This is a genomic window from Lentzea sp. JNUCC 0626 (assembly GCF_043632865.1).
GTDB lineage: Bacteria > Actinomycetota > Actinomycetes > Mycobacteriales > Pseudonocardiaceae > Lentzea.
The window spans coordinates 7,821,164-7,875,633 of sequence record NZ_CP171635.1; the positions used below are offsets into that span (position 1 = coordinate 7,821,164).

General features: G+C 65.1%; 61 protein-coding genes and 1 tRNA gene (1 of these 62 cut by a window edge). 24 read left to right on the forward strand and 38 right to left on the reverse strand.

Features of this window, described 5'->3' with window-relative positions; translation table 11 throughout:
• A protein-coding gene (gene nuoN, locus JNUCC0626_RS36265; protein WP_394615226.1) for an NADH-quinone oxidoreductase subunit NuoN crosses the window boundary here: on the forward strand, positions 1-935 show its 3' portion. The gene continues 643 nt to the left of window position 1, outside the view; the window shows 935 of its 1,578 coding nt (coding positions 644-1,578); its start codon lies off the left edge, out of view; the stop codon is at positions 933-935.
• A gap of 55 nt (positions 936-990) precedes the next feature.
• Positions 991-1,956 (forward strand): polyprenyl synthetase family protein, encoded by a 966-nt coding sequence (locus JNUCC0626_RS36270; RefSeq protein WP_394622182.1) that lies wholly within the window; start codon positions 991-993, stop codon positions 1,954-1,956.
• Between the two features lie 3 nt (positions 1,957-1,959).
• On the opposite strand, the gene rarD is transcribed toward JNUCC0626_RS36270, so the two are convergent.
• The gene (gene rarD, locus JNUCC0626_RS36275; protein WP_394615227.1) at positions 1,960-2,883 is read right to left on the reverse strand and encodes an EamA family transporter RarD; all 924 of its coding nucleotides are present in this window, start codon (positions 2,881-2,883) and stop codon (positions 1,960-1,962) included.
• A 145-nt stretch (positions 2,884-3,028) separates the two neighbouring features.
• On the opposite strand from rarD, the gene JNUCC0626_RS36280 reads away from it, so the two are divergent.
• Together JNUCC0626_RS36280 and JNUCC0626_RS36285 are read left to right on the forward strand one after the other, a co-directional pair.
• Positions 3,029-5,092, forward strand: coding sequence for a hypothetical protein (locus tag JNUCC0626_RS36280; protein WP_394615228.1), 2,064 nt, complete (start codon positions 3,029-3,031; stop codon positions 5,090-5,092).
• A 63-nt stretch (positions 5,093-5,155) separates the two neighbouring features.
• Positions 5,156-6,079 carry a catalase family peroxidase gene (locus tag JNUCC0626_RS36285; protein ID WP_394615229.1) on the forward strand — a complete coding sequence of 308 codons (924 nt, stop codon included), beginning with the start codon at positions 5,156-5,158 and terminating at the stop codon, positions 6,077-6,079.
• 57 nt (positions 6,080-6,136) lie between these two features.
• On the opposite strand, the gene JNUCC0626_RS36290 is transcribed toward JNUCC0626_RS36285, so the two are convergent.
• From JNUCC0626_RS36290 to JNUCC0626_RS36305, 4 genes are all read right to left on the reverse strand, one after another.
• A complete protein-coding gene (locus JNUCC0626_RS36290) occupies positions 6,137-7,186 on the reverse strand; it encodes a 2-oxoacid:ferredoxin oxidoreductase subunit beta (protein WP_394615230.1) in 1,050 nt (349 codons plus the stop codon).
• Positions 7,183-9,021, reverse strand: coding sequence for a 2-oxoacid:acceptor oxidoreductase subunit alpha (locus tag JNUCC0626_RS36295; protein WP_394615231.1), 1,839 nt, complete (start codon positions 9,019-9,021; stop codon positions 7,183-7,185). Before JNUCC0626_RS36295 ends, JNUCC0626_RS36290 begins: the two co-directional genes overlap by 4 nt.
• 211 nt (positions 9,022-9,232) lie before the next feature.
• Positions 9,233-9,973: an enoyl-CoA hydratase gene (locus tag JNUCC0626_RS36300; RefSeq protein WP_394615232.1), complete on the reverse strand. Its 741-nt coding sequence runs from the start codon at positions 9,971-9,973 to the stop codon at positions 9,233-9,235.
• 10 nt (positions 9,974-9,983) lie between these two features.
• Positions 9,984-10,424, reverse strand: coding sequence for an Lrp/AsnC family transcriptional regulator (locus JNUCC0626_RS36305; RefSeq protein ID WP_394615233.1), 441 nt, complete (start codon positions 10,422-10,424; stop codon positions 9,984-9,986).
• Positions 10,425-10,571: 147 nt separating this feature from the next.
• On the opposite strand from JNUCC0626_RS36305, the gene ddaH reads away from it, so the two are divergent.
• The 3 genes from ddaH to JNUCC0626_RS36320 all read left to right on the forward strand — a co-directional run bounded on the left by ddaH (position 10,572) and on the right by JNUCC0626_RS36320 (position 14,161).
• Complete coding sequence (ddaH, locus tag JNUCC0626_RS36310) at positions 10,572-11,384, forward strand: dimethylargininase (protein ID WP_394622183.1); 813 nt, start codon at positions 10,572-10,574, stop codon at positions 11,382-11,384.
• A 306-nt stretch (positions 11,385-11,690) separates the two neighbouring features.
• Positions 11,691-12,818, forward strand: a complete 1,128-nt coding sequence (locus tag JNUCC0626_RS36315) for an IS30 family transposase (protein ID WP_394622069.1) — start codon at positions 11,691-11,693, stop codon at positions 12,816-12,818.
• A gap of 263 nt (positions 12,819-13,081) precedes the next feature.
• Positions 13,082-14,161, forward strand: coding sequence for a hypothetical protein (locus JNUCC0626_RS36320; protein ID WP_394615234.1), 1,080 nt, complete (start codon positions 13,082-13,084; stop codon positions 14,159-14,161).
• 504 nt (positions 14,162-14,665) lie between these two features.
• Here the strand turns inward: JNUCC0626_RS36320 and JNUCC0626_RS36325 are convergent.
• The 12 genes from JNUCC0626_RS36325 to JNUCC0626_RS36380 all read right to left on the reverse strand — a co-directional run bounded on the left by JNUCC0626_RS36325 (position 14,666) and on the right by JNUCC0626_RS36380 (position 22,184).
• Positions 14,666-16,057, reverse strand: coding sequence for a tyrosine-type recombinase/integrase (locus JNUCC0626_RS36325; RefSeq protein ID WP_394615235.1), 1,392 nt, complete (start codon positions 16,055-16,057; stop codon positions 14,666-14,668).
• Positions 16,054-16,257, reverse strand: a complete 204-nt coding sequence (locus JNUCC0626_RS36330) for a helix-turn-helix transcriptional regulator (protein WP_394615236.1) — start codon at positions 16,255-16,257, stop codon at positions 16,054-16,056. Before JNUCC0626_RS36330 ends, JNUCC0626_RS36325 begins: the two co-directional genes overlap by 4 nt.
• Complete coding sequence (locus JNUCC0626_RS36335) at positions 16,241-17,587, reverse strand: replication initiator (protein ID WP_394615237.1); 1,347 nt, start codon at positions 17,585-17,587, stop codon at positions 16,241-16,243. The genes JNUCC0626_RS36330 and JNUCC0626_RS36335 overlap by 17 nt, the downstream gene beginning before the upstream one ends.
• Positions 17,588-17,669: 82 nt before the next feature.
• Positions 17,670-18,461 carry a hypothetical protein gene (locus JNUCC0626_RS36340; protein WP_394615238.1) on the reverse strand — a complete coding sequence of 264 codons (792 nt, stop codon included), beginning with the start codon at positions 18,459-18,461 and terminating at the stop codon, positions 17,670-17,672.
• Between the two features lie 8 nt (positions 18,462-18,469).
• The gene (locus JNUCC0626_RS36345; RefSeq protein WP_394615239.1) at positions 18,470-18,655 is read right to left on the reverse strand and encodes a hypothetical protein; all 186 of its coding nucleotides are present in this window, start codon (positions 18,653-18,655) and stop codon (positions 18,470-18,472) included.
• The gene (locus JNUCC0626_RS36350) at positions 18,655-18,981 is read right to left on the reverse strand and encodes a WhiB family transcriptional regulator (RefSeq protein ID WP_394615240.1); all 327 of its coding nucleotides are present in this window, start codon (positions 18,979-18,981) and stop codon (positions 18,655-18,657) included. The genes JNUCC0626_RS36345 and JNUCC0626_RS36350 overlap by 1 nt, the downstream gene beginning before the upstream one ends.
• Positions 18,978-19,439, reverse strand: coding sequence for a hypothetical protein (locus JNUCC0626_RS36355; RefSeq protein ID WP_394615241.1), 462 nt, complete (start codon positions 19,437-19,439; stop codon positions 18,978-18,980). The genes JNUCC0626_RS36350 and JNUCC0626_RS36355 overlap by 4 nt, the downstream gene beginning before the upstream one ends.
• A gap of 47 nt (positions 19,440-19,486) precedes the next feature.
• On the reverse strand, positions 19,487-20,857 hold the full coding sequence (locus JNUCC0626_RS36360) for an FtsK/SpoIIIE domain-containing protein (protein ID WP_394615242.1): 1,371 nt from the start codon (positions 20,855-20,857) through the stop codon (positions 19,487-19,489).
• A 78-nt stretch (positions 20,858-20,935) separates the two neighbouring features.
• Complete coding sequence (locus JNUCC0626_RS36365) at positions 20,936-21,121, reverse strand: hypothetical protein (protein WP_253322590.1); 186 nt, start codon at positions 21,119-21,121, stop codon at positions 20,936-20,938.
• A gap of 3 nt (positions 21,122-21,124) precedes the next feature.
• Complete coding sequence (locus tag JNUCC0626_RS36370; protein ID WP_394615243.1) at positions 21,125-21,391, reverse strand: hypothetical protein; 267 nt, start codon at positions 21,389-21,391, stop codon at positions 21,125-21,127.
• Positions 21,388-21,600, reverse strand: coding sequence for a hypothetical protein (locus JNUCC0626_RS36375; protein WP_285645408.1), 213 nt, complete (start codon positions 21,598-21,600; stop codon positions 21,388-21,390). Before JNUCC0626_RS36375 ends, JNUCC0626_RS36370 begins: the two co-directional genes overlap by 4 nt.
• 194 nt (positions 21,601-21,794) lie before the next feature.
• Positions 21,795-22,184, reverse strand: a complete 390-nt coding sequence (locus JNUCC0626_RS36380; RefSeq protein ID WP_253322593.1) for a hypothetical protein — start codon at positions 22,182-22,184, stop codon at positions 21,795-21,797.
• 117 nt (positions 22,185-22,301) lie between these two features.
• On the opposite strand from JNUCC0626_RS36380, the gene JNUCC0626_RS36385 reads away from it, so the two are divergent.
• Both JNUCC0626_RS36385 and JNUCC0626_RS36390 read left to right on the forward strand, forming a co-directional pair.
• The gene (locus tag JNUCC0626_RS36385; protein ID WP_253322594.1) at positions 22,302-22,670 is read left to right on the forward strand and encodes a GntR family transcriptional regulator; all 369 of its coding nucleotides are present in this window, start codon (positions 22,302-22,304) and stop codon (positions 22,668-22,670) included.
• 225 nt (positions 22,671-22,895) lie between these two features.
• Positions 22,896-24,269 carry a hypothetical protein gene (locus JNUCC0626_RS36390; RefSeq protein WP_394615244.1) on the forward strand — a complete coding sequence of 458 codons (1,374 nt, stop codon included), beginning with the start codon at positions 22,896-22,898 and terminating at the stop codon, positions 24,267-24,269.
• On the opposite strand, the gene JNUCC0626_RS36395 is transcribed toward JNUCC0626_RS36390, so the two are convergent.
• From JNUCC0626_RS36395 to JNUCC0626_RS36415, 5 genes are all read right to left on the reverse strand, one after another.
• Complete coding sequence (locus JNUCC0626_RS36395) at positions 24,266-25,183, reverse strand: phosphotransferase family protein (RefSeq protein ID WP_394615245.1); 918 nt, start codon at positions 25,181-25,183, stop codon at positions 24,266-24,268. The genes JNUCC0626_RS36390 and JNUCC0626_RS36395 overlap by 4 nt on opposite strands.
• Before the next feature lie 64 nt (positions 25,184-25,247).
• A complete protein-coding gene (locus JNUCC0626_RS36400; protein ID WP_394615246.1) occupies positions 25,248-26,099 on the reverse strand; it encodes a Scr1 family TA system antitoxin-like transcriptional regulator in 852 nt (283 codons plus the stop codon).
• Between the two features lie 5 nt (positions 26,100-26,104).
• Entirely contained in the window at positions 26,105-27,025 is a 921-nt protein-coding gene (locus tag JNUCC0626_RS36405; RefSeq protein WP_394615247.1) for a Scr1 family TA system antitoxin-like transcriptional regulator, read from the reverse strand.
• On the reverse strand, positions 27,022-27,309 hold the full coding sequence (locus tag JNUCC0626_RS36410; protein ID WP_394615248.1) for a hypothetical protein: 288 nt from the start codon (positions 27,307-27,309) through the stop codon (positions 27,022-27,024). Before JNUCC0626_RS36410 ends, JNUCC0626_RS36405 begins: the two co-directional genes overlap by 4 nt.
• Positions 27,310-27,481: 172 nt before the next feature.
• On the reverse strand, positions 27,482-28,687 hold the full coding sequence (locus JNUCC0626_RS36415; RefSeq protein WP_394615249.1) for a helix-turn-helix domain-containing protein: 1,206 nt from the start codon (positions 28,685-28,687) through the stop codon (positions 27,482-27,484).
• A 78-nt stretch (positions 28,688-28,765) separates the two neighbouring features.
• On the opposite strand from JNUCC0626_RS36415, the gene JNUCC0626_RS36420 reads away from it, so the two are divergent.
• Positions 28,766-29,473 carry an HAD family hydrolase gene (locus JNUCC0626_RS36420; RefSeq protein WP_394615250.1) on the forward strand — a complete coding sequence of 236 codons (708 nt, stop codon included), beginning with the start codon at positions 28,766-28,768 and terminating at the stop codon, positions 29,471-29,473.
• Between the two features lie 70 nt (positions 29,474-29,543).
• Here the strand turns inward: JNUCC0626_RS36420 and JNUCC0626_RS36425 are convergent, their stop codons facing one another.
• The 4 genes from JNUCC0626_RS36425 to JNUCC0626_RS36440 form a co-directional block, all read right to left on the reverse strand.
• Positions 29,544-30,800, reverse strand: a complete 1,257-nt coding sequence (locus tag JNUCC0626_RS36425) for a hypothetical protein (protein WP_394615251.1) — start codon at positions 30,798-30,800, stop codon at positions 29,544-29,546.
• Positions 30,797-31,357, reverse strand: coding sequence for a DUF4365 domain-containing protein (locus JNUCC0626_RS36430; RefSeq protein ID WP_394615252.1), 561 nt, complete (start codon positions 31,355-31,357; stop codon positions 30,797-30,799). The genes JNUCC0626_RS36425 and JNUCC0626_RS36430 overlap by 4 nt, the downstream gene beginning before the upstream one ends.
• Before the next feature lie 413 nt (positions 31,358-31,770).
• Positions 31,771-32,259, reverse strand: a complete 489-nt coding sequence (locus tag JNUCC0626_RS36435; protein WP_394615253.1) for a hypothetical protein — start codon at positions 32,257-32,259, stop codon at positions 31,771-31,773.
• Positions 32,260-32,531: 272 nt separating this feature from the next.
• Entirely contained in the window at positions 32,532-33,716 is a 1,185-nt protein-coding gene (locus JNUCC0626_RS36440) for a Fic family protein (protein WP_394615254.1), read from the reverse strand.
• 614 nt (positions 33,717-34,330) lie between these two features.
• Between JNUCC0626_RS36440 and JNUCC0626_RS36445 the strand changes: the two genes are divergently transcribed.
• The 5 genes from JNUCC0626_RS36445 (at position 34,331) to JNUCC0626_RS36465 (ending at position 37,223) form a co-directional block, all read left to right on the forward strand.
• Positions 34,331-34,738 carry a hypothetical protein gene (locus tag JNUCC0626_RS36445; RefSeq protein WP_394615255.1) on the forward strand — a complete coding sequence of 136 codons (408 nt, stop codon included), beginning with the start codon at positions 34,331-34,333 and terminating at the stop codon, positions 34,736-34,738.
• An 819-nt stretch (positions 34,739-35,557) separates the two neighbouring features.
• A complete protein-coding gene (locus tag JNUCC0626_RS36450; protein ID WP_394615256.1) occupies positions 35,558-35,941 on the forward strand; it encodes a hypothetical protein in 384 nt (127 codons plus the stop codon).
• Positions 35,942-35,959: 18 nt separating this feature from the next.
• Positions 35,960-36,127: a hypothetical protein gene (locus tag JNUCC0626_RS36455; protein ID WP_394615257.1), complete on the forward strand. Its 168-nt coding sequence runs from the start codon at positions 35,960-35,962 to the stop codon at positions 36,125-36,127.
• A gap of 6 nt (positions 36,128-36,133) precedes the next feature.
• Entirely contained in the window at positions 36,134-36,529 is a 396-nt protein-coding gene (locus JNUCC0626_RS36460; RefSeq protein WP_394615258.1) for a DUF4279 domain-containing protein, read from the forward strand.
• A 271-nt stretch (positions 36,530-36,800) separates the two neighbouring features.
• Positions 36,801-37,223, forward strand: coding sequence for a hypothetical protein (locus JNUCC0626_RS36465; protein ID WP_394615259.1), 423 nt, complete (start codon positions 36,801-36,803; stop codon positions 37,221-37,223).
• On the opposite strand, the gene JNUCC0626_RS36470 is transcribed toward JNUCC0626_RS36465, so the two are convergent.
• On the reverse strand, positions 37,220-37,963 hold the full coding sequence (locus JNUCC0626_RS36470) for a GNAT family N-acetyltransferase (protein WP_394615260.1): 744 nt from the start codon (positions 37,961-37,963) through the stop codon (positions 37,220-37,222). The genes JNUCC0626_RS36465 and JNUCC0626_RS36470 overlap by 4 nt on opposite strands.
• Positions 37,964-38,257 carry a hypothetical protein gene (locus tag JNUCC0626_RS36475; RefSeq protein ID WP_394615261.1) on the reverse strand — a complete coding sequence of 98 codons (294 nt, stop codon included), beginning with the start codon at positions 38,255-38,257 and terminating at the stop codon, positions 37,964-37,966.
• A gap of 115 nt (positions 38,258-38,372) precedes the next feature.
• Between JNUCC0626_RS36475 and JNUCC0626_RS36480 the strand changes: the two genes are divergently transcribed.
• The 3 genes from JNUCC0626_RS36480 to JNUCC0626_RS36490 all read left to right on the forward strand — a co-directional run bounded on the left by JNUCC0626_RS36480 (position 38,373) and on the right by JNUCC0626_RS36490 (position 40,320).
• Complete coding sequence (locus JNUCC0626_RS36480; RefSeq protein ID WP_394615262.1) at positions 38,373-38,750, forward strand: hypothetical protein; 378 nt, start codon at positions 38,373-38,375, stop codon at positions 38,748-38,750.
• A 532-nt stretch (positions 38,751-39,282) separates the two neighbouring features.
• Complete coding sequence (locus tag JNUCC0626_RS36485; RefSeq protein ID WP_394615263.1) at positions 39,283-40,032, forward strand: transglycosylase SLT domain-containing protein; 750 nt, start codon at positions 39,283-39,285, stop codon at positions 40,030-40,032.
• Positions 40,033-40,170: 138 nt separating this feature from the next.
• Positions 40,171-40,320, forward strand: a complete 150-nt coding sequence (locus JNUCC0626_RS36490; RefSeq protein ID WP_394615264.1) for a hypothetical protein — start codon at positions 40,171-40,173, stop codon at positions 40,318-40,320.
• Positions 40,321-40,345: 25 nt separating this feature from the next.
• Here JNUCC0626_RS36490 and JNUCC0626_RS36495 read toward each other — a convergent pair whose 3' ends face one another.
• Complete coding sequence (locus JNUCC0626_RS36495; protein WP_430623485.1) at positions 40,346-41,290, reverse strand: LysR family transcriptional regulator; 945 nt, start codon at positions 41,288-41,290, stop codon at positions 40,346-40,348.
• Between the two features lie 312 nt (positions 41,291-41,602).
• Here JNUCC0626_RS36495 and JNUCC0626_RS36500 point away from each other — a divergent pair, with 312 nt between their 5' ends.
• Genes JNUCC0626_RS36500 through htpX form a run of 4 tightly spaced genes read left to right on the forward strand, consistent with a single transcriptional unit; the run spans position 41,603 to position 43,887 of the window.
• Positions 41,603-42,013, forward strand: a complete 411-nt coding sequence (locus tag JNUCC0626_RS36500) for an NADH-quinone oxidoreductase subunit B (protein ID WP_191298138.1) — start codon at positions 41,603-41,605, stop codon at positions 42,011-42,013.
• Positions 42,010-42,555 (forward strand): NADH-quinone oxidoreductase subunit C, encoded by a 546-nt coding sequence (locus JNUCC0626_RS36505; RefSeq protein WP_394615266.1) that lies wholly within the window; start codon positions 42,010-42,012, stop codon positions 42,553-42,555. The genes JNUCC0626_RS36500 and JNUCC0626_RS36505 overlap by 4 nt, the downstream gene beginning before the upstream one ends.
• Positions 42,552-43,004, forward strand: a complete 453-nt coding sequence (locus JNUCC0626_RS36510) for a 4Fe-4S binding protein (RefSeq protein ID WP_394615267.1) — start codon at positions 42,552-42,554, stop codon at positions 43,002-43,004. Before JNUCC0626_RS36505 ends, JNUCC0626_RS36510 begins: the two co-directional genes overlap by 4 nt.
• 19 nt (positions 43,005-43,023) lie before the next feature.
• Entirely contained in the window at positions 43,024-43,887 is an 864-nt protein-coding gene (gene htpX, locus JNUCC0626_RS36515) for a zinc metalloprotease HtpX (RefSeq protein WP_394615268.1), read from the forward strand.
• Here htpX and rfbA read toward each other — a convergent pair whose 3' ends face one another.
• Both rfbA and JNUCC0626_RS36525 read right to left on the reverse strand, forming a co-directional pair.
• Entirely contained in the window at positions 43,888-44,760 is an 873-nt protein-coding gene (rfbA, locus tag JNUCC0626_RS36520; protein ID WP_394615269.1) for a glucose-1-phosphate thymidylyltransferase RfbA, read from the reverse strand.
• On the reverse strand, positions 44,757-45,248 hold the full coding sequence (locus tag JNUCC0626_RS36525) for a YajQ family cyclic di-GMP-binding protein (RefSeq protein WP_394615270.1): 492 nt from the start codon (positions 45,246-45,248) through the stop codon (positions 44,757-44,759). The genes rfbA and JNUCC0626_RS36525 overlap by 4 nt, the downstream gene beginning before the upstream one ends.
• Before the next feature lie 119 nt (positions 45,249-45,367).
• On the opposite strand from JNUCC0626_RS36525, the gene JNUCC0626_RS36530 reads away from it, so the two are divergent.
• Positions 45,368-45,448 (forward strand) — tRNA-Tyr (locus JNUCC0626_RS36530).
• 244 nt (positions 45,449-45,692) lie between these two features.
• Positions 45,693-46,835: a pentapeptide repeat-containing protein gene (locus JNUCC0626_RS36535; protein ID WP_394615271.1), complete on the forward strand. Its 1,143-nt coding sequence runs from the start codon at positions 45,693-45,695 to the stop codon at positions 46,833-46,835.
• Positions 46,836-46,910: 75 nt separating this feature from the next.
• On the opposite strand, the gene JNUCC0626_RS36540 is transcribed toward JNUCC0626_RS36535, so the two are convergent.
• The 7 genes from JNUCC0626_RS36540 to JNUCC0626_RS36570 all read right to left on the reverse strand — a co-directional run bounded on the left by JNUCC0626_RS36540 (position 46,911) and on the right by JNUCC0626_RS36570 (position 54,345).
• A complete protein-coding gene (locus JNUCC0626_RS36540) occupies positions 46,911-48,341 on the reverse strand; it encodes an integrase (protein ID WP_394615272.1) in 1,431 nt (476 codons plus the stop codon).
• Positions 48,338-48,523, reverse strand: coding sequence for a helix-turn-helix transcriptional regulator (locus JNUCC0626_RS36545; RefSeq protein WP_394615273.1), 186 nt, complete (start codon positions 48,521-48,523; stop codon positions 48,338-48,340). Before JNUCC0626_RS36545 ends, JNUCC0626_RS36540 begins: the two co-directional genes overlap by 4 nt.
• Positions 48,524-48,807: 284 nt before the next feature.
• Entirely contained in the window at positions 48,808-50,238 is a 1,431-nt protein-coding gene (locus tag JNUCC0626_RS36550; RefSeq protein ID WP_394615274.1) for a DUF3631 domain-containing protein, read from the reverse strand.
• Positions 50,239-50,278: 40 nt separating this feature from the next.
• The gene (locus tag JNUCC0626_RS36555; protein WP_394615275.1) at positions 50,279-50,665 is read right to left on the reverse strand and encodes a DUF2742 domain-containing protein; all 387 of its coding nucleotides are present in this window, start codon (positions 50,663-50,665) and stop codon (positions 50,279-50,281) included.
• A gap of 394 nt (positions 50,666-51,059) precedes the next feature.
• Positions 51,060-53,261, reverse strand: coding sequence for a cell division protein FtsK (locus JNUCC0626_RS36560; protein WP_394615276.1), 2,202 nt, complete (start codon positions 53,259-53,261; stop codon positions 51,060-51,062).
• Complete coding sequence (locus tag JNUCC0626_RS36565) at positions 53,261-54,088, reverse strand: ABC transporter permease (RefSeq protein ID WP_394615277.1); 828 nt, start codon at positions 54,086-54,088, stop codon at positions 53,261-53,263. The genes JNUCC0626_RS36560 and JNUCC0626_RS36565 overlap by 1 nt, the downstream gene beginning before the upstream one ends.
• Positions 54,085-54,345: a hypothetical protein gene (locus JNUCC0626_RS36570; RefSeq protein WP_394615278.1), complete on the reverse strand. Its 261-nt coding sequence runs from the start codon at positions 54,343-54,345 to the stop codon at positions 54,085-54,087. The genes JNUCC0626_RS36565 and JNUCC0626_RS36570 overlap by 4 nt, the downstream gene beginning before the upstream one ends.
• Positions 54,346-54,470: the final 125 nt, after the last annotated feature.

Sequence of the window (54,470 nt, forward strand, 5' to 3'; positions counted from 1 at the left end):
GCGTGGCCCTGCTCTACGGCTACGCGGGTTCCGTGAAGCTCTCGGCGATCGCGACGGCCGCCGGCGGCACCGACCGTTCCGACACGCTGCTGTTCGCGGGCTTCGGCCTGCTGGTGGTGGGCCTGCTCTTCAAGGCCGCCGTCGGTCCGTTCCACGCCTGGACCCCGGACGTGTACCAGGGCGCGCCGACGCCGATCACGGCGTTCATGGCCGCCTGCACCAAGGTCGCCGCGTTCGGCGGCATCCTGCGCGTGCTCACGGTCGCGTTCGAGAACACGCAGTGGGAGTGGCGCGGCGTGCTCTACGCCGTCGCGGTCGTCTCGATGGTGATCGGCGCGATCCTCGGTCTGACCCAGACCGACGTGAAGCGCATGATCGCGTACTCCTCGGTGGCGCACGCGGGCTTCCTGCTGATCGGCTCGATCGCGCTGACGCCCGAGGGCGACGCCCCCGGTGTGAGCGCGACCATGTTCTACCTGCTGGCGTACGGCTTCACCACGATCGCCGCGTTCGGCATCGTGTCGCTGGTCCGCAACTCGGACGGCGAGGCGACGCACCTGTCGCAGTGGGCGGGTCTCGCGAAGCGGTCGCCGATCGTGGCGGCCACCTTCACGTTCCTGCTGCTGGCCCTGGCCGGTATCCCGCTGACGTCCGGCTTCATCGGCAAGTTCGTCGTGTTCAGCGCGGCGATCGAGGCCGGCCTGACGCCGCTCGTGGTGATCGCCCTGGTGGCCTCGGCCGTCGCGGCGTTCTTCTACCTGCGGGTGATCGTGCTGATGTACTTCAGCGACCCGGCTCCGGACGGCCCGACCGTCACCGTGCCCGGCGCGTTCACCACGATCGCGATCACGTTGGGTGCCGTCGTGACCTTGGTGCTGGGTTTGTGGCCCACGTTCGTGCTCGATTGGGCGGGTACCGGCACCTTCCTCAGCTAGGTGTACGTAGGCTGCTGGTGTGACCAGTAGCGAGCATGAGGGACCGGGGTTCGCGTTGGTGGACCCCGTGCTCACCGAGGTAGTCCAGGAAGGCCTGGCCGAGGTGGAGCGCATCCTGCACGACGTCGTGCAGAGCGAGTTCACCCCGGTCACGGAAACCTCGCTTCACCTTGTGGAGGCGGGCGGAAAGCGGATCCGCCCGCTCTTCACACTGCTCGCATCGCAGTTCGGCGCCGACTGGGACCGGGAAAAGGTCATCAAGGCGGCCGCTGTGGTGGAGCTCACCCACCTCGCGACGCTCTACCACGACGACGTCATGGACGAGGCGACCATGCGCCGCGGAGCTGTCTCCGCGAACGTCAAGTGGGACAACAGCATCGCGATCCTGACGGGCGACTTCCTGTTCGCCCACGCGTCCCGGCTGACAGCCGACCTGGGGACGGACGCGGCGCGGATCATCGCGGAGACCTTCTCGTTGCTGGTGACCGGCCAGATGCGCGAGACCGTGGGCCCGCAGTCCGGCGAGGACGCCATCTCCCACTACCTCAAGGTGATCGAGGAGAAGACCGGCTGCCTGATCGCCACGGCGGCACGGTTCGGCGGCATGTTCTCCGACGCCACCGAGGAGCAGACGGACGCGCTGCGCCGGTACGCCGAGGTGATCGGGGCGGCGTTCCAGATCTCCGACGACGTCATCGACATCGCGTCGCCGTCGGTCACGTCGGGCAAGACGCCCGGCACCGACCTGCGTGAGGGCGTGAAGACGCTGCCGATGCTCTACGCGCTGGCCGACCCGTCCGAGACGCGGCTCGCCGAGCTGCTGGCGGGGCCGATCTCCGACGACGCGCTGGTGGACGAGGCTCTGGACCTGCTGCGGAAGTCCGCGGGCATGGACCGCTCGCGCGAGGTTCTCGCCGACTACGTCGACAGGGCCCGGGTCGAGCTCGGCAAGCTGCCGGAGTGCCCGGCCCGGGACGCTCTCGAAGAGCTGGCCGTGTACGTGGTGGAGCGCTCTCGCTGATGTCTAGGTGACCGGCGCGAGCGCTTGCTTGCGCCGGTTCCGCACCGCGTCGACCGTGAAGAACGCCAGGGCGAGCCACACCAGCCCGAACCCGATCCACCGGCTGGCCGGCATCGGTTCGTGCACCACGAACACGCCCCACGCGAACTGCAGGATCGGCGCGATGTACTGGAGCATCCCCATGGTGCTCAACGGGATCAGCCGCGCCCCGGCCCCGAACAGCAGCAACGGCACCACCGTCACGATGCCGGTGCTGAGGAGCAGCAGCACGTGGCCGGTGCCGGCGGCGGCGAACGTGTTCGCGCTGCCGAGGGTGAACAGGTAGACCAGTGCGATCGGCGCGATCACGGCGTTCTCCGCGGTGAGGCTGGAGATCGCGTCCAGCGGCACCTTCTTCTTCAACAGCCCGTAGGTGCCGAAGGAACAGGCCAGGATCAGCGAGATCACCGGAAGCCTGCCGTAGTCGATGGTGAGCACGATCACAGCGATCACGGCCACACCGATCGCCGCGATCTGGATGATGCGCAATCGTTCCTTGAGGAAGATCATGCCCAGTGCCACGCTCACCAACGGGTTGATGAAGTAGCCGAGCGCGGCCTCGACGACATGATGGCTGTTGACGGCGTAGATGTAGACGCCCCAGTTCACCGTGATCAAGACGGCGGCTGAGGTAACGATGAGCCAGCCTCTTCCGGATAGTTCCAGGAGAGGACGCCAGCGTCGGAGCACGGCGACGACGAGGGCGAGGGTGACCAACGACCAGACGATCCGGTGCGCGAGCACCTCGACCGGCTGGGCGGGTACGAGCAGTGGCCAGTACGCCGGGAACAGGCCCCAAAGGACGTAGGCGAGTACGCCGTAGGTGACCCCTCGCCCCTGGGTGTGAACTTCTGGCGAACTGATGGCCGAGGTGGTCGGAGGGGACACAAAATCCCACTCTACGCTGGGCTTTCCACCCGTTATTTGCGCTGAACGGCGTAGTGACGGAGCATCATCAAAGGCACTGTAGTTTGGCCCTGCTCACCCTTCCGAGTGAGTGGGGTCGGAGTGTGGTCGTAGAAGGGGCATACCCGTGAACATCTTCGGGCAGGTCTGGCTGTGGAGCCTGCTGTCCTTCGTTGCGGGAGTGCTGCTCACCTGGTTGGTGATGGTGCGCCCCGCGCGGAAGCAGATCGCCGACCTGGATGATCAACTTCTCGACGCGCGCAGGTCGGCCAAGCCGGTCCCGGCCGCCGTCACCGTCGACGACTTCGTGGTCGACGAGTGGGAGGCCGCGCCGCCGCGATCGTTGAGCGACGAGGTGCTGACGCCGCCCGCGCCCGTTCCGGCGCTGCCGCCGGTGCCGGTGCCCGCGCCGTACGTCGAGCCGCCCGCGTACTTCGGTGAGCCGGTGCCGGCTCCCGCGCCCGTGCTGCCGCCGCCTCCGCCGCCACCCGTGGTGGAAGAGCCCGCGGCGTACGAGACGACGACGTTCGACGCCCAGCCTGAGCTGGACGAGGAGCCCGCCGCGCCGGTCCGCCAGTACCTGGAGCCGGAGGAGGCTCAGCGCCGCTTCGAGGAGCAGCTGGCGGAGCAGAAGGCCCTGGCCGACGCCGAGGACGACCGCCCGCGCTCGTTGTTCGAGCGGCTGGCGCCCGAGGTTCCCCCGGAGACCCCGGCGGAGCAGACGACCGTCCTGTCGCAGTCGGGCCTCGAGGCCGCGGACTTCGACGACGAGCCGGAGCTTCCCGCCGAGCAGACCTCGCACCTGCCGGCGATGCCGCCGGTCGCCGAGCCCGCCGCCCCCGCGGCGTCGCCGACGGCCGGACCCGAGGTCGAGCAGCCGGACGACTTCATCTACCAGCCGCGCGAGGTCTGGGGCCAGGAAGAGCAGGAGGTCTTCCAGGACGAGGCCGCCGAGCAGGAGGACGAGCCGGTCGGCACCCGCTCCGAGCAGACGACGTTCATCGCCGTCGAAGAGAGCAGCTGGCCCGGTAGCGACCTCACCGGCGAGTACCCGATCGTGCGCGACGAGATCTCCGGTCAGCTGGACGGGTTCACCGAGCCCGAGTTCGAGGTCGAGCCCGAGACCGCCGCCGAGCAGACCGGCCTGATCGAGCCGATCACGGACCTGGACGCGCCGCACGTGCGCAACGGCGTCTTCGAGACGACCTCCGCCGAGGAGCCCCTGTTCGCGGAGCCCGAAGTCGAGGCGGAGCCGGAACTCGAGCAGGAGCCGGAGTCCGAGTCCGCACACGCGTTGCGTGAGGAACCGGCCTACGAGGACCAGGCTCACGAGGAACCGGTCTACGAGGAGCGCGTCTACGAGGAGTTTGTCGCTCCCGAGTACACCGGCTCGTTCACCATGCCGTTCACGACGCCGGGTGCCCCGCCGCCCGCGCCGTTCTCGGCGTTCGAGCCGCGCGTCGAGGCCGACGAGGTGCCCGAACGCACCCCGCGTGCCGTCGGCGCCGCCTTCTCGCACGGGGTGGAGACCCCGGCGGCACCGGTGGCGGCTCCCGCCCCCGAGCGTTCGCGGTCGCTGTTCGAGCCGCTGCTCGACGCCGACGAGCCGTTGCCCGCGTTGGGGCAGACCCGCACGCTCCCGGACACGAGCAACGACCAGCCGTTCGTGCCGACGTTCGTGCCGAGCGACGAGCCGCTGCTGGCCGCCCCGCCGGAGCCGGACCCCGAGCCCGTCGACCTGCCGCAGCGCCACACCGAGGCGGGTCTGCCGATCCGCGAGGCACGCCGCAGCACCATGGCCCAGCAACGGCAGCAGAGCTTCCCGGCGTTCTCGGCCTTCGAGTCCGCGAAGCCGGAAGCCCCCGCGGCCCCGGCCCTCCCGGTTCGTCCGCGCCCGGTCGGCTTCTCGCCGTCGACCGGCGGCGCTCCGGCCGCCGCCCCCGCCGGTGGTGGTTCCCCGGCCCGTTTCCAGCAACCGGAGGGCTTCAACCCGCGCTCGCCGTTCGGTCCGGGCTCGGTCCTGCCGAAGTCGGACGGGCACGCCCCGGCCGCGGACTTCGCGGTGAAGGCGACGCTGACCGGCCGCCGCTACTACTCGCAGGGCTCGTCGAACTTCGGCGACACCCGTGCCGACGTGTGGTTCCGCACCGAGGCGGACGCGGAGAAGGCCGGTTTCCGTCCCGCTCCCTGATCGATTACCGCCAGATGGAACGCTGTTCTGGCAGGGGATGACATGCGCCGATAGCTTCGGCGCATGTCATCCGAGCTGGCGAAATCGCAGATCTCCTCGACGATCGTGGACTCGATCGAGGATCTGAAGGGCACCCACCACGGCTTCCGCCGCGCCCACGCCCGAGGCTTCGTCTACGAAGCCGTGTTCACCCCGTCCGGTGCCGCGGCGCCGTTCACCACCGCCTCGCACCTGCAGGGCCCGCCGGTGCGCGCGACCGTCCGCTTCTCGCACACCGACGCCAACCCGCACGCCTTCGACAGCGATCGCTCCGTGCGCGGGTTCGCGACGAAGTTCCACCTCGCCGACGGCACCAACACCGACCTGGTGATGGTGAACGTGGAGCGGTTCGTGGCGGCGACGCCCGAGGAGTTCGTGGACTTCATCAAGGCCGCCAAGGCCGACACCGATGCGCGCGATCCCTCCGTGCCGCACATCAAGTCGTTCGTGGGCGCGCATCCGACCGTTGGGCCCGCGTTGGTGGCGGCCAAGTCCGTGGGGATTCCCGAGAGCTACGGCACGTCCCAGTACTGGGCGATCCACGCGTTCCTGTGGCGTGACGCTTCAGGTGTCGTACGGCCCGTGCGCTATTCGTGGGTGCCCGAGGCTGGTGTCGTGGATGCCGAGGACTCTTCTTCGTGGACCCCGCACCACCTCACCGAGGAGCTGCGCGAGCGGCTGCCGATCTCGTTCGTGCTGCGCGTGACGTTCGGCGAGCCGGGCGATCCGACGCACGACTCGACGATCGCGTGGCCGGCTGACCGGCGGTCCGTCGACGTCGGCCGGATCGAGATCACCGCCGAGGCCGAGGACCAGGAGCACTGGCAGGCGCAGGTGTTCGACCCGACCTCGCTGGTGGACGGCATCGAGGTGTCGGACGACCCGGTGCTGGCCGCTCGCAGCACGATCTACGCCGTGTCCTACGACCGCCGCTCGCACCAGCGGTAGACACGAAGAAGGCCCCCAACCGAACGTTCGGTCAGGGGCCTTCTCGTAGTTCGCGTACTAGCCGACCACGGTCCAGGTGTCCTTGCCGTGCAACAGCTTGCTCAGATCTGCGGCCCTGGCGTTCTTGGCCTCGGCGACCTGCGCGCGCACTCCGTCGTCGTACGTCGCACGGTCCGCACGGCGGAACACGCCCGTGACGGTGTGCGTGAGGTCCTGCGTCGACAGCCGCGAGAGCGCGAACGACAGGTTCAGGTCCGACGCGTCGTGCACCACGATGTCGCTCGCGTCCACGTCCGCGGACTTCGCGACCGCGAGGCCGAAGCCCTCGCGCACCACGCAGTACTCGCCCTCACGGCCGAAGCGGATCGGCTCGCCGTCCACGACGTTGATGATCCGCCGCTGTGCCTCGTCCGCGTCCTTCAGCACGTCGAACGCGCCGTCGTTGAAGATCGGGCAGTTCTGGTAGATCTCGACGAGCGCCGAACCGCGGTGCTCGGCGGCCTGCCGCAGCACCGAGGTCAGCCCGGCCTTGTCCGAGTCGAGCGCCCGGCCCACGAAGGAGGCCTCCGCGCCCAGTGCCAGCGACACCGGGTTGAACGGGTGGTCGACCGAGCCGATCGGCGTCGACTTGGTGACCTTGCCCGGCTCCGAGGTCGGCGAGTACTGACCCTTGGTGAGGCCGTAGATCCGGTTGTTGAACAGCAGGATCTTGAGGTTCACGTTGCGCCGCAACGTGTGGATCAGGTGGTTGCCACCGATGGACAGCGCGTCGCCGTCACCCGTCACCACCCACACGCTGAGGTCCGGCCGCGCCACGGCGAGACCCGTCGCGATAGCCGGCGCACGGCCGTGGATGGAGTGCATGCCGTACGTGTTCATGTAGTACGGGAAGCGGGACGAACACCCGATGCCCGAGACGAACACGATGTTCTCGCGCTTGAGGCCGAGCGACGGCAGGAACGACTGCATGGTGTTGAGCACGATGTAGTCGCCACAACCCGGGCACCAGCGGACTTCCTGGTCCGACTTGTAGTCGCGGGCCGACTGCTTCTCGTCGGTGGTCGGAACTCCGGTCAGGCCGGGAAGACCGATGTCGATTGCGGTCACGCCGACACCCCCTTGATCACGTCAGCGAGCACGTCCTGCAGCTCTTCCGCCTTGAAGGGCAGACCCTGCACCTTGGTGTACGACTGCGCGTCCACGAGGTACTTCGCCCTCAACAGCAACGCCAGCTGGCCGAGGTTCATTTCCGGCACGATGACCTTTTCGTACGACTTCAGCACTTCGCCCAGGTTCTTGGGGAACGGGTTGAGGTGCCGCAGGTGCGCGTGCGCGACCGGAAGGCCGAGCTTGCGGACCCGGCGCGCGGCCGCACCGATCGGGCCGTAGGACGAACCCCAGCCCACGACGAGGACCTTCGCGTCGCCGTCCGGGTCGTCGACCACGACGTCCGGCACCTCGATGCCGTCGATCTTGGCCTGGCGCAGGCGAACCATCTTGTCGTGGTTCTCCGGGTCGTACGAGATGTTGCCGGTGATGTCCTGCTTCTCCAGGCCGCCGATGCGGTGCTGGAGACCAGGCGTACCGGGCACCGCCCACGGACGTGCCAGCGTCTCCGGGTCACGCGAGTACGGCTGGAAGCCCTCCGGGTCCGTCGCGAACTCGACCGTGAGGTCCGGCAGCGACTCGACGTCCGGGATCATCCACGGCTCGGAGCCGTTCGCGATCGCGCCGTCGGACAGGAACAGCACCGGGGTGCGGTACTTCAGCGCGATCCTGGTCGCGTCGACCACGGCGTCGAAGCAGTCCGAGGGGGACTGCGGCGCCACGATCGGCACGGGCGACTCGCCGTTGCGGCCGAACATCGCCTGCAGCAGGTCGGCCTGCTCGGTCTTCGTCGGCAGACCGGTGGACGGGCCACCGCGCTGGACGTCGATCACGAGCAGCGGCAGTTCGGTCATCACGCCGAGGCCGATGGTCTCGGACTTGAGCGCGATGCCGGGACCGGACGTCGACGTGACGCCGATCGCGCCGCCGTAGGACGCGCCGAGGGCGATGCCGATGCCCGCGATCTCGTCCTCGGCCTGCACCGTGGTGATGTCGAAGTTCTTGTGCTTGCTCAGTTCGTGCAGGATGTCCGACGCCGGCGTGATCGGGTACGTGCCGAGCACGACCGGCAGCTTGGACAGCTGCGCGGCCGCGACGATGCCGTACGCCGTCGCGGTGTTGCCGGTGATCTGGCGGTACGTGCCGACGTTCAGCTTCGCGGGTGCCACCTCGTAGGTGACCGCGAAGGCCTCGGTCGTCTCGCCGTAGTAGAAGCCCGCGCGGAACGCCAGGACGTTCGCCTCGGCGATGTCCGGCTTCTTCGCGAACTTCTCGCGCAGGAACCGTTCCGTGCCTTCGGTGGGCCGGTGGTACATCCACGACAGCAGGCCGAGCGCGAACATGTTCTTCGCGCGTTCGGCGTCCTTCTTGCCGAGACCGGTCTCCTCGAGCGCCCCGATGGTCAGCGTCGCCATGGCGACCTTGTGCACCTGGAACCTCTCGAGCGAGTCGTCTTCCAGCGGGTTCGAGTCGTACCCGACCTTCGTCAGGTTCCGCTTCGAGAACTCGTCGGTGTTGACGATGAGGATGCCGCCGTCCGGCAGGTCGACGACGTTCGCCTTGAGCGCTGCCGGGTTCATCGCGACGAGGACGTCGGGACGGTCGCCGGGCGTCAGGATGTCGTAGTCGGCGAAGTGCAGCTGGAACGACGACACACCGGGCAGCGTGCCCTGTGGTGCGCGGATCTCGGCGGGGAAGTTGGGCTGGGTGGCGAGGTCGTTGCCGAACGCCGCCGCTTCCGACGTGAACCGGTCTCCGGTGAGCTGCATGCCGTCACCGGAGTCTCCGGCGAAGCGGATCACGACGCGATCCAGCTTGCGAGTCTCAGTGCTCATTCCTACGCCGATACCTCTCTCCAAGGGTGGCCGTGCCCCACCACGAGGGTAGTCGCCAGGACCGCCTGCGAGACGGGCCGTGTACCACCAGGCGAGACGAACTGTCCCATCTGCCGCAACGGGTCCTTAACTCAACGGTAAGCACAGCACTACCAGCGGATACCCGAATGCGGCAGACGTCACCCTCGATACCTGTTACTCAAGGTAACACTTACCGCCCGCTGATCCGAGCCTTCATCGCGGCAAGCCTCGCAGCGAACTCTGGAGTGTCGATCGATTCGACCTGTGGTTCCAGTTCGGCCTCGACCGCATCAGCGTGGACCTGCATTGCATCGGTCTTTCGCATCGTTGCCTTGATGGTCCGCACGAGTGGCCCCGGCGCGTCGGCCGCCGCCTTGGCCAGCTCCTTCGCCACTGACAGTGGGTCCTCGGCCTTGGCGTAGGCAAGTCCGTGCGCGACGGCCTGGTCGGCGTCCAGGATCTGCCCGAAGAGCGTCATGGCAGTGGCTGTTTGCGGGTTCGTGAGGCGTTGCAACATCCACGTCATGCCGCCGCCGGGGTGGATGCCGAGCTGCAGGAACCGCGCGTCGAACCGCGCCCTGGGCCCCGCGACCCGCACGTCCGCCGCCAGCGCCAGGTTGAGCCCGGCCCCGACCGCGGCTCCGTTGACCGCCGCGATCGTGGGGATCACGGCGTTCTTGACGGCCAGGAACCCCTTGTAGATGTTCCGCAGCCCTTCGTCCTTGGAGTTCCCGAGCTGCGTCAGATCGGCCCCCGCGCAGAACGCCGGCGGCGCCCCGGTGACGATCAGCGCGTTGGCGTTCCGTTGCGCTTCCTCGACCTTGTCCGCGAGCGCCTGCGACAGGTCGATCGTGAGCGCGTTCCGCCGCTCCGGATCGTTGATCGTGATCACCGCGACGGCGTCTTCGAACTCCAGCAGAACCTCAGCCATGCCGCGGACTCTAGGGTGCGATCGGCCGGTCCAGCAGCCGGGACAGCACCACCGTCGACACCGTCCGATCGATGATCTCCACGGCCCGCAGGCGCTCCAACGCCGTCTCCAGGTGATGGATGTCCGCTGCCCGCAGGTGCACGATCGCGTCCGCCGCCCCGGACACCGTGTAGGCCGCGCTGACCTCGGCCATCGGCTCGAGCCGGTGCTGGATGTCGTGCGGAGCCACGTTCCCCTTGCAGTGCACCTCGACGAACGCCTCCGTCCCCCACCCGAGCGCCTCGGGGTCCACCACCGCCGTGAACCCCCGCAACACCCCGTTGTCCAGCAGTTTGTCCACCCGCCGCTTCACCGCGGGGGCGCTCAACCCCACCTCTTTCCCGATCTCCGCGTAGCTGGAACGGGCGTTGGCCATGAGGCACGAAATGATTCGCTGGTCGATGCTGTCCACACGCAACATTCTGCCCTAGTTGACGCAATGTCGCGGCGTTGATCGATGGTCGAGCTGCCGTTTACATTTCGATCCATGACCGTATCCATCTCCGGGCCGGGCGAGCCGATCACTCTCGACATCGCCGCGCCCATCGCGCCGACGCGCATGCCGACCACCCGTCGGTACCTCATGTGCCCGCCGACGTACTTCACGGTGGAGTACGCCATCAACCCGTGGATGGATCCCACCCAGCCCACCAGCACGTCCCTCGCGGTCGAGCAGTGGACGGCTTTGAAGGAGACCTACGAGCGCCTGGGCCACGAGGTCCACGTGATCGAGCCTGTCGTGGGTTTGCCCGACATGGTCTTCTCCGCCAACAGCGGCACCGTCATCGACGGCAAGGTCCTAGGCTCCCGCTTCCGCGCCTCGCAACGCGCCGCCGAGGCCGACCACTTCCGCCGCTGGTTCCTCGGCTCCGGCTACAACTCGGTGGTCATGCCCACCGCCGTCAACGAGGCCGAGGGCGACTTCACCTGGACCGGCTCCCTGCTGCTGGCCGGCACGGGCTTCCGCACCGACCCGGGGGCCCACTCCGAGGCCCAAGAGGTCCTGGGCGTCCCCGTGGTGTCCCTGCAGTTGGTAGACCCGCGCTTCTACCACCTCGACGTGGCCCTCTTCATGCTCGACGACCAGTCCCCGACCCCGCTGGTCGCCTACTACCCGGAGGCCTTCTCGCCGGGCTCACAGCAGGTCCTGCGCCGCCTCTTCCCGGACGCCGTGATCGCCAACGACGACGACGCCGTCTGCCTGGGCCTCAACGCGGTGTCCGACGGCAAGCACGTCGTCATGCCGGTCGAGGCTGTTCACCTGGCCGAGCAGGTGGCGCGCCGCGGCTTCGAGCCCGTGCTCGTCGACATCTCGGAGCTGCGCAAGTCGGGCGGCGGCCCGAAGTGCTGCACGATGGAACTGCGCGGCTAGACCTCGCCCACGCAGTGCCGTTCCGCTGTTCCTGCGTGGAGGCTTCAAAGGCCGGTTGACCTGCTCCGATGCTGCCAACGACGTCAGCGTCGGCAGGTCACCGTCTGCCGCTGACTGCGGCTTTCTGCGGCTGTCTCTGGAACACGTGTGGAACAAGAAGAGCCCCCGGCGAGATCACTTGGGTTCTAGTGGTCGTTGCAACACCTGAGTTCAGGGGTTGTGATGTTCGAGATCCGGGCCGATCGGTCGGGGCGGGTGAAGCTGGTCCGGGAACGGGCCACTTATCTTGATCTTGTGGCGAGTGGTGTGAGCAGCCGGGAGGCGTGCCGGATCGTCGGCGTCAATTATCGGACCGGAAAGCGATGGCGTAACGGCAAGAAGCAGTCGAAGTGGAACAAGGCGGCGCCACCGATCACCGCGGTGGCGCCGCCTTGTGAGGCCTCCCGGTTCCTGCGCGAGGACGAGCGGATCCTGATCGCCGACCGCGGGCGGGAGAAGGCCACGATCCGGCAGATCGCGGCGGAGTTGGGGCGCAGCCCGTCCACGATCAGCCGAGAACTGCGCCGCAACGCGCATCCGGTCAGCGGGCAGTATCGTCCGCACGCCGCTCAGGCCCGTGCCGACGCCCGCCGGCCACGCCCGAAAACCGGCAAGATCGCCGCGACCCCCCTGCTGCGCCAGGTCATCCAGGACGGCCTGGACCTGCGCTGGAGCCCGAAGCAGATCGTGCAACGCTTGCGCCGGGATTTCCCCGACCGCCCGGAGTTGCACGTGGTTCACGAGACGATCTACCAGGCCCTCTACGTCCAGGGACGCGGTGAACTGCGCCGTGAGCTCACCGCGGCGTTGCGCACCGGCAGAGCGCTGCGCCGCCCGCGCCGCCAGGCACAGCAGCGCACACCGCGGATGGCCACCCCGATGGTCATGATCAGCGAACGCCCGGCCGAAGCCGAGGACCGCGCGATCCCGGGACACTGGGAAGGCGATCTGATCATCGGCAAGGACAAGAAGTCCGCCATCGGCACTCTGGTCGAACGCGCCACCCGCTACGTCATGCTCGTGCACCTGCCCCACGGCCGCACCGCCGACCAGGTCCGCGACGCCCTCGTTGACACCGTCCAGACCTTGCCCGCCCACCTCTGGCGGTCACTGACCTGGGACCAAGGCGCCGAAATGTCAGGCCACGCACGATTCACCGCCGCCACCGACATCCCGGTCTACTTCTGCGACCCGCACTCACCCTGGCAGCGCGGCAGCAACGAGAACACCAACGGCCTGCTACGCCAATACTTCCCCAAAGGCACCGACCTGTCCGTCCACAACCGCGCACACCTCGACGCCGTCGCGGTCCAGCTCAACGGCCGCCCACGCGAAACCCTCGGCTGGGACACCCCAGCCGAACGCATGGCTAAACTCCTCGCCCAAGCCAGTTGATCATCCGTGTTGCGACGACCCCTGGAATCCACCTCATCGCCGGGGGCTCTTTCGATCAATCTACCTGCGGTGAGGTGCGAGTGCGTGGCGCCTAAGTGCGTGCGTCGACGTTGGGTGGAGCCGCCCCAACGCCAACTGGAAGCTGTGGGGGTTAGCCGAACGACTGTGGTCGATGACTGCCCGTAGGCCCGCGTGGCCACATGTAGCGTTTTCCGTCCTCCTTGCGACCTACTCCACGTTCAGGTCTAGGTGAGGGAGAGCGAGTGTCGGCCGAAGGTTCGAATGTAGAGACGGTGCCGACGACGGATTCGCCTGAGGTACCCGACGTGCGTCTGCGGCGTAATATCTTGGTACTTCGAATGGCGCTTGTGATCATCGCTATTGCGGGGGCTTTGGCGTGGGTAATCATGCGATTCGTCATCTCTGACGGGAACATTTCTGATGCTAAAACGGCAAAGACTACTGCCGAGAAAGCGAATGAAGCCGCTTCTCGCGTGTTTGTGAGCAGGGGCGATGACTTGCGCTCTGCTCGGAGTTCATTAAACTCGGCTACCAGTTCGGTGGTATTGCTCCCGTCGACCAGTCAAGTTGAATCTCTTAAGGCAGCGGTCAAGTTTGCTGAAGACGAATATCAAAGCAGCAAAGTGAAGGCAGAGGAGACCGCGCAGGTCCTCAAGGACGCGAACGCACGGTTTGATGCAGCGAACGCTTACGAGCCTCGGCTCATGACGATACTTTATGTGGGCCTTGGGGCTGTGTTTGTGTTGTGCCTGCTCTATGTGCCTAGTGTTCGCTATCTGCGTCTGGAGGCTGAGCGCAGGGACGAAATTTCCCAGGCGATCAAGTCCATTGAGGATGAGGAAATAAAAGAGCCGTCGGCTGAATTTGAAAGCCTCTGGCTATCAAACAAGCAGCAGCTGCGACACTATCACCGGCTAGTGCTCGGGTATGCAGAATCGACTCGGCAGCTTACTCGATTTACGCTAGTTGGAGCTGCTTTGCTGATGCTTGCCCTGGGTGTGTTCTCGATGTTCGCTAGAGACACTTCTTCTGCAATCGCATCGTCCGTTCTTGTTGCTGCTAGTGCGGCGGTCACGGGGTACCTGGCGCGTGCCGTTCTGAGGAACTCTGAAGGATCTTCAAAAGAGTTGGGGGAGTTCTTCGCGCATCCGTTAGAGGTTGAAAAAGCATTGGCGGCAGAGAGGCTGGTTCTGACTATGCCGGAAAATGAGCAGAGTGCAGCCAAGCTCATTATTGTGAAGTTTCTCGCTAGTAAACCCGTGCCAATGTTGGTGCAGCCAGCAGAAGCTGTACCCGGCGAGACTGACTTGACCAGCCCCTAGTCATCTCGGCAGGAGTCGCTGGTTGTGCCTGCCCTGCATGTTCTGCCTACGGCGTCGGGCTAGTCGGCCGATTAGTAAGGCCGAAGTTGCTCACCCGTTCGGCGACTAATTCGAACACTTGGTCGAACACCGGGTGTGGCGGCAGCGAACTGTCGGTGTTGCTGGCTACGCTCGACCTAGGCAAAGGCAACTGCCCGAGCCGGGTGGTTGCCTCCGCCTAGGGACATGCGATTGGCGTCCAGGAACCTACCGGACTCGTTGTGTCGTCACCATGTGGCGGCCCGACTCCGTGGGATGCGGCCACCCTCGTTTTGAGAGAAAGGGGGTACCGGCGATGTCGGTGCCTCAGGTCCCGAAGGAAGGTGGCGGTACGCAGGACCGCGACCGGAACAAGGACGGCAGCTGGCGCAAGAAGCGCAGCGACGCTGGGAAGTCCCGCAAGAAGTAACCCTTCTTAGGGCTCGGCTGGCGCAGTCTCATGGCTGCGCCAGCTCCGGTCAGTTGCTACTCATCACCGTCCAACATGGCGTCGATTTTCTGGTTCGACTTCTCCCGCTGGCCGTCCAGCACCTTCGCATAGACCTTCAGCAGCACATCGACCGTGTGCCCTGCTCGCTCCGCAACCTCCGCTGGAGGCAGGCCGGCCGCGAGCCACGTCGAGACCGCCGCATGCCGGAGCGAGTACGGCGTTTCGGCCAACGGCGACTCAAACTGCTCAGGAGCAAGAGCCAGCTCGCGAACGCGACCCCAGGCGTGGGTGTAGACCGTCGCGTTGATCGGCCCGCCGCTGACCATCCCGCGGAACAACCGTCCATCCGGCGTGGTCCCGAACGTCTCCAGATGCCACCGGAGGATCGCGACCAGCACAGGCGGAATCGGCACTGGTCGGACGGCGCCCTCAGCCTGCCGCTTGAGCGAGCGCGTTTCCCATAGCTCGCCGGAGTCGGTGTACCGCCCGTTCGCCCGCGAAGCCGACTTCTCCAGGACGAGTTCACCCCAGCCGGTCTCGGGCAACTTGCAGTCAGCCTCCCTCAGCCGGTTGACCTCACACGGACGCAGAGCCGCGTAGTACATGGTCGAGAAGAACCCGTACAAGTAGTCGTACTGCCCGGTCGTGGTGCCCGCATAGGTCACAGCCGCGAGGCACTGGCGCCCTTGAGCAGGGTTCACGACTGATCGAGGGTCAACCTCGCTCGTGCCCCGCTGCACCGCGGACTTCAGCCCGGTGACCGGGTTCGCATCGAGTTCGCCGACGTCGACCGCGAACCCGAGCAGGTGGTGAAGCACGCCTCGCCGGGTTCGTGTCGTCCACGCGGCTGCAACCTTGCCGTCAAGGTTCCGGCCGAGCGACCGCAGCAGCCGACCAGTTTCGATCTTGTCAGCCAGTTCGCGAACCAGACGAGAGTTGGTCTCGATCCAACCCGCCGCGTCCTGCTCCGCCTCCGTCAGTGACCGGTTCCGGGTGTTGTCAGGCAGGAGGTGCGTCGTCAGTACGCGTCGGAGCACGCGAGCTGGAGGCGCGTCCTTCTGCGACCCGACAAACGCGGCCACCGGGATGGCCAAGGTGTCGACGTAGCGCTTCCGCGTATTGGGCGCCGCCTCCTCCCACGACTCACTGATGAACTCCTGTGCGAGTTTCAACAGCGACCGCGCGGATTGCTTCTTGACCTCCGACTCCGGCAACCCCGACGTGATGTCGAAGGCTTCGCCCTTCTTGACGAACTGCTTCAGGTCGGAGCGGCGGTTGTCCGCGAGCGCCTTGGACTTGTACCACTCCGAGTGCTGCTTTCCGGCCGTTGCCCAGCGGACCCCGTACGGCTTCGGGCGGACTTTCCCGTTCGCGTCCGGCTTGAGGACCTTGAGCGCGTAGATGCTGACCTTGTAGGTGAGGTTCACGCGGCATCACTCCGAAGGCCGAGCAGCCACGCGGCGAAGTCAGCGCCGGAGATGCGCAACGCCCCGTTCCGCATCTTGTGCACGACAGGAGCGGCACCGGGGATCTGCCGCCACTTGTAGAAGGTGTCCTTCGAGATGCGCATTCGGGCGCAGAACTCGTCGGCCGTCATGAAGTCGTCTGGTTTAGGCAGCTCGGACATGGTGTTCCCCCTCCTTTTCGTACTTGCGCAGGCGTTGAGCTTGGACCCGTTCGGCGATGCCGGCCGCGAGTTCGCGTTCCGCGTCGTTGTCGTAGCCGGATCCGGCGTACTGCCAGTCGTTGACGACGACCACCGCCGCGGGATCGAGTTCGAGGCGCTCGAACATTTCGAGCGTCCGGAACGTGCGGCGTTCCTCGCGGATGGCGCGGAACGTCGTGGAGTAGTGCTTGGACTTGGTGAGGAAGTGGCCGCGGAACCCGAGCATGTGCGCCCACTTGCGCAGGTTCAGTTCCTCGAAGTCGGCCAGGCCGCCGAGATCCCATGCGACCTGCACCATCCGCCGGTGGTGCTCGGAGATCTGGAGGATGTCGATGTCCAGCTGGGAGCGGATCGGCCGGTCCGCCGTGTCCTTCGCGCCGGTGCCCTTGGTGGCGTACTTGGCGACGTAGCCCGCCAACCGGGCCTCGCTGATCTCCCCGGACTCGTCCTCCACCTGGGAGCCGCGGATTCCCTTGGTGTCGACCTGTTCGCCCCACAGCAGGCGCAGCGCCGAGCCGTCCGGCCGCGTGGTGTCGATCCGTACCGCCCGAGCCGCCGCCTTGATGCAGTCGCCGAGCAGTTCGGCCGTGGCCCACATCGGGGTGGGGTCGTGTGGCCCGTCCGGTCCGTCGACGCGCACCACGGCGTGGAAGTGGACGAGGCCCCGCCGCTGGTATTCCGCGACCTTGGCGTACGAGAGCCGAGCGTGGTTCTTGAATTCGGAGACCTTGAGGCCGGCGGCGCCAGCGAGCTTGCGGCGCAGGGCGATCGTGAACCGGTGCCACAGCTTGCCCGCGTGTGCCTGCCAGAGCACCGCGCCGGTGTAGTCGTAGGTACCGGGGTCGACGGCACCGCCGATGCGGGGATCGTCGCCGTGGTGCCATTCGCCGCAGCCCGTGCAGGGCCGGACTTTGCCCGTCGTGGCGATCGGGCGGTTGTGGACCGGTCCGAACGACGGGGCGGTGAGCGTCGCGAACACGCGCGGCTTCTCAGACACCGTCTCGGGAACGCCTTTGGAGCCACCGGCTAGACCGGCATGCATCAGGTGATAGGCGTCAGCCGCGTACCGATCGGAGCAGGCCGGGCAGACCGACTCTCGGCGGTTGCCGCACGGGACCATGACGTCCCCGCCGATGTGCTCGATCAGCCCGCCGTGGAGGTCTTGGAGTTGGAAGGCGCCGGACAACCGGATAGGCGCGGCACAGCCGCCAATCGCGGTCACCCGGTCTCGCCATGCCCGGAAGTCGACCGCCTTGACTCGCGCGGTGATGCGGTCTTCCAGAGTGAGCACGGTGGCCCTCCTTTCGTTGCGGGAAAATGAAAAGGCGGGGCATGACCGGTGTTCTGGTCATGCCCCGCGTGGTTGAGATGGGTCAGGCCGCGAGTTGCGCAGCGAGCCGCGCGGCGTACTCCTCGGGCACGTTGAGCACGGCTTGGATGTCTTGCGCGGTAAGGGATCGACCTTCCGCGTGAACCTCGTTCACCTTGGCGTCCAGTGCGCCTTGCAGGTGGCCAGGAAGCCTCAGCGCGGTTCGAGTAGGTGCCGCCGGAGCGATTGCGCTCGGAGCGATAGACATCGGCGCAGGAACGATCTCAGTCGCCTTGTCACGAGCGGCGTTGCAGCGTGCCTGGATCACCGGCATGACTTCGGCGAGCAGGAACACCACGAGCGGGATCACGAGGTGCAGGAACACCATCCCCGCGTTGATCTGCCCATCCGGAGGCCGTAGCGACGACCACACGTTGGTGATCAGCGTTGCGCCGAGCAGCACCCGCTTGAGCCACTTGACCGGTCGGTCATCAACCGCCAGGCCGTGAGCGAGCATCTGCGCTTCCCACCGCAGGAGCGTGATCAGGATTCCGGCGAAGGCCGGTTCCACGAGCCACGCGCCCCACCACATCGGGTCAGACGGCCCGAGGTGCCCGGCGAGAAACGCTTGCACCCCGGTCGCGGTGAAGCCGAGTCCGCAGGTCAGGAAGCACCACATGGAGCGTGTCACCGAGACCCGGAACCGGTCCGCCTGCACCGCCGCCAGCAACGGGTTCGCCGTGAGCTGGTGGATGTCCTGCGCCTCATCGAGTTGTGCCCGCAGCCGTCGAACGGTTCGCGTCTCGCGCGATTCGTCGGACTCAGTTTCGTTGCTGTGATTGGACTTCTCCGACACTTGGCCACCTACTCCCCGTGCGCTGCCTTGAGGAGCAGGCACCCCAGCCACAGCAGTTCGGCAGCGAGCACCAGGCACCCGACGATGCCGAACAGCAGGTACATGCAGACCAGCGAGGTCACGGCGGCGGTTGCCATGTGCGCGAGGCGGACGAAGCCGCGGAGGTTCACCGGTACGGCGAGTACGAGCTTCATCAGGCCACGTCCTTTGCGTTCTTGGCGGGGTAGTGGATGCGGCGCCGATCAGCACCGGTGAGGCCGCCGACGACGCCGGAGGCGTTGGCCCGGAAACGGGGACTGGTGGCTTCCCAGTCGAGTTGGTCCTGGCGGCACTCAGCGATGACCGGGCAGGACTCACACACCTTCTTCGCGGCAGCGATTCGGCCGGCGGTGTCGAAGAGGCTCGGATCGGAGCCCGCGCAGGCAGCCTGTTCACGCCAGGCGGGCGGTCCGTCAGTCGGTCCGAAAAGGACCCGCATCAACACCCGGTAGCCGAAGGCTTCAGCGTCGTTGTTCCTCATGCCGCGACCGCCAGCCGGGGAGCGGACTTTCGCGCGGCCTGGACGACCTGGGCGACTTCATCGAAGGTGACCTGTTCCGGCGTGCACACGGCCAGCCGGAAGGCCTTGGCGAGCACCGCCCCCGAGCCGGACTTGACCTTGCCGCCCAGTTCGACCACCGAGGCCGAAGCGGTGAGTCCGAGCGTGACCCCGGAAGCGGTGCGGCCGGTCGCCGCGACGAAGAGGGTTCCAGCGGCCTGGAGGGTCCAGGTCAACTCGACCCCGTGCAGCGAGGCCGCCCAGACCAGCAGGCAGGCCAGCCGATCGGGTGCGGTACCGGAGGTGAACTCGGCGTGCACCGAGCCGGACGGCGTGGAGATGACCAAGCGGTCCGGCCGGGGCAGTCCGAGCGTGCGGATGTGGCCGCGGACCGAGCGGAGCAGACCGTCCAAGCGGCGAGGAGCGTTGATTTCGGGCATGGCAAGGCCTCCACGATTAGTGGTGAAAGTGTTGGGGTGAAAGAAAGTCAGGCGATCGAGCGAAGAGAGCCGGTCTGACCGTCGCGGACGAACTCCACGAGTTCGCGGATGTTCTCGTCCGTCGTGTACGCCGCACGGACCCGGCGAGGAACGCGTGAGCGTTCGTCGGTGCGGTAGCCGATGCCGGCCGTTTCAGGAATCGCGGGAATCTGGTCGGCGATCGCACCTCGTTCGCGTGCGCCCTCACCCAGCACCATGTCCGGGTGCGTCGGTGACGTGGTGCGCAGGCAGATGCGATTGGGGAACAGGTCCCGGATCGACAGCGTGTCCTTGTCCGGTTCCTGGATGTAGGCGTCCGCGACGTGCAGCGTTGCGCGGCCCATCGAAGTGCCCCGAGCGAGCAGACCGGTGATCTGTCGGGCGTACTCGGGCCGGTAGGCGACCAACGAGCCGATCTCGTCCACGATCAGCAGGTTGAGCGGGTACTCACGCGACGGCTGGACCGACCGCAGCCTAGCCCGCTGCATCCGCTGCTGGGTGCGCTCCATGTCGTCCACCCACATCTCGATCAGCTCCAGGCACTCGCCCGCGTCATCGGCGTAGCGGTTCTCCGTGATCGGCTTGATGGCCTGGAACTCCAGGTACTTCGGGTCGCAGACCCACAGGCGGACGATGCCGTCCCGGATCAGCGGTGCCATCGAGCGCAGCTTGGCGAACGCCAGCGAGTTCTTGCCCGACCCGGTCCCACCCGCTGTCAGGGTGTGCGTCCCTTGGACGGGTTCGGTCCAGTCGCCGCCGTACTCGTCCTCACCCAGCAGCACCGCCCGCAGGTCCACATCTTCGGAGTGCTCGGGCATGTCCGGCGCCGGGATGATCTCCGTGAACGGTTCGTCCCGCTGGACCACGAGAGCCACGTAACCGGGCTTCACCAGCTCGATAGCGACGCGCTCCGCCTCTATCGCGTGCGCCAACTCTTCGGCCTGGCGAGCGAAGTGCATCGGTGACTGGCCCTTGGCCAGCTTCACCAACACGGTGTCGATCGATGGCGAGTACGACCGGACGCGGACCACGCGCGGGTAGTTCGTGACCTTCTTCCGGCGGTGCTCGGTTGTCAGCTTGTGCACGTCCATCAGGTCCCGCCAGCGCCCGCCGACATACGCCCCGAACCACCGCCGCTGCCAGGCCCGCAGTGTGGGCGCGGCCAAGGTGTCGAACGAGTCCGGGTGACCCCGGTACCAAAGCCCGGTGGCACCAGCTGCGCCGCCGAGAACGTAGCCCGTGACGGACGGGCCAAGCGTGCAGGCGCCGGCCGCGACAGCGGACGGGGCGAGCATCCATTCCGGGTTCCTGGCCAGCCATCGCGCCGCGCGGAACTCGGCGGCCACGACGCGCTTGCTTGCGTTCCACTTCCAACCCATTGCAGTACTCCTCAGGGAAGCGCGACGGCCGACCCTCGAACGTGTCGAAGATCGGCCGCCGCGTTGATCAGTGCGGATTCAGTTGTTGGGCAGTTGCCCGCGGGCGTAGGACGCCTCCGTGGTCAGCACGCTGACCGAGCGGACGAACCGGCGCCGCAGGTCCGTGAAGCCCTCACGGCGGACCGGGATGCCGTCCATTGCCGTGCGGAGTTGCTTCATCGCCTGGTCCAGGTTGGACACGGCGTTGTCGAGCTGGTGAGACATCGATCAGGCTCCCCACTCTTTGGCCTTCAAATTGATCTCGTGCCGCTTGGCCTGCTCCCGCAGCGCACTGAGGTCGTTCCGCGCGGTCCGCAGGTAGCCCTTGAGTTCATCGGGCGTCGCGACCCGCCAGCCACCGGCCTTACCGGGCTTCACGCTCATCCGGTTGATGAGCTTTTCCAGCGGCACCAACAACTCCTCTACGAAGTCCATCGCGCCGACAAACGAGCCGTACTGCTGCTGTGCTCGCTCGTTCAACATCTCTTGGATCAACTGACCAACCTCTCAGTCCTCAAGTCGCCGACGTAGATGAAGCGGTACAACGCTTGCTGCAACTCCAGGTGATCGCGCCAGCTCTCGCCGACGCCCGGAAAGCCGTGCTTCGTAAGGACTTCGCCAACCTCATGAACGAGGCCGAACGTGAAGCGCGGGTCATCGCCGTCCGGATCAGCAAGTTCGATCGGGTACGAGCGCTCATCCATGGTGAAACTCCTTTCGGGAGGCACGGCAAACCCAGGAACGAAGGCGTACCTGGATTTACCGAATCTCCCGGAGCACGTGGAATGCTCCGGATTTAGGCATGGTTCGACTCACTGTGTAATTCTCAAAGAACAAATCTGAGTGCCCTGGCCCGACTCGAAGCGGGCGACCGGCCTACCGGGCAGGGCTTGCGGGACTAAGCCGCGGGAGCCGACACGATTCGTGCAGCGGGAGTGAGTCCGTCCGCCTTGAACCACAGGCCGGAGGCGGTGATCTTGCCGTCCTCCCCGCGCATCTCGTAGGTGTTGATCACGGGGTTGATCAGCTCGACGTAGTCGCCCTCCTCGAACCCCGCGCCAGGGTCGCCGGGAAGGTTGACGCGGATCTCCTCGCCCTTCGTCTTGCGACGGCCTTCAGTCGGGCGAGCCTTGGCGAACAGCACCACGACGAACTGCTCTTCGTTGGTGTTGCGGTCGACCACGGGAACGAGCTGGCCGCCGTCGAGTTCGCGCATCTTCACGCAGGGCGCTTCGGTGATCAGGAGCTTGTAGTGGGACAGGATCACGGGGATGTCGTTCAGAGCCATGTCGTACCTCCGGCGATGAGCAACTGATACATACCAATGTAGAGCAGTATGGATCGGATCGCATAGTCCAATCGGGTGATCTGTAGCAGTGTGGGTCAGTGAAGTTAGGCTGATGCCGTGAGCGACCAGCCAGGACTTGCCGCGTACCAGCGGGTTGTCGAAGCGGTGAAGAAGGACATCCGGTCCGGAGCCCTGGAAGTGGGCGCCCGGCTACCCGGTCACCGCAAACTCGCCGAGCAACACGGCGTCGCACTCGGGACCGCGCAGAAGGCTGTTCAGATCCTTGAGACCGAGGGCTGGGTGGTCTCGCAGCCAGCCGTAGGCGTCTTCGTTCAAGAGCCGCCGGCCGAGGATCGAAGCCCGGTCACGATCGAGACGGTCATTCGCCAGCTTGATCAATTGCAGGCGGCGGTCTTGCATCTGACTGAGCGTGTCGAGCAGCTCGAAGCCGCCGACGATCCTCGATCTGTTCCACCTTCTCAGTGACCCTCGTTATGGCGAACTGCAACTGACGCAGCCTGAGGCTGATGAATTCCAACTCATCCGGTGTTTCGTTCATGTACACATAGAACGGCAGGTGAGGGGGTGCATTGCAGTGTGCTCAAGGGGGTGCATTGATGCACGGAAGGGGTGCACGGGAGGTGCACGGCGTGCAGACGCGGTGATCATTTGACCGGAAACAGCGAACCGAACAAGCTCCTAGCTGCGGTGATGTCGGAAGCCGACATGAGCAACAAGGGGCTTGCCGCACGAGTACGAGAACTCGCCAATCGCGACGGTCAGACCGTTGCAGCCGACCACGTGTCTGTGCGTCGTTGGCTTGACGGCACGCGGCCGAAAGCGGCAACTCAGAACTACATCGCGCTTGCTCTCGGCGCGAAGCTCGGCCGGCGCGTCGACCTCGCGGAGATCGGCTTCAACGGCGGAATTCAGGCCGTCGGTCCAGACGCGACAGAGCACGGCACCGAGTACCCGCCGAGCGCGGACGCAGCTGTTGACCTGATGAGCCAGCTCACCGCCGCTGATCTCGAAGACCAACCGGCATTGGTGCGTTCTCAGTGGGCGCACGAGGCCACGCCCGGCATCATCACGGGCTACATGTTCGGCGACTCCCTGCACGTGGCGGATGCAGACGAGCTCCGCCGAGGCGGGGGAGCGGCAGCATCGGCGATCCGCGCGACGGCAGCCAACCTGATGGACCTCGACTTCAAGTACGGCGGCGGGCACGTCCGGAAGATGCTGCTCTTCTACTTCAAGACCGAGATCACGCCCCTTCTACAGGGCGCCCACAACGGGCCGGAACGGCGCGACCTGTTCAGCGCAGCCGCAGAGGTCGCGCAGCTTCTCGGGTGGAGCGCGTACGACGCCGGCCGCCACGGTGCGGCACAGCGGTACTTCGTCCAGGGACTACGGCTTGCCCGTGAAGCGCAGGACCATGTCCTAGGTGGACGGTTGTTGGCGAACCTCAGCCACCAGGCGAACTACCTCGGCCGCTTCAACGACGCCGTCCAGTTCGCGCGTGCGGCGCAGGGCTCGACCATTGCGAAGGCCACTCCGGCGGTCACCTCGATGTTCCTCGCGATGGAGGCAAGGGCGTTGGCGAGCAGCGGTCAGGCGCGCGAGTTCGCCCGCGTGATGCACGAGGCAGAGCGGTTCTTCAGCCAGCACGTCCCGGACGACGAACCACCGTGGATCAGCTACTTCAACGCGGAAGAGCTTGCAGGCGAAGCCGCCCACGGATTCCGCGACCTCATGCAGCCGGAGAAAGCCCGCCTGTACGCGGCCCGAGCCATTGCGCCGCATGACACCCCACCGCGGACCCGCGCGTTCATTGGAATGGTCTCGGCCGCGGGTGCACTCACGAACGGCGACCTTGAGGAAGCCGTGGACCTGGCGGTCGACGCGGTGGACCTGGCCGGCCCGCTGCAATCCAGCAGGTACGTCCGCTATCTCACCGACTTCCACGCGCAACTCGCGACGCTGCACGCGAAGGACCCCCGCACACGGCTGTTCGTGGAGCGCGTGATGCGGCACTACCCGGAGATTGATCTCGGAACCGCGGTCCTGCTGACCAGGGTGGCTTAGAAGGGCCGCCACGGAGTCGTTGCACGGCCGGTCCGCATCGTTTCGATCCGCGTCGCGTACTCGGCGGCGATCTCTTCAGATTCGTCAACGTTCTGCATGATCCACGTGGTCATCTTGATCTCATGCGTGGACTGCAAGACGCGGAATCCGTTCCACCTGGTGACGTCGTGCCCGTAGGCCTCGCAGAACTCGCGGTACTCGTCCGCGGTCCACCAGCCGGCCGACAGGTACTCGGTCGCCGTCATGGCCAAGTCCCACTCGGGCTGACCCTTGGAGAAGCGCTCGAAGTCGATGAGCAGCGCGGCGCCGTCGCTGACCATCAGGTTCTGGACGTGTGCGTCCCCGTGCGTCGACGTGGGTTCCAGCTGGAACTTGAGACCGCTGATCTCGTCTCGAAGCTCCGCGACCCTGTCCAACAGGAAGCGCTTGTCAGCGTCCGGCACATCAGAAGACTCGATGCGCGACTCGACGTGTACGAAGATGTCTTGCGCGGGCAGCTCGAACGTCGTCGGGGGCGACGTCTGGTGCAGTCTCAGCAGCAATCGCCCCAGATCGCCGACGTCCCCGCGGTTGCCGTTGCGTCCGTCGATGTAGCGCCAGAACGTCACCGGGTAGCCCGAAATCAAGATGGGCTGGTCGGCCGCGTGCAGCCGGACGGCAGGTACGCCGCTCTCCTCCAGCCAGTTCGAAACCGCCACCTCTTTGACCGCGTCGTCCCAGCGGTCGGCACTCCGCGCGATGCGAACGACGACCCCTGAACGCGGGAGGTGGAACAGGGCGTTCTCGCCCAGGCGCATCAAGCGTGCGTCGGTCGAGTCGATTCCGATGTGGGCGGACGCCTCTCTGAGGACCGCTGAAGCAAGGCGCGAGCTGAAAGGCCCGTCCGGGATGTCCGCTTCAACCACGTTGTGCACCGTGCTCACGCTAGAGGTTCGGTAATTGGGCCGCCAGGTCCGAGGTTCCCGGCCAGGACCGGACTCAATCAGTGCTCGGCCGCTCTTCCGTCGCTGTCTTGATGACCGCAACGTAGTCTTCGGTGAGCTGCCGACTGAGAAGTTCCTTTGAATCGGCCGGACTCAGGGAAATTGTGTCCAGGGCGGCCAAGAACGCGCGACATTGGGCAACTGCTGTCGCATCATGCACGAAGACTTTGGCGAACTCGCAATCAACGAACGCCGTTGCAGGCGCCTTCTTGTGTTCGTAGACGGTGAACTCGGTTGAGAACGGGGTTATCTCGCCGTCAGGGATGACTCGAACGAACCGCGAATTTCTCCTGAGCAGTTCGAGTTGATCCATCCGGCCTCGCGCTTCGTCGAGCGGGGCGACCAACGATCTCTCGGTTACGTAGAACAGTACTTCTGGGCGGTAAGCCGAGCCGAGGACACGCTGACGCTCTTGCTGCGACCTGACAGCGTCCTTGATTTGCTCCGGAGTTGCGCCACGTTGGATCAGTAGCTTCTCCGTGTACTCCGTGGTGCGTAGGAGAACAGGGAGAGTCGCGTTGCCGAAGCCGGTGATCGTAGATGCAGACGCCTCAGCAAAGGAGATCGTCTTGAAGTTGCTCGCTGCTTGAGCAAAGTAGAGGTCGAACGCGGTTCGGTAGAAGTCGCTGAACTCGGCCACCCAGCCGCGGCCCTTGCCGCACGCCGTCAAGTACTGAGCTAGGTCAAGATCAGTAGGACGCACCTTCCCGCGTTCGATGTTGGACACCTTGCTCGGGTCCCAGTCAAGCAGAGAGGCGAACTCATGACCATTTGAGAACTTGGCGCGGAGGGTTCGCAATTCGTCACCGAGTTCGCAGCTCCGAGGCGTGATTGGAGTCTGTTCCATCGTGGCTAGCTTCCTTTTGGTGCGGCGGTGCTGGGTTTCCTCGCTCGCGTCGTCCTGGTCGAGGTCATGCGAGACGGGCGCGTCCGTAGGGTGCTTGCTGCCTCGGCGATTGCCTCAACCGAGTCGGCAGGGGAGAGGGCGCGACGTTGTAGTGCCCTGAACCCGCTTTGGATCAGCTGGCAGGCGGTCGAGTCCTCGATGTATCGACCGCGTCCGGCCTCCTCCAGGTACACGACATCGTCGTGTTGATCGTGGGGAAATGCGAGGTGACAGTAGGAGCTTTGAGGCAGTAATTCCGAGTGCTCATCGTCGCTCAGGAGCTGAATCGTGAAGCAATCAAGTTCTGACAGGGATACCAGCTGGGCTAGTGCTGCGTTCGTGACTTCGGCACTTCCGGCCACCCGGCGAATCGCCTGCATGGTGACGACTACGTCCACCGTTGGGTTCGAAGACCCATCGGCGGCGAGGTCCTTGATCAGACTCACGCCTAAACTCGTACGCGACCGACCTTCTGGCTGCGAAAGAGCTGCGCTGTACTTGCTGGTTTGAAGAAGGTGCGGGATGGCGTCAGCGCCATACGCGCAGATCGAGGTTGCATCGAGATATGACTCGATCAGGTCCTCAGTGGCGTCCAGGTCGTAAGCAGACTGCTTGGTTTTGGCCTGCCTGCGTTCCCTCGCGGCGGCTTCAGCGCGTCGAATTTGCCGCTTCCAGACTTCGTTCGGGATGTTGTAAACACGACCCAGGATCATGATATTCAGTGGATCGAAGGGCCTTAGTGCGTTCTCCATCATGCTGAGGTTGGCCGTAGAGAATCCGGCTTCCTCGCAGGCTTCAGCAAGGCTCATGCCGGTTTCGTCGCGCCACTTCCAGAGGTTGCGGCCAATCGAACGTTCAGCCATCGACGGGCGGATGTAGACCGTCACGGTTTCCTCGATGCATCAACGATGGTCACGGCGGACGCGTCGATGATGCGTTCCATCCGCTCGGACAGGATTTTGGTCTCGTCTTGCGGCATCGGGTCAGCGGAAAGACCGCGACGTTCGGCGCGGCGACGGAGGGACTCTCCGAGGTCGATGAGGATCTCACCGAACTCCTTTTCGCGGTCCGGCGTCAGAGTCCCCATGACGATGTCGAAGGAGACGCCCGGCATCAGACCGGTGATCTTCCGGAAGGTCGCGACCAGGTCGACGTCCTCGGGCGACAACATCGGTGCCTACTCCTCGCCGCGGGAAGCTGTGGGAGGCGCCTGAAATCGGGGGAGCTGGTCCGTTCAACCAGCCGACCGAGCAGGTCGGTTCTCAGGCGCCAGCCGCGACGCTAGATCGAGAACAGGTCGGCAACCCGAGCTGTCAGCTAGGCCCGACCGACAGCGCTGCTGCTCAGAGAGGTGCGCCGACCCGAGTTGCCAGCCGCGCGGCTTCCGTTGCGACCGAGCGCCGAGCCCGTTGGACAAGGGTCTCCAGCAACTTGTGCGCGGCCGGCCGATGCTTCAGGTCCTCGGGTGCTTCGCGCTCGGTAGCGGAGAGCATGACTAGCGCACTTCCGAAGTCGCGACGCTGCACCTGGCCCTTGGCCTGGTCGAGGAGAAACGCCACGCGCCGCTCGATCGAAGGGGAACGGTCGTGGTCGATCCGCTCCGCCAGTCGTAGCCCGTCCGCAGCCGCGCCGGCCTCGACCTCAACGCTGACCGCGTGCATGGCGACGTTCGTCGGGCCAAACACCGTCCACAACGTGTTGCGCTCACCCGTCCGCTTTGCGAGCGGCTCAACGGTCTGGACGCGCTCACGTGCCTGCCAGACATTGCCTTGACGTGCAGCAGCGATAGAGCCGACGAGCAGGAGCGCACCGCGGAGCGCGACGGCGTCCAGGTCTTCGGCGGCCTGCGGTGACAGGGCTTCTGCCGCCTGCATCGCGACGTCTTCAGCGCCTTCAGCTTCACCGTCTGCAAGGAGAACCTGTGCAAGGTTCCATTGGGCCATCGCGAGCCGCAGCGGATCGTCCGCGTTCTCTCCTGCGCGGATAGCGCGGTCCGCCGCAAGCAGTGAAACATCCACCCGGCCAAGCCTTTTGGCGACGCTGCGCAGCAAGGCGTACAGGTCAGCAGCGCAGAACTGAACTTCGCGCCGATCAGCCGCGGAGCTGTTCGCGGCGCTGCGCAAGGCCTGCTCGGTCTCGACCACGAGTGCGGGGAGGTCCGGGGTGAGTTCGCTGTATCGGGTGGCCGACGTCTGCCAGGTCTGCCACGCGCCGAAGATGTTGTGCTGCAACGCTTTCAGGTCAACAGCCGCAGCGTCTGGCGGAAGCGGCCTGGTAAATGCCCGGTACAACGCGTCGCCAGCTGCTCCAGGCCGAGTTGACGCCCCACGCTTCGGGGACGAGCTCAACAGCTCGTCCGCCGACACGTGCAGCACTTCGGCGAGCTGCTTCAGCACGGTGACCGTGGGGAGCTTGAGCCCGCGTTCGATCTGATAGAGGTAGTCCGCCGTGATTCCCGCTAGCCCGGCAATCACGGTCTTGGGCAAGCGCGACGCCAGGCAGCGCAGACGCACCCGTTCGCCGATCGTGGCTGCGAGCTGTTCGTCCATCTTCACCCCTGCGAAGCGTTGACCTGCACTGATGCTACGCCCCAGCGCGAGACCCCAACTGAGTGACAGACTCGAAGCATGATCGCGCCGAACGAGCTGCGACGGCTCGTGCTCTGGGACATCGACCACACGTTGCTTCAGTCCCGCGGCATGGGGCGGGAGATGTACGAGCGAGCGGTCCCGGTGGCGATCGGCCGGCCTTTCCAACAGCTCGCCGACGTGAGCGGCAGGACCGAGCTGGACATCATCGCCGAGACCTTGAAACTGCACGGGGTCGAGCCGACGGATACGGCGATCGGCAAGCTCGTGAACGCACTCATCGACAGCTATGAAGCCGGCCGCGACGAGTTCGCGTCGCGAGCCCGAGTGCTTCCCGGAGCACGGGAAGCCGTGGAGGCACTAGAGAGTGAGCGAACCGTCCACCAAGGTGTGCTGACCGGGAACCTCCGGGCCGTCGCGCGGACCAAGCTCGTGGCACTCGGGCTCGAACAGTTCCTTGATCTGGAAACGAGTGCGTACGGCGACGACCATGCCGATCGGGCGCAACTGGTGGCAATCGCCAGGGAGCGTGCAGCCCGACAGCTCGACACTCAGTTCAGCCCAGACGACATATTTCTCATCGGTGACACTCCGCGGGACGTGGTCGCAGCCTCGACCGCAGGTGTTCGCGTCATCGCTGTGGCGACGGGACGAAGTAGCGTCAAGGACCTACACGCCGCCGGTGCTGCTGACGTGCTTGCCGACCTGACGGATACGGCGCATCTAGTGCAGTTGATCAACGCCTAGAGCATGTCGTGCTTGAGGTGCTGGTTGAGACTTCCTTGACGTCGCTGCCGCTTCTCCCGGTGATGGAGAATTAGTGATCTTCTGAGATTTCCTCAAAAGCAAGTTGTTCTTGCACGACAGAAGGCGTGCCCGATGCTTCGCGCAGTAGATCTTCTACTGGGCCGATGATTGATTGAATGTGGGCGTTGTAAAGCCAGCTGAGCATGCCATCGCGTTCCCAGTCGCCGAAAACTTGCACAGCAAGATCTTCATCATGTGCCCGAACGGCCAGGTGGTACTGATCAGTATCGGCCAATCTAACTCTGAATTTTCGAGAGGAAGAGGTCAATGTCTCAAGCCCGAAAACCCCTGGTCCGCCAGCATGCTTCTTTGTCAAGAGATGTACTCTGCCTATAACCGTCAACGGCTGGGAAGATTCGTCATCTACCGCAAGTTGACGCGCTACGCGTTCGAATACATCGGTGTCGGCTCCCCCGAACTCCAGTACAAACTTTGGACTGATGTTCTCTGGTGGGCTTGCGGGATCGAACTCGATTGCAATATCTCCGCCATCGGAATCTTTCGAGATTCCCGCAAGTGCAGTTGAGAGATCGTAAGAAACGCCGCGTCGCACAGCGGCCTCGAAGCCACTCAGGGAACCGGTCTCGTGATAGTGATCCAGGCTTTCTGCGACGGCTTCAAGGGCTGTGACTACAGACTGCGTAACCCTCCTGGCAGGAACGGCGTCGATTTCCGGCAGTGTTAGCTCATGAATTGCGGACCCGCTAAGGGCGATCTGTGCATTTGCTGGTGCGTAGGCTGTGACCACATAACTTCCAACGGCAGTCTGCCCCATGAGCACGCTGTCCAGATATCTGCCTGCAAACTGACCGTGCCGGTTGCTGTAACGCCGCAGGTGTTCCATATGAGACTTGGCGCCAGCAATGAGCGCAGATCTCGCTGTGCTGATGAGGTCTTCGCCTTGACGCCACGGAATCAAGCCGGAAGGCGCGTTGCTCTCTTTGCGGAAGCGGAACGAGTCCGTCAGCTCTGTGCTGAGTCTCGGAGCTAGATCGACTGCCCAAAGGTCTCGAAAGCTTGAACTGCTAAGTTCGAGAATTGTTGCACGCATCGAATCGCTGAAATCTGGTGCGGATCGATCGAGCGGGACAAGCAATGACCAGCGCTGACCCCAGGAGTCGTGGCCATCGGTCGGTGGAGTTAAGCGCTTGTAGATCCCGTTGCGCCCACCTGCGATTGTCCAGCCCAAGTCTTCAAGAAGCAGAAGCAAGCGATCCGGGTCGACCCGTTCTGGATGATCAGCAAAGGGCGGCCTCGAACCGTTCACGCCAGCTCCTCCTCTCTGTCCAGGCGGTCCAATATCTGGGTCAGTGCTGCTGCATCGAAAACGTTAGCCGTCGGAATGCGCACCGAAGGAGAGATTACTCCATCTGCCGCAGTCTCGCCCTCCAGGCTACGCCAGTAGCAGCAGTACTGGACTTCCAGCGACTCATGGCTGCCCTTGGTCCAGTCCGCTTGGGTTGGTGAGGTCGCCATGACTATCAAGATCGCTTTAGGGCCGCGTCGGCGCATGGCGAGCTTCTCGAAGTACTCACGCTTTTTCAGCTGATACGAAAATGAATCTTTTGTTGGGTCTGGCCGAAATGTTGTTGTGTTCTTCAGCTGGGCGAGAACGGTAATCTCTTCGGCGGTAGCCGTCGCCGCCGGGCGGATAATTCGAACGTCTGTTCCATAAATATCGCGCTTCGTCACCTCAACAGTGCAACCGGCAGTTGCGGCAACGGCGAACACGTAGCCTTCCTGGAGCTGCTCCATGCACTCCCAGAACGACCTGGTCACTACAGGCTTGATGTTGGTCTTGTGAGCCTTCTTCTGCTCAGTCAAAGTCAACCTCCCCTGAGCGGCACATGTGCCGTCCCCCCAAATGTAGCGACGAGAGCGTATTCGCCTCTAGATGGGCTATCTAGATCCATGTGGGTAGTCGTTAGCTTCGGGGCATCACAAGTTCGCAACATGCGCATGCGTGCCCTCGGTGCTAACGGCGGTGTTCAGAGTTTCTTTTCTTCATCAAGGCGGCCCCCTGTGGGGGCCGCTGGTCGTTCGTGCCTGCATCCGTCGCGGAGTTCAGCCCCGGAAGGTGTTGTTCGGCGCCTCCAAGCGGGCCTGGCGGCCCGCGTCGGCGCCGGCGAGGCAACCGGGGCTGTCCGCGACGGACGAGGCCACGACCAGCAATCCCCGCAGGGAGCCGCAGAAGATCAACGAACTACGTCTGGACGTCTATGCGGCTAGTGCGGCATTCAGACTGGAGACGGCATCGCACCGCCGAGCCTCCGCCAATGGTTGATGAGGTTTTCGTCGGGCGCCTTGGACAGGGCGTCCTGAAGCTCCTCTTCAGCTTCGAGCAAGGCGTTCTCAGTGCTCTTGTCGACCTCAGCATCAAGCTTCTTGCCATGCTCCGCTGATGCCGGCATGGCCTTCTCGATCAAGTGGCTAGCGGCGGAAGCGGCAAGCTTCTCGCGGCTCTGCTTGACGCCCTCATGGGCTTTCCTGATCTCGTTCGGCACATCCACGACCGACAGCTCAGGAGCATGAAGAACGATGCCAGGTGTGCATGGAATCCCATGTCGAAGCGCCCATCGCACGACGGTGATTGAGGCACGACGCTCTGAAGGCTCCCAAGGGAGTTGGCTCAGATCTGCATCGTTCTCACGTGCAAGCTTGAGGGTGGAAGTTGCCGGAACATCCACCCACTTCATGGTCAAGTCCGGAAGAAGGAGATACAGCATGCAACAACGTTAGTCGTCCTAGCCGGCATCCCGCACGCGGCCACAACAGGCATGGATCGGGTCCTGAGGAACGAGCGCTAGAGTGGTTGGCTTGATCGAGCTGGGCGCGGCGCTCGGCTGCCGCGCTTGTGGACAGCTCAACGCCTTGACGGCGTCGACCAGCCCACAAGCTTGCCCTCGAATCATGTGTCTTGCCTGCTGCTGCATGTCCAAGCGCGATCGATATCAGCCTTGTTGTCGACGGATATCTTTTATCTGGAATCTTCACTAGCTCAGAGGTTCCATTCAAGAGGAAGTTCGGGTTCGCGGGCGGATTGATTCCGCAAGAGAGACGAGATATCTCCATAGGGATCCACGATTCCTGGCTGACTGGACCGTACCGATCGCCTGATGTGCAATAGTGGCTCTGCGGCGGCGTATACCCTTCCTCGCCGCTCGCCCTTTGCTACAAGCAGTCCCGCGTCAGTCATTGCCTGAAGGTCCCGCGTTGCGGTTCGGTCCTCGACATCAGTAAGCTTGATGTAATTGGAACGCCTAAGTCGAAGCCCCAGTGATGCATCAAATAGTGCTGCGACGCTTCTTTCGGGCAATCCCTTCTCGGTTGCTATCGAATCGAGTTCGGACCAGATTGCCGAGGCCTCTTTCAATCGTCTAACGACGACCTGGGCCTGTATGTGGTGGGCACGCAAGATGAATTTGACCCAAGGTGTGGCGTCGTTGCCTGGGTTCCAAGATCCAGCGCCCACGGCTGCTAGGATTGCATAGTAGTCTGGAGTGCTTCTTCCCAAGAACTCTTCGACGCTGCTGAACTCTGGGGCCACAATCTGCTCCCGCGCAAGAATCAACGTTTGCAGACAGCGTGCCATCCTTCCGTTTCCATCCCGAAATGGGTGAATCATCACGAGGTTTAAATGTGCCATTGCTGCCCGCACGAAGCTAGGGCCATCGGTGTCTTTGCGTATCGCCTGTACAAGTTCCTCGGTTAGCTCGGGAACAATTTCGGCTTCTGGCCCCTCGTAGACGACGCGTCCTCGTGCCTCGTCAACTACGAAGACCGGCTTGCTCCGGTATCGCCCAGGACTCTTTGAGAGGTCATGAGAGAGCATCATGTAGTGCAAGCTGCGAATCAGCGTCTGGTCCAGGCTGAAATCTGGATCGTCCGCTAGCTGTAGTACATAGCTCATCGCTGATCGATACCCGCGAATTTCAGCCCAGGTAGCCTCGTCTGCCGTCAGAGGTTCTTCCTCTTCCACGGCGGCTACGGCATCCTCGTCGGTGACGTCGTAGCCCTCGATGCTGTTGCTGCCCTGGATAGCTTTGGCTAGCAGGTTGCGCCGGAGTTGCCCGGTCCAGCGACGAGGCTCACGAAGCGCGAAGCGCATCGTGTTGCGGAACTGGTCGATCTGGCCGATGACGGCTAGATCGACAGTGTCCAGCTCTGGCGTCTGGAACAGCATGACTTCCTCCACGGGCGCGGCAAGTGTCCCAATGTCTCAAACTATCGGACATCAGTCCATCTGCTTCCGTCATTGAGACACGCTCCGGTGGTCGCTCAGCGTGCTTCGGCGTCATGGCCTTCACTGCATGTGTGGCGCTGTTTGGGTGCTGCTGTGGCCAGTGCTCACGCCAACAGATGCTGTCTGGCTCGCTGAGGGACATGGTGCGCCAGACGTCCCGGCCGATCTGGCGACGAGCCACGGCTTGCCTGGGCTGCTCGGCGTCCGCCGGGATCGCAAGCATGTGTGCGTAGAACTCGATCTTCCTGAATGCAAGGACCGCATCTCGAAGAGCGTCATCCCAGGACTCGCTGGAGGGCGTCGAGCCGAGGCCCCGCGATCGCAGATACGAGCGCAGCAGCGCCGGATGTCCCGCGGGAAGCAGTCCGTCTCAGCGCGCGGTTGGCGCAGTGTTGCGAGCGAGGGCCTGCTCGGCAGCACGTTGATGTGGACTGAGACTGCACTTCTGAGAGTGCCGCCGGTCGCCACCTTCTATTGTGCGGTCGGCAGCCATGAGGTGACGATGGAGGGGGTTGCACAACACTCGCAGCAGAAGTGAGAAGCCGTCAGAGGCGATGCTGCTGGCCCATGGCCGGCACGAGGAGGCCGGTGTGTACAAGGATGGGCCGCCTGTGCCGCGGATCGACCCGGAACGTTGCCGAGAGTTCACCATGAGCGGGCGTGAGGTTGACTATTTCATGCCTGTGGTCTGCACCGACCGAGGCCAGCACAAGAGAATGTTGCTCACGAGTGCCCGTCGAGAGCTGGACGGCACCCATGGCATGAACCACGCGCTCCAATGGTTTGCGCCCCCAATGGGCAAGGACGCCGAGCCGAACTCCCTCACGAGCAAGCACTCGTACATATTTCGTTGTCCTAAGTGTCCTCGAACGCCACAGGTCAAAGCTGATGTCTGGTGGCAGCTGGTCGACAAGGCTGTTCTGGCACGCCTGGACGCGATCGACATCTCGTTGCTACCCTGACGGTGCTGCGTAGCTCGTGCAGCCCCTGGGCCGGACGGGGTCACCTTCCAGGCTGGTGGGCTTCTAGCCCCCAAGCCGCGGCTAGCAAGCCCGCTTACCGGTGGGACGGTTTGTGACGTCCACCGGAGGCTTCGATGGGCCGCAGGATCTCTTCTAAGGCTTCACGCCAAGTGCAAGATGACTCGTCATTTTTGGCCGACCGGTTGCAGGTTGCAAGAAGCTGGACGGGGCGTACGGAAGCTCTACTCGCGGCCGCGAACGGTGGATGGGGTACGACACTGCGGTACGCCCTACTTCTTCTAGTTCAACGGGGTTCGCTCGCAACTGGTGCACTATTGGCCGTCGGCTTTGCTCGCTACAAAGGATGGATGTAGTGCAGACGCCGGTGCGAGCGCAGAATGGGTCGCTTGATCGAGCTGGGCACGGCGCTCGACGGCCGCGCCTATGGGCAGCTCAACGTCTTGGCGGCGTCGACCAGCTCAAAGGCTTGCCCCCGGATGTTCAGCTCTGGCCATCCGTCGTTGTGGCTGCATCCGCTTCCCTGCGCTGATCGGCCGACGTAGATCGCTGGAACATGTGTGGAACACCATTCACTGATCGGGCCTGGGACGAGCCTCCGTTGCAGGTCAGGTCGGTGTTGATCGAACTGTGGGAACTCCGCACGATGGAACTGCGCGGCTAGACCTCGCCCACGCAGTCCGTTCCGCGCGGGACCCCGGCCACGTGCCGGGGTCCCGCGCGGCTATTCAGTTGTGGAAGACGATCGCCTCCGAAGATCCTTGTGAGAGGCGATCCACGACTGTCGAACGGCGGTGCCCGATGAGTGAGCAGTCCGGCCCCGCCGACGAGGCGTGGCCCGCCGACAAGCTGGCCGCCCTGAGGCTCGGACAGCGCCTGGTCGCCGAGGTCGAGGCGGAACGGGCGGGCCGTCGCGCGTTCATCGACATCTGGCCCCGCACCACCCCGGCCGACACCGAAGCCGGCAACCAGGGCTGGAAGCGATCCGACAACGCCCGCACCTTCACCATCGAGCACTGGGACTACGAGGCCGACCTGATCGACGGCTACGACTACGACATCGGAGCCGTGCTGATCAAAGCCACGACTGCCGCCGGCGAACCGGAACTGCTTGAAGCTCTGGGGAACTGGGGCGTGCAACCGGAACAGTTCGTCTATCCGTGGCACTCCGACGACCCGAAGTGAGGACCTGGGGTGATCAGCATGAACGGTCCCGAGCACTACGCGGCGGCCCAGGAGTACCTCGCGGCGGCCACCGCGATGGAGGGTTCCGTTGTCACCGCGCACGGGGCGGTGAAGACCGCGCTGCCCGCCGTTGACGGGAAGGCGTGGCAGGCCGTCGCCGGTGTGATGCCAGGGAAACAGGGCTAGCCGGCAGTGCAGGAACGGCACGAGTACAAGGCGTCGCTGAGGGTCTTCAGCAAGTCGTTGGCGTTGGCGGAACTTGTTGCGGTGCTTGGCGAACCGGCCTGGGGCTACGACATCGGCGATCCGGTGGGTAGGCTTCCCGACGGTCCTCGCCGGACCATGTCCTACTGGTCGCTCGGCAGCAGTGCGGAGCGCACGAGCCCGCTTGACGAACACATCGCGGAGCTCGTCGCGTTCGTCGAGGCGCATCGGCGTGAGTTCGGCGCGATCAGGAGCAACGTCGAGATCGACATCTTCTGCGGTGTCTTCACCGCGGACGACGCGCAGGGCGGCTTCACCCTCACCACCGACCTGATGCGTCGGCTGGCCGAGCTCGACCTCGAAGTCGGTTTCGATCTCTACTGACCGCCGTCGAGCGGGCGTGCGCAATCAGTCGCACCTATATTTCCGCGCGGCCCCACCAGGACGGTCAAGAAATTGTTTTAACTCCAACCCGCTTGCCGTGTCAGAAGTACCGTTCAACGCGTTGAGTGCACATTCAAAGCGTTTAGCGGTTTGCGAGATTCGGTGAAGGCTGGAACCGTCCTCCTGTGGTTCCTGGGCATGAGGATCGGCATCGCCGGCTTCGAGCTGGCGCCGGCGCAGTAATGTTGGAGCAAGTCCAAGGGGGAACTGGGTGAGTCTTCATTTCGAGGTCGTCTATTCGTTTTTCCTGCGTGACGACACGCCGCCGGAAACGCTCGACGAACTGCGCTACCACCTGGGTCTGAGCGAAATCCGGCCGCCGAACCTCGTGGTCGACTACGACCACCCCGTGCTGGAGCCGGTCGCGGAGAGCTACCTGCCGGGTGGCGAGCACGTGGCGTTGCGCAGGCAGTCTCGCGGGCGCAACCGCGACGGCGAGATCTACGCGTGGGGGCTGTACGCGCGGTTGTACTGGGTGGACGACCAGTGGGCCGAGGTGTGGTGGCAGGTCGCGCAGTGGCTCGCACCGTACGCGGCGGACGACGGGTACGGCGGTTTCTACCGCGAGGAGCAGGACGAGCGGCCCACGCCGTTCATGGTGTCCAACGGCGAGTTGCGCATGGATGAGGACTAGGCCTCCCACTTCACGTACCGCATCGTCGCCGTGAAGCCCGCACGGTCGAAGATGCCGAACGCCCCGGTCGCGTTCTCGGAGTCGACGCTCAGCAACGCGCGGTCGTAGCGCTGCCGAGTGGCGGCGGCCAACGCGTGTGCGATCAACGCGCTTGCGATGCCCCTACGGCGGTGCGAGGGCAACACGCCGATGAGCATGAAGTGCGCGTCGTTGACACCGGTGGCTTCTGTGTCGGCCTCCCAGTTCATCGTCACGAGCATGCCCGCCGCCACCCCGTCGGCGTCGCGCAGCAGGAAGCTCATCGACGGCCTGAACGTCTGGTTGGTGATCTTGTTCTGCCAGAGCGGCAACGACATCGGGGTCGCGCCCCACACCGAGCGGTAGGCCTCGTTGCGCAACCCACGGAACTCCTCGTCGCTCGACGGCGACCACGGCTCGATGCGCGGGTCAGAAGAAGATGGCACGTCACGCAGCCCGTGCTCCATTCGCTGGAAGTAGCGGACGGGCGTGAAGCCTTCTGCAATGAGAAGCGGCGCGAGGCCCGCGATGTGCTCGGCCTTGTGGACGTTGATCGCCAGCTTCAGCGTCGGGTGATGCAACGCGTGCAAGACGCGGGCCGCCTCGACACCTGCCCGCACGAGCCGCGTGCCGATGCCCTGGCGACGGTGGGAAGGGTGCACGCCACCGTCCAGCGAGACGCGGTGCACCTCCGTGGCGGCGGGGCGGTACTGGATCTTCATTTAGCCGACCATCGCGTCGCCGTCGAAGACCGCGAGGCTGGCGCGCTCCAGGTCGGCGTGTGGATCGACGAGTTCGGTGAGCGTGTCCTCCGCCGTGTAGTTCTCGCCGATCTTGTCGACGACCTCGATCGCGTTGGCCGCACGAGTGGGAGCTTGGCGGGCATGGGGGAACGCTCGCGCCATCGTCATGTCCGCGCTCGGACGCGATCCGGGACCGCTCGAGCGCACGAGCAGCCAGTCGCACCAGGTCCACGTCGGCGCCGACTCAAGCGCGCCCGCGCACGTGAAGTCCACCGTGCCCGTCCACGCTGACTGCCACTGGGACAACTGGCTCGCGGACGGCCCCGAGCTCACCGACCTGCTCGAAATGCTCGTGGCCGGCCTCTGGTGGCCGCAGTAGCGTCGCACGATGACCGACGTTCTCGTGATCGGCTTCGACCCGCACACCATCCCCGGCTTCGACCCCGCGCCCGTCGCCGCGGGCATCGAGCAGGGCAGCAGGCAGCTCGCCGAACTCGGCCTCGCCGAGGACCTCTTCCTCATCGACTTCGCCGAACTCGACGGCCGCGCCCAGGCGAAGCTCGCGGAGAAGCTCCGGAGCAAGAAGTACGACGTGGTCGTGGTCGGCGGCGGCATTCGCAAGGGACCCGGCCTCTTGGAGCTCTTCCAAGCCGTCGTCAACGAGGTGCACTGGCATCAGCCGGAGGCCGCGATCGCCTTCAACGACAGTCCCGGCGACAGCCCGGACTGGGTTCTCAGGGCGTTGGAGCAGAGGCGCAAGCGTTAACCCACAACATCGGGTGAACCGAAGAGGCGCTCTCTCCGTACCTCTCCTCAGACCGAGAAAAACGCTGTCCAGCGATCAAGTCCTCGCAGGTCAGCTCCCCGCACCCCAACGACATCACGAAGCGTGATCGCATCACTCGATCGCGTGGTCGTGGACGTAACCCATAACGAGAGCCGGGACAGCAGCGAACTAACAGACAGCTCCGCCAGTTCGTCAGGAGGCAACGATGAACTTACGCAGCACTCACAAGGCGCGCTGACTGTCTGTCAGCAACTGCTAGCCCGACCCGACGCAAAAGTGACGAGAGTCACCCAACGGGCGCTCAAGCTTGCCTGCGCTCGTGACGCGAGGTTACGTTCTCGCCCGCCGATAACGGTTTGGTCACCGGCAGGACACAGGAGCTGCAGCTACTAGGGCCCTTTGTCCGCTCAGAGTCCCCCGCCTGGGTTTGCCGGAGACCAAGCTCCCCGACGCAGGAGGCTCCCCCTTGGCCCGGCACAGCAAGGCCGATGGCCGAACCGTGTACACGGTCGTGCCCAGACAAGAAGTCAAGCCCGGCGCTCACCGCGTCGAGGACGACAAGGTTCCGCTTGCTCACCGCGTGAGCGCGATCGTCGTCGCGGCGGGTGTCGCCGCCGGCACTGCGGCCATCGCCAACGCCGCCACCAGCGGTTCTTCCACGGAACTCGCCGCGGGCGCGGCCGAGCTGGGCGCTCTTCCCGACCAGCAGGCCAAGACGATCCAGACCGTGCACGACGTCAACCCGGGCAACCAGGTGGGTCGGCTGCTGCAGTTCCAGCAGATGTACGCGCAGCAGACGTTCGAGCAGGCCACCAAGGTCGCCGCGGATGCTCACGCCCAGCGCGAGGCGGCGGCGAAGGCCGAGGCCGAGCGGCAGGCGGAGATGCGCAAGCCCGCCAAGCAGCGCGAGGTCGAGGGCTGGATCAAGGAAGCCATCAAGGTCCTGCAGGCCAACGGCACCAACATCGACAACGGCTCCGTCGACGAGATCTACACGATCATCATGAAGGAGTCGAACGGCAACCCCAACGCCGTCAACAACTGGGACTCCAACGCGATGCGCGGCACGCCCTCCAAGGGCCTCATGCAGTGCATCGACCCCACGTTCAACGCCTACAAGCTCGCGGGCTACGACAACATCCTGGCGCCGGTCGACAACATCATCGCGGGCGTTCGCTACACCTACGCGCGCTACGGCGGCTTCCACAACCACCCCGGCCTCGTCTCCATGGGCCTGGGCGGCGGGTACAAGGGGTACTGACCCAGGTCGTCGGGGTGCGGGAAACCTATCGGCGAGCGATGCTGTCAACCAGGTTCACCCACAAGCATGGCGGCCCTAGCGGGCACTAGCCCGGTAGTGCTCCCATCGAACGCGATCCCCGAACGCAGGGAGTGGCCGATGAACGAGCAACAGGCACGCGACGACGAGCTGGAGAAGATCCGCTCGGAGGCGACGAGTTGGCTGGCCAAGATGGCCAAAGCCCAACACCGTCCCAAAGTCGAGCAACGCAGGCCTGAGCACGACGCCATGACACCCGCGGAGAAGTAGGAAGAAACAGCGAGAAGCGCCTCGGCTACGGCCGGGGCGCTTCTGCTTGGAAGGCCGACCACAGCAGGTTCAGCGGGTGATCCGCCGGATGCTTCGCGAGCTCGTCCGTTCGGGCGAAAACGCCGACAAGCCGCTCCAGTGAGTCATCTGAGAGCTCAACCACCCGGAGGCCCCCACCCTCCCGGAGTTCGTTGTTCGACGCCACCACGCCCAAACCAGACGTCACGATCATGGCTCCCTGGACGAGGTTCGAGCGCAGCAGCGAGATGCCGTACTGGATCTCGTCGATCTCCGCGGCGATGTCGAGCCCCTGGCGGTAGTCCGGCCCGAACCAGCCCCGCAGGAACTCGGCGATCAGCCCCGCCCCCGGCACGACCAACGGGACCGACCTCAACTGAGGTACCCGCACCCGGTCGCCCACAACCGTCGTCGGCAGATTCGTCAGCAACGCGAGCCCGCCGCGGCGCCACTCGATCACGTCGAACTCCGGCCGTTCCCACCCCGCGCCCGACCGCGTCACGACGCTGCCGCACACGAGGTCGACCTCCTGCGTCTCCAGCTTCGTCCAGATGTCCTTGGTGCGGATGTGCACGACCTTGAGGTCCACGTCGCGCTCGCGGAACTCGTCGGCGACGTGGTGCCACGCCTTCGCGAGCGTGTCCAGCATGTATCGCGTGGTGCCGACGGTGACGGTCGTGCCGAGCTTGCGGCGGCACTCGTGAATTCCGTCCAGCCACTCCGCAAGGGTCTCCCGCGCCAATTCGACGAGTGACTCACCGGTCGGCGTGAACAGCACGTCTTTTCCGCGTCCTTGCTTCACCACGAGCGCTTCGCCGCACAGTTCCAGGAAGTTCCTGTTCAACGTGTCGAGCTGCTTCTGAACGCTCGACTGCTCTCGTCCCAACGCACGAGCGGCACGTAGGGCCGAACGGGTCTCATGCACCGTGAGCAGCGTCCTGAGCTGGTCCATCGTGGTATCCAGTAGTGCACCGGGCATGTTCAGCAAACGGTGCAGCGAGGTGCTGGTGGGAAGCACCAACTGGGACGAGCCGGACATCGGAACCCTCTCTGATGTTCTACCGATCAGTTGAACTGAACTTGACCGCATTTCGCCGACAGATTATCTAAAGATCCTGTCGGCAAATCCCTGGACACTTATCCCGCGGTGTACAAAACTATCTGCGGCGACCACGCGTGGGAGCCGATTCCGGGGGGAATCATTGGGGGGTGGGGGTCCGCCAGGCGCAAGCCGGCGGGCCCCCAAGTATTACCCTCAGCCGTTGTGACGGCTTCCGCTCGCCTGGACTGGGGCACCACCTACCAGGTCACCGTGCTCGAACTCGGACTCGCCTGCTGCGGAGTCGAAGTGATGGCAGCTCTCGACCGCCTTCCCGACCTCGGCGTCACGCCTGTCGACGGCGCGGGCGAGGCGCACGTTCTCGTCGTTTCCGGCACCGTCACGGACGTCATGTTGCCCGCAGTCCTCCGCAGTTACGAGGCCATGCCCGAACCTCGGTACGTGATCTCAGTGGGCGCCTGCAGCAACACCGGCGGCCCGTACTGGGATTCCTACAGCGTCACCAAGGGAATCGACCAGGCCCTGCCGGTCCACGTCGCCGTCCCCGGTTGCCCACCGCGCCCCGAAGCGCTGCTGGAAGGCCTCAAGGCGCTGCACGGGCTGGTGAACGCATGACGACCTCGAGCCCCAGCACCCCGAAGACCGCGTTCGGCCAGACCATCCACCACGTGGAGCTCGCCGACTGGCTCGCGACGGCCACCGGACACCACACCGCCGGCCACACGATGTTCGACTGGCTCGGCGTCGAGGACGCGGGCCGGCCGGGGTCGGTCGGCCAACGCCACGCGGTGTTCCTGCACGTCATCGACCCGAGCACACGTGCGGGCGTCATGCTGCGCACCGAACTCGGCCCCGACGAGGCGCTCCCGAGCGTCGCCCACCTCTGGAAGGGCGCGCACTGGCACGAGCGCGAGGCGGCGGAGATGTTCGGCGTGAGCGTCGACAGCAAGCCGGAGCACCTGCTGCTCCCCGAGACCTTCCAAGGCCACCCGCTGCGCAAGGACTTCGTGCTCGCCGCCCGCGTCGTGCGCCCGTGGCCGGGCAGCCTCGAGCCGGGCGAGGACAACACGAGCGCCCCGAGCCGGCGCCGCACCGCACCACCTGGCGTTCCCGACCCGTCCTGGGGTCCGCGCCGCGAAGAGGAGCCGCAGTCGTGACGAACCTTCCCCCGCGCACGAGGGGTGTCATCGCGCTGTTGGACGCCAACTGCACGGTCTGCATGATCTGCGCGCGCGAGTGCCCCGACTGGTGCATCCACATCACGTCGCACACCGAGGTCGAGGAGCAGCCCGGCAGCGCCCGGCCGCGCAGCCGCAACGTGCTCGACCGGTTCGCGATCGACTACGGCCAATGTCTGTACTGCGGCATCTGCGTCGAGGTCTGCCCGTTCGACGCCCTGCACTGGGCGCCGGACTTCGGTTATCCGGGCACGGGCTCGATCGACGGCGAGGGCGCCGTGGCGGAGCTCGTCCACGAACGGGACGTGCTGTCCACGTGGGTCGAGAAGGTGCCGCCGCCACCCGCGCTCGACCCCGCCGCGGAGTCCGCACCGGAAACGGCCAGCGGAACCGGCAGGAGGCCTGGTTCGTTGAGGGGTAGGACGTAACCGACCCGGAGGCGCAACCGTGCACAAGCACTTCAACGGGTTGAAGACGGCCGTGCTGCTCGGTGGGATGAGCGCGCTGATCGTGCTGGTCAGCAGCTTGTTCGGCCGCACGGCACTGGTCATCGGCCTGGTGCTGGCCCTGGGCGTGAACGCCTACGCGTACTTCAACTCGGACAGGCTGGCGCTGCGTGCGATGCGGGCGGTTCCCGTGTCGCAAGTGGAGCAGCCGCAGCTCTACGCGATCGTGCGGGAGCTGTCGCAGAAGGCGCGTCAGCCCATGCCCAGGCTGTTCCTGAGCCCGACGATCGCGCCCAACGCGTTCGCGACGGGCCGCAACCCGCGCAACGCGGCCGTGTGCTGCACCACCGGAATTCTGGAGCTGCTCGACGAACGGGAGCTGCGCGCCGTCCTCGGCCACGAGCTCGCGCACGTCTACAACCGCGACATCCTGATCAGCTGCGTGGCGGGCGCACTGGCCGGCGTGATCACCATGCTCGCCAACCTGGCCATGTTCGCGAGCATCTTCGGCGGCGGCGACTCGGACGACGACGGCCCCGGCCCGTTGGGACTGCTGCTGATCGCACTGCTGGGCCCGATCGCCGCCACCGTGGTGCGCCTGGCCGTGAGCCGCTCGCGCGAGTTCCAGGCCGACCAGTCGGGTGCCGAACTGACCGGCGACCCGCTGGCGTTGGCCTCGGCGCTGCGCAAGATCGAGCTGGGGACGCGGGCGGCGCCGCTCGCACCGGAGCCGGAGGTGGTGTCGCAGAGCCACCTGATGATCGCGAACCCGTTCCGCACCGGGGAACAGTTCGCCAAGTGGTTCTCGACCCACCCGCCGATCGCCGACCGCATCCGCAGGCTCGAGGAAATGGCCAGGCGCTGACTAACGTCCTGCCTTCGCCACGGCCATGAGGTACTCGCCGTACCCGGACTTGCCGAGCTTCTCGCCGAGCGCGTAGCACTCCTGCGCGGAGATGAAGCCCATGCGCAGCGCGATCTCCTCGGGACACGCGATGCGCACGCCGGTCCGGTGCTCCAGCACCTGCACGAACTGCCCGGCCTCGAGCAGCGAGTCGTGCGTGCCGGTGTCGAGCCACGCGAAGCCGCGGCTCAGGTCCACGAGCTGGGCGCGCCCCTCGCGCAGGTACGCGAGGTTGACGTCGGTGATCTCCAGCTCGCCGCGCGGCGACGGCTTGAGGTTGCGGGAGATGTCCACCACACCGTTGTCGTAGAAGTAGAGCCCGGTGATCGCCCGGTTCGACTTCGGCTTCGCCGGCTTCTCCTCGATGGACAACAGCCTGCCCGTCGAGTCGACCTCGCCCACGCCGTACCGCTCGGGGTCCTTCACCTGGTACCCGAACAGCACGCAGCCGTCCAAAGAGGACGCGTGCTGCTGCAGGGTCGTGGAGAAGCCCTGGCCGTAGAAGATGTTGTCGCCCAGCACCAGCGCCACGTCGTCGTCCCCGACGAAGTCAGCGCCGATGATGAACGCCTCCGCGAGCCCGTTCGGCGCGGCCTGCTCGGCGTAGGAGAACGACATGCCCCACTGCGACCCGTCGCCCAACAACCGCCGGAACAGCGGTAAGTCGGTCGGCGTGCTGATGATCAACACCTCGCGAATGCCGGCCAGCATGAGCACCGACAGCGGGTAGTAGATCATCGGCTTGTCGAACACCGGCAGCAGCTGCTTGGAGACGGCCTGCGTGATCGGGTGCAGGCGCGTCCCGCTGCCACCGGCGAGGACGATGCCCTTCACCGGTAGTTGGTGAACTGGAGGGCGATGCCGAAGTCAGAGCCCTTCAGCAGCGAGATGACGTCCTGCAGGTGGTCCTTCTTCTTGCCGGACACCCTGAGCTGGTCGCCCTGGATCTGCGCCTGAACGCCCTTGGGCGCCTCGTCGCGGATCTTCTTGGCGATCTCCTTGGCCTTCTCCGACGTGATGCCCTGCACGAGATTTCCCGTGACCTTGAACACCTTTCCGGAGATGGCGGGGTCGCCCACCTCGAAGGCCTTCATCGAGATGTTGCGCTTGACCAGCTTCTCCTGGAAGACGTCGATCGCCGCCTTGCAACGCTCCTCGGTCTCGGAGGTGAAGGTGATCGCCTCCTCGCCGGCCCAGGCCACTGTGGTGTTGGTCCCGCGGAAGTCGAAGCGCGTGCTCAGCTCCTTGGAGGCCTGGTTGAGCGCGTTGTCGACCTCCTGCCGGTCCACCTTGCTCACCACGTCGAACGACGGGTCCGCCACGACTTCACTCCTCAACGATCTCGGGGTCACAGCCTGCTGCGATGCTACTGGGGTACCCCGATTTGGGGCGTCCCGAAGGGGTTATGTATTGTTCTGCCCGCACCGTTACGACGGTGTGGGGCGGGTTGCCCGAGCGGCCAATGGGAGCGGACTGTAAATCCGTCGCGAAAGCTACAGAGGTTCGAATCCTCTACCCGCCACAGCAGTACTGAAGGCCCTGTGACCAGGAAGTTCTGGTCACAGGGCCTTCGTCGTGCTGTCCGGCTGCGTACGGCTCGATCCGGTCGGTTGCTGGTGTCTGTGCCGAATACGTGCCGAAGTTGCACGCAGGTATGTCCTGGTTGTCGTCTCGTCTAGGCGGGGCCGTTGGTGCCTGTCGCTGTTCGCGGCTCTCGTGGACTGGTTGGCTTGTAGCGGTGGAGCGTGCTGCGGTGATGAGCAGTTGTGAACACACCCGCACAGATAGCTGGTTCGCCAGCGGTAGTGATGCCTGTACCTGAGGCCGCGCTTGCGCAGCCGATGCCCCCGCTGTCCATGCGAGCGGTAGTTGTCGTGGTCGGCGGCGTCCTTCTGCTGACCGCAACTGTGGTGGTGGCTTTGTGGTGGGGCGGAACTTCCGGCCTTAACGGGGACAAGCTCGTTACGGCCCGGCTTGATGCACTCCGGACCGGGCTCAGCATCGGTTTAGGCGGCGGCGGGGCCCTTGCTCTCTATCTCTCGTGGCGACGCCAACGCGCAACCGAGGTCACCCTTGCGCAAGCCGCAATCGCCCTTGCGCAGAAAGATCGTGATCATGACCACGCGGAAGCCGACGCCCGTGAGCGGCGCATCACCGACCTGTACACCAAAGCTGTCGAGCAACTCGGCTCTGAGAAGGCACCCGTCCGGCTCGGAGGTCTTTACGCTCTGGAGCGTCTTGCTCAAGACAACCCGCCTCAACGCCAGACCATCGTTAACGTGCTGTGTGCCTACCTGCGAATGCCTTACATGCTGCCCAGTGAGCAGTCAGTCGTCGATGTCCAAGCTGCGCTCCTGGATTCCAATCTAGAAAGATCCCAGGAGCGCGAAGTGCGTCTTGCTGCTCAACGTATCTTGGCTAATCACCTGCGTCCCGGTGACGGCGACGCTCCAGATGTAAAGTTCTGGCCCGACATCGAACTGGATTTTACCAATGCTGTACTCATAAACCTCGACTTTGCGAACATCGCTGCCGGCAGGGCGGTCTTTGTTAATGCGCGATTCGATGGTTTCGCCAACTTCAGCAGGGCGCGGTTCGCGGCTGTCGCAAACTTCGAAAGGGCGCGATTTGATGGCGTGGTTTGGTTTATGGGGACTCAATTCAAAGGGGTTGCCCGGTTTGTTCGGACGGCTTTCAAGGGCGTGATATTTGCCAATGCTGGATTTGATGGCTACACGAGCTTTCATGGCGCTCAATTTTCGGGGCGAGTTCAGCTAGAGGACACGCGGTTTGAGGCTGAGCTCAATTTTAGTGGCACAAACCTTCGGAAGGTGCAATTGTTGGGCGGTCTCCCGGAGGGAGTGGAGATACCTTTCGTGCTGGACGATGGCGATGAATCATCTTCCTGAATTGGTTGATAGTCGAGGATGCGGAATTCTGCTATCTGGCTGGTGGGTAGTGATGATCCGTCGCCTTGGAGGGAGTTATCTCGATTTGAATGCAGCGGTCGAGCCGCTCAGACCCGCTTGCACGCTTCTGAGAGCTTCTTGCTCACCTCCGTCGATGCACTTCGCGTACTCGCGCAGCAGCACTGCGAGGCTGTGTCCCGCCCACTCGGCGACCCGCTTGGGCTCCTTGACCAGGTTGAGCCAGAAGGTCACACACGCATGGCGTAGGTCGTACGGCCGCTTTGCCAGCGGGCTGGTCTCCACTTCCGTTGTAAACGCGATCTTGCGGGCAACGTCCCAGATTCGTCCGTAGGTAGAGCTGCCAATGCGCCCGCCGCGCTCGGCGACGAACAGCAGCCCGCGCGGCCCAATACCGAACATCGCGATGTGCTCGTAGAGGTAGAGAGCCAACTCCGGGCACATCGGGACCGGTCGGCCGAAGCCCTTGTGACGGTGTTTGAGTTCGCGTTCCTCGTGTCGCTTGCCGCTGTCCGTCCACTCGCTGCCTACCTCGGGCGCTGCCCCCTCAAGGTCGATCACGCCCCACTCGTGGACCTCCCAACGTTGCGCGTCCTCGTTCCATACTTTCGGGGGGAGCCGCAGGTTGTAGAGCCTGACGTTGGAAGCCTCTTCGGGTCGCAGGGCCGCGAAGAACATCAGCGCGAAGAACGCCACCAACTTGGCACCCGTGCGACCGATGCCGGCCACCTCGCGTAGAACCGTGCGGAACTGGATCGGGTTCGCCACACAACGACGATCAACCTCCTTGGCCACCGCCTTGTGCTTCTTGACCTTCACCTCCTTCCAGGGGTTCTCAGACAACACAACGATCTCATTGGCGTAGGCCAAGATGCTGCCGAACGTCGTTCGCCGTAGCCGGATCGTGTCGTAGGCGGCACGCTGCCCGTCGAGCTTCCGTTCGAACGCACCAACCACCTTCCGCAGGAAATCGGCGTTCAAGAGTTCGGACACCTGACGCGTGTTCTGTGACAACCACACGAGCGCCGCCGCAACGTCACTCGGGTGCTCCTGGCCGCGGCGCTCCTTGTTGCAGTGAATGCGGATCGCGCGGCGCAGCACCTTGTGTCGGGGACGGCCGCGGTCGGTAGCGATCATTGCTTCGGTGATCGGCGCGAGCGCGTCCGCAATGGACTTTCGATGAGTCGGCGCGGCTTCGTCCCACTTCATGTCGACGAACTTGGCGACGAGATCAAACCAAGACATCGTCGACAGATCCGCGGTTTCCTCCCGGAGCTTCGACAGCGGGCTACCCGTCTCAACGCAGAACGCCTCACCCTTGCGCGAGGCGATGACGAGTTCCGAACGGAAGCTGTCCGCCAGAGCAGCGGTCTTGAACTTCTCCTTGAACTGCCTCTTCTCGACGGCCCACCGAACCCAGTAGGTGGTGGTTCGCGCGCCCTTGTAGATATCGGTGGCGTAGATCCGGACGTTGAAGCTCGTCTTCATGCCGCCACCTCACAGCCGTTGAACCAGTCGTCCACGTCGCTCCGTTCGAACCGCAGTTGTCCGTTCGGCAGCCGTGAGAACTTCGGTGCCGTTTGCTTGGCAATCCACTCGTAGAGCGTCGAGCGGGAAATCTTGAACTCCTTGCAGAACTCGGCAACCGTGAGCAGTTCACGTCGGCGCATGACCACGCCACCTCCGCGTGTTGGTTGGAGCGATGAGCAACGGCAGCTGACGAGCCCGGCCAGATCTGGGCGCGCGGCATCGCCTCGGGTTTGGTGAGGTCTGTAGCGGCGTAACTGCCGTAAGAGCCGTAAGTCGCCTGGTTGAAGGCGTGCAGGGGTGTAAGCGGCTTACGTTCCGATGCGTAAGCCGCTGCCGTGCTGACTACCTCGGCTTACGGTTCGCAACGTAAGCCGCTTACACCCCGGTGACGCTGTGACCTGGTTCCTTACGGCCCTTACGGGGCTTACGCCTGTGCGGAAGGTGCAGGCGGTAGGTAGCGCCGCCAGGCGTCGGCGAGCCCGGTTTGGGCTTGAGCGCCGTTGGTCGTGAACGAGACGTAGCCGCGGCCGGCCTTCTCGCCGGGGTTGAGCGGTTCGAACACGACAGGCCTGACGTCGTAGCGCTTGAGTTCGCGTGCAAGCCCTTGCGGGTTAAGGGCTTTGCCGTCACCCATGTCGGCCCACTGCGCCTCTTCGAGCGCGTGCAGGGCGCTCAGGATGTCCGTGGTGCGCATCCGGTCCGTGCGGTGCTGCATAAAGAGTTCGCGCAAGGCGGCCAGGAGTTGGACGCCGGTGGATTCCTCCTGACTCGTAGCGGTGTCGATGACGAAGTGCGTGCAGGCCGCGCGCGTCCTGGCCGGCCAGTCACCCCCTGCGGCTTCGGCCAAAGCGAGCAGCGGACGCCAGATCTCGGCCGCGCGGTTGCGGACGCCGTCGGGTCGTTCAGGCCTGGCCGTTGCGACCTGGTCTGCGACGGTGTCAGCCCAGGCCGCGAGTTCGGCCCGCAGTGGTGCCGCTTCGAGTTCGACGTCTTCTTCCAGGAACTCTTCGGGATCGTCGCCGTAAGCCGCCTTGCGCATGTGGATGGTGATGGCGCGACTCGTGATGGTCGCGGGCATGTGTCCGGCGATCCCCGCGAGCGCCACAGGGGCGTAGACGGGAAACCGCTGCACGTTCATGGACTTCGCGTCGCCGACGCATCGGGCGATCGTGGCGGACCGCTTGTAGCCCGCGTTGAGTAGCCCGCGCAGGTCTTCGTTGTTGCCTCCTCGGGTGCTGAAGACCGCGTCGATCTCGTCGAACATCAGCGTCACCGGGCCGTCCAGCAGCAGACGGAAGATGGCCGCCGTGGTCATGGAGATCGTCATCTCCGGCTTGTGGACGAGGTACTGCCCGATCTCCAGCACGCGGGTCTTGCCGCTGCCGGGTTCGGCGGACGACAGGATCAGCCGCGGCGTGACGTACAGCCGGTCCGCCAGGTGGGTGTGGGCGTACCAGAGCGCTACGACCGGGGCGCAGTGTTCGTTGGGGAACCGCAGGAAGCGGTCCAGGAACGTCGTCACCGCGTCCAGCAGCTCGTGGCCCGGCCTGGACACCATGCCGGGTGGAGCGCCGAGCCACGACGCGACCGGGGTCAACGGCGCGGCCTCGGGCTGGTCCTCGTCGGGCGACTGACCACCGTCGTGTGGGCTCGACTCCGCGAGGGACGCCAACCACCTGGTTTGGCAGGGCTCGTCACAGAAGTCGTTGGACACCGACTCGGTGAGCGGCTTGCCGCAGGTGTGGCAGGCCATCACGGCGGCCGGGGCACTGGCGGTCGTGTCCGTGTCGACGTTGCCGATCACGTTGTCGATCACGTTGTCGATGTCCGCCAAGGTGTTGCTGAAGGCGCTCACGTGATGTCCCTCCTTTCGATCTCGTGGTGGTGCAGTTGGTTCACGCGGCCCGCTTGCGTGTGCTGGGGTGGTCGGTGAGGCCCCAAGATCGGGCGGCTCGGCGGCGGATCTCTTCCGCGGTCAGGGCTTCCGTCGCGTAGGTCGTGCGACGGGCCGCGAGCGTGCAGAACGGCAGGTGCTGGTTCAGCGCACCCGTGCTGGACATCGCGGCCGACACGGCAACGGCCGTCTCCTTCAGCAGCGCCTGTTCCTGTCGGTGCTGCGCCGCAACCTCGTGAGCGAAGCGGGTAGAGATCGCGTGCGGTGTGGACTCATCGAGGTGCGCAAGTGCCGCGTGCAGGACGGCGGCGAGCTTGCGCGGGTCGTTGCCGTTGAGCGCCTGCCACTTCGCGCTTCCTGCCAACGGCATGGAGTCGCCAGGACGCATGGCCTCCCAGGCCGGCCGAAGCAAGGGCTCACACCAGGCACGGACGACGGACGGGTCTCGCAGCGGTCGACGGGTGAACGCATGAACGTCGCTGGGATCGGTGAGGAACGTGCGGCGGCTGGTCATGTCGTCGCATCTCCAGGTTGCTCTGGGTGACTATGGATGGGCGTGCGGGAACTGCGCGCTGAAGGCAGACGAGTGGTCAACAGGCCGGGTTAGATCGCCGAACCTGGGTTAGGTTTCTAACTACCTGGGTTAGACAGGGCCGCACTGTCGCTGAGCTGCGGCAAGTTAGCTGGTTAGCCGGGTTAGATCAGGAGCCGTACGCCCTGGCCTGGCGTGTTCGGAGTGGCCTTGCAAGGCCTCCCGCGACCTAACCCGGCGTACCTCTGCGCTAGTTCTCGTCGTCCAGCTCGGCCGTTGCTTGACGAGCCAGAGCATCACGGACGGTGACAGGATCGACGGGGTAGGTGTTCTTCGTGGACGGCACCTTCACGCCGAGTTCGGCGAGCTGATCGCGGAGCGCCTTGCCGGTGAGCGACCGGTATGGCGTCCAGCGCGGCGCGCGCTGTGCCAGGAGCGCGGGCAGGTCGGCGACCCTGATGGGCTCGTCTCCCATCACGGCGTCCAGGTCTTCGAGCAGGTTGCGGTTGAGCTCAATCGCCGGGGCAGCCACTGCTGTACCGGGCAGACCTCGTCCAGTCGACTCGATCGCGGCCAGGGACCGCATGATGATCGGCGTGACCTGGTCGTTGTTGCGGGAAACGTCCAGGAAGTAGACCTGCACGATCTCCGAGCGCTCGCCGCTGAAGCCCTTGACCACAGCGGTTCCCTTGTCGGTGCCGGGAATCAGCTCCGTCGCCCGGTGGCCGGCCGCGTACGCGCCCTGGCCGAGCAGGGCGTCGTTGGCGACGTGGTCTCCGACCGCGAACGCGATCCCGTTGGAGCAGTTGCGGGTGACGTCGCGCGGCATGCTGTCCTTCGTCGGTGCCTGCGTCGACAGGAACAGGTGGATGGCTCGCTTGCGGCCCAGCCTGACGATGTCCACCAGCAGTTGGGAGATCTCCGACCCGTAGGCGGCGTGCTGGATAGCCACGTGCGCCTCCTCCAGCAGTGCGACGATCGGGTGCAGGCCGACTCCGGCGCTGGCCAGTTTCCGCGTCACAGCAGGCTCTTCGTGCTTGATGAGCAGTTCGCCGCGCGTCTGCACCTCATCGTGCAGCTCCCTCAGGTGCTCCAGGATCTCGGCGATCTTCTCGTCTTCTGCGCCCATCACGTACCGCGAGCACCGCGGCTTGAACGCCTCGAAGTCGAAGTTCGCGTCAGGAACCCAGATCCGGAGTTCCGCGGTCGGGTCCAGCGCAGCACCGGCCATCACACACCGGGCCGCCGAAGACTTGCCCTGGCCGGGCATACCGCCGCCGATCGTGTTGCGTTCCAACACCGGGCACGTGATCGGCTCACCGCGCAGCGTCCGTCCGAACGGGACGCCCTTGAAGATGTCCACGCTTCCTTCGTGCAGCAACGGATACGCGCCAGCGCCTTCCGCAAGTGCGCCCTTGTCCGCCACCCACAGGTCGAGGATTCCGGCCTCACTCCCGGTGGTCGGCCACACCTCTTTGGACAGCCGGTGCAGACCGGTGGCCAGGTCACCACGACGTCGGGCGATCTTCTCGGCGGTGACGCCGGCCGGGAGACGGAGCACCGCGTGGGTTCCGCGGCCGTCCTTGCGTGCGGTGGTGATGTACTGCAACGGCAGGCCCTGCTTGATGTACGCGGTGATCTGCGGAATCCGCAGCGCCTCCAACGCACGGGCGATCGTCGTCTCGTCAATCGTCACGTCCGCATCGGCATCAGCCGCGGTAACGAGCCAGCCCGGAGCCGTGCCCTGACGGCGACCCTCACGCCACGCGCCGACCAGGACCAAAGCGGGCAGGGACAGCATGAACGGCGTCCACACCACGGTGACGGCGGTGATGATCCAGCCGATCGCGTCCAAGACGCCTTCCCACACCGCGAGGAACCGGCCAGTGTCGGTGACCTGAACCAGTGTCGAGACCACCAGCAGCGTCACCAGCAGAGCGGCGATCGAGCCCGCGGTGACCCTGGCGAGCCCTGCGGCCATGCCGGGCAGGTCCATCAGCCGGCGGTGCCGACGTTCCTGTGCGAGTTCCTTGCGTTCCGTCCACTCCCGCAACGCTTCCCGGTCGCCCATCGCCTCGGCGGCCTTGATCTGGCGTCGGTACACGCCGAACGTGCCCGCGTCCCAGAGCCGACGTGCCCAGGACTCGAAGCCCTGGACGACGTACAGGGAGTTGGCGACCACGGTCCTGGTGGCCTTGACGGTCGGCTCGTGCTGACGCACCACCTGCACCGTGCGCACAACGGTCGCGTGAGCGTGCCGAACACGTGCGATGCCGCTGCCGCGTTCGAGACGGCGGTCGAGAGCGGCGCTCTCCTCGTCGGTGAGCAGCACGCCGTCCACCACGTGCTGCGGTTCGAGTTCGGTGCCGATGGTCGTTGCAGCCCGACGGGCTGCCAAGTCGTAGACGGTCGCGCCCGCGTGGTCAGGCTGCGTGTTGTCCAGCGTGCTCATCAGTTCACCTCCTCTGGCGTGTCGGTCATCAGGTGGACCAGCGCGGCCCCGAACCCGAGGACGATCACGGGCAGGCAGGACACAACGGTGGTGATCTGCCACGGAGCAACGGTCATGCCCGCGGCCTTCATCAGGTGGTAGGCGACCTGGCCGCCCGCGCCGAGCGCGAGCGCACCGAGCGCGGACCACTTCGCGAACGAGCGCGCCTTGTCGGAGTGCGTGCGATTGGACAGCCACACCTGCAAGGCGAGCGCGGCGTAGGCCTCCATGCCGAGCGGGAGGGTGATCGCGGAGTTGATCGTCCAGCTGTCGGCGATGCCGGGCAGCGGGGTGATCTCGCCGAATCCGGTGAGCTTGCCCAACTCGACCCAGCCACCCCAGATCGCGACGAACGCACCGAGCGCGATCAGGACGATCGGCCACCGACGCACCTGCGGACGAGTCGCTGCGGAGCCCGGACGTGCCGCCGAACTCGGTGCGTCTGCGACCTCGGTGACCTGTTGCGTCGCACCCTCCGCTCCGTGATCGTGGACATCCTGCGTCGGGAGGATGGGTGCGATCGTGGCCGCGTCTCCAGCGACCGGATCGGGCTCGTCCGTGATCGTTTCGGGCAGTGCGGGCACCGACTGCAACCGGCGGTCGGTCGCGGTCTCGTGCGTACCCGCGTCGATGTAGCCGAGCGCGACGAGCGCGGCACGAGCCTTCTTCGCACCGACGTTGAACGTCCCGGCAACGCTACGGATGGACGGCTTCTCGCCGGACTCCTCAGCCAGGGTGCGCACTCGCGAGATCAGGTCCTCCAAGCGCACGGGGTAGGCGCTGGTCATCGACGTGCTCCCTTCAGACGAACGCTGGTGGCGGAGTGAGCGGCGATGCGAGGGAGGTAGAGGAGCGCGAACGCGGCCAGCAGCGCGGGAATCCCGAACGCCAGGACCTGCGCCACCGGCTCGTCGGGCAGGCCGGTGATCACGGCCCACTGCGTCGACGCGATGCCGAGCGTGGTGACCAGCAGCTTCCAGAGCAGCACGGCGAAGACGAACGCGACGCCAGAACCCAGCAACAGCAACAACATCGGCTCGTCCATCAGCGCACCGCCGAACTGTTGGTGCGCGGGGAGAGCAGTCCCGAGGAGCCCGAAGACGGGCCGTTGATCATGGTGGACACTTGGGTGCCCCTTCTGGTCGCGAGATCGGAAAGTGGTGCGAGAAC

Coding starts and splice junctions, on each gene's coding strand:
- JNUCC0626_RS36420 (WP_394615250.1), top strand. CDS start 28,766: ATGATCGCGCCGAACGAGCTGCGACGGCTCGTGCTCTGGGACATCGAC.
- JNUCC0626_RS36545 (WP_394615273.1), bottom strand. CDS start 48,523: ATGCGCCGACGTGAACTGCTCACGGTTGCCGAGTTCTGCAAGGAGTTC.
- JNUCC0626_RS36300 (WP_394615232.1), bottom strand. CDS start 9,973: ATGGCTGAGGTTCTGCTGGAGTTCGAAGACGCCGTCGCGGTGATCACG.
- JNUCC0626_RS36355 (WP_394615241.1), bottom strand. CDS start 19,439: ATGCCCGAAATCAACGCTCCTCGCCGCTTGGACGGTCTGCTCCGCTCG.
- JNUCC0626_RS36330 (WP_394615236.1), bottom strand. CDS start 16,257: ATGTCCGAGCTGCCTAAACCAGACGACTTCATGACGGCCGACGAGTTC.
- JNUCC0626_RS36565 (WP_394615277.1), bottom strand. CDS start 54,088: ATGACCAGCGCCTACCCCGTGCGCTTGGAGGACCTGATCTCGCGAGTG.
- JNUCC0626_RS36570 (WP_394615278.1), bottom strand. CDS start 54,345: ATGGACGAGCCGATGTTGTTGCTGTTGCTGGGTTCTGGCGTCGCGTTC.
- JNUCC0626_RS36375 (WP_285645408.1), bottom strand. CDS start 21,600: ATGGATGAGCGCTCGTACCCGATCGAACTTGCTGATCCGGACGGCGAT.
- JNUCC0626_RS36480 (WP_394615262.1), top strand. CDS start 38,373: ATGACCGACGTTCTCGTGATCGGCTTCGACCCGCACACCATCCCCGGC.
- JNUCC0626_RS36350 (WP_394615240.1), bottom strand. CDS start 18,981: ATGAGGAACAACGACGCTGAAGCCTTCGGCTACCGGGTGTTGATGCGG.
- JNUCC0626_RS36435 (WP_394615253.1), bottom strand. CDS start 32,259: ATGCTGTATCTCCTTCTTCCGGACTTGACCATGAAGTGGGTGGATGTT.
- JNUCC0626_RS36380 (WP_253322593.1), bottom strand. CDS start 22,184: ATGGCTCTGAACGACATCCCCGTGATCCTGTCCCACTACAAGCTCCTG.
- JNUCC0626_RS36455 (WP_394615257.1), top strand. CDS start 35,960: ATGAACGGTCCCGAGCACTACGCGGCGGCCCAGGAGTACCTCGCGGCG.
- JNUCC0626_RS36345 (WP_394615239.1), bottom strand. CDS start 18,655: ATGAAGCTCGTACTCGCCGTACCGGTGAACCTCCGCGGCTTCGTCCGC.
- JNUCC0626_RS36360 (WP_394615242.1), bottom strand. CDS start 20,857: ATGGGTTGGAAGTGGAACGCAAGCAAGCGCGTCGTGGCCGCCGAGTTC.
- JNUCC0626_RS36505 (WP_394615266.1), top strand. CDS start 42,010: ATGACGACCTCGAGCCCCAGCACCCCGAAGACCGCGTTCGGCCAGACC.
- JNUCC0626_RS36445 (WP_394615255.1), top strand. CDS start 34,331: ATGCTGCTGGCCCATGGCCGGCACGAGGAGGCCGGTGTGTACAAGGAT.
- JNUCC0626_RS36450 (WP_394615256.1), top strand. CDS start 35,558: ATGAGTGAGCAGTCCGGCCCCGCCGACGAGGCGTGGCCCGCCGACAAG.
- ddaH (WP_394622183.1), top strand. CDS start 10,572: ATGCCGACCACCCGTCGGTACCTCATGTGCCCGCCGACGTACTTCACG.
- JNUCC0626_RS36390 (WP_394615244.1), top strand. CDS start 22,896: ATGTCGGAAGCCGACATGAGCAACAAGGGGCTTGCCGCACGAGTACGA.
- JNUCC0626_RS36400 (WP_394615246.1), bottom strand. CDS start 26,099: ATGGAACAGACTCCAATCACGCCTCGGAGCTGCGAACTCGGTGACGAA.
- JNUCC0626_RS36540 (WP_394615272.1), bottom strand. CDS start 48,341: ATGAAGACGAGCTTCAACGTCCGGATCTACGCCACCGATATCTACAAG.
- JNUCC0626_RS36415 (WP_394615249.1), bottom strand. CDS start 28,687: ATGGACGAACAGCTCGCAGCCACGATCGGCGAACGGGTGCGTCTGCGC.
- JNUCC0626_RS36295 (WP_394615231.1), bottom strand. CDS start 9,021: ATGAGCACTGAGACTCGCAAGCTGGATCGCGTCGTGATCCGCTTCGCC.
- JNUCC0626_RS36365 (WP_253322590.1), bottom strand. CDS start 21,121: ATGTCTCACCAGCTCGACAACGCCGTGTCCAACCTGGACCAGGCGATG.
- JNUCC0626_RS36560 (WP_394615276.1), bottom strand. CDS start 53,261: ATGAGCACGCTGGACAACACGCAGCCTGACCACGCGGGCGCGACCGTC.
- JNUCC0626_RS36440 (WP_394615254.1), bottom strand. CDS start 33,716: ATGCTGTTCCAGACGCCAGAGCTGGACACTGTCGATCTAGCCGTCATC.
- JNUCC0626_RS36285 (WP_394615229.1), top strand. CDS start 5,156: ATGTCATCCGAGCTGGCGAAATCGCAGATCTCCTCGACGATCGTGGAC.
- JNUCC0626_RS36555 (WP_394615275.1), bottom strand. CDS start 50,665: ATGCGTCCTGGCGACTCCATGCCGTTGGCAGGAAGCGCGAAGTGGCAG.
- JNUCC0626_RS36495 (WP_430623485.1), bottom strand. CDS start 41,290: ATGGACCAGCTCAGGACGCTGCTCACGGTGCATGAGACCCGTTCGGCC.
- JNUCC0626_RS36410 (WP_394615248.1), bottom strand. CDS start 27,309: ATGTTGTCGCCCGAGGACGTCGACCTGGTCGCGACCTTCCGGAAGATC.
- JNUCC0626_RS36470 (WP_394615260.1), bottom strand. CDS start 37,963: ATGAAGATCCAGTACCGCCCCGCCGCCACGGAGGTGCACCGCGTCTCG.
- JNUCC0626_RS36490 (WP_394615264.1), top strand. CDS start 40,171: ATGAACGAGCAACAGGCACGCGACGACGAGCTGGAGAAGATCCGCTCG.